Here is a 44494-nt window from a genome sequence, read left to right on the forward strand (position 1 = left end):
ACCAACTGAGCTAAGGAGGCAACAGAAAAAGCTGTATTGGTGCCGGACCTTCACGATTTGTATTGAACCCGCGCAATTAAGCAGGTGGGCAACTCGCTCTAACTGAAGCTGCTTCCGCGTGATACGGCCTGCATGCTGTTAGAAGTCTTTTGTTTCCCTAATAATACAAAAAATAGTCGGTCAACACTTAAGTGTGAAGTCGTACACCACAGCGTTTCTATAATTATAATACCATAAATTTTGAAAAATTCAAGAGAAAAACATGATTTTTTGCAAACGATACCATCATTTTTTTAGTTGGTCAATCTTATCCTTTGTCATTCCAAGGGCTCGCTCGTATTTGCCGTTTTCGTTAGGCGTGAAATAATTGGCGTCTTTTATCTTATCGGGCAGGTAGTCCTGCTTAACCCAATTTCCGGGATAGGAGTGAGGGTAGAGATAGTCCTGTGCGTTGCCTAATTCCTTGCTGCCGGCATAGTGGCCATCACGTAAGTGGCGTGGGATGGGCAAGTTTCCATTCTTTCTTAAGTCAGCCAAGGCCTTGTCCATAGCCACATAGGCTGAGTTGGACTTGGGCGAAAGGGCCAAATCAATGACAATATTAGCAATAAGGATGCGGGCTTCAGGAAAGCCGATCCGTTGCGCCGCTTCCAGAGCTGTAACGGTATGGACTTGAGCGTCAGGATTTGCTAGGCCAATATCCTCGTAAGCAATAACGGTCAATCGTCGAGCTAGGCTAGGTAGGTCTCCAGCCTCAACGAGGCGAGCTGCATAGTGGAGGCTGGCATTGACATCGGAGCCACGGATGGACTTCTGCAGGGCAGAGAGAACATCGTAATGGCCGTCCCCGTCCTTATCCATGGTGATGTAGCTCTTTTGCAGGCTGTTTTCCATGACATCAAGCGTGATGTGGCGGATGCCCTTGTCATCTTCTGGGGTAGAGAGTACGGCTAAATCCAGTGAATTATAAGCAGAGCGCAGGTCTCCATTGGTAGAGATAGCAATGAAGTCCAGAGCCTCATCGTCTAGCTCCACTGGGAAATCAAATCCTCTTTCCTTATCCTTCAAGGCTAACTGAATGGCTGTCCGGATGTCGTCGTTGCTGAGGGGCTCAAGCTCAAATATCTGGACCCGGCTTCGGATGGCTGGGGTGACAGAAAAGAAAGGATTTTCTGTCGTCGCTCCAATCATGATGACCAGGCCACTTTCTAATAGAGGTAGAAGAAAGTCTTGCTTGGTCTTGTCCAAGCGGTGAATCTCATCCAGTAGGAGCACCAGTCCGCCGGAAAATTTCGCTTCTTCAGCAATCTCCTGCAGGCGTTTCTTACTATCTACGGTGGCGTTAAAGGTCCGAAAGGCGAACTTGGTTGTGCCGGCGATAGCCGAGGCGATAGAGGTTTTGCCAATGCCGGGTGGCCCGTAGAGAATCATCGAGGACAGGCGGTTGGCTTCAACCATGCGACGGATGATTTTTCCAGGTCCGACCAGATGTTGCTGGCCGATAATCTGATCAATGTCAGTAGGCCGCATGCGCAGGGCGAGGTTTTCTGGCATAAGATTTCCTTTCTGCAAGTGTTTTTCTTGGCTTTTTGTGTTACTATTGTAGATAGTAATATTTTATCACAATGAAAAGAGGAAATCATGGCTAAGTACGGTTTTTTGGAGATATTGGACGAGGAAATGGGGAAGAGCTTTCCTTTTGACTATGAGATAAACTGGGACAAGAAGAATCACGCAGTCGAGGTCGCCTTTCTCCTTGAGGTGCAAAATCCAGGCGGGATTGAGACGGTTGATGCTGAGGGCAATGCCTCAGCTGAGGATATTTACTTTGAGGAAGCCGTGCTTTTCTATAATCCGGTCAAGTCTCGTTTTGAGGCCGAGGACTATCTGGCTGCCCTGCCCTATGAGCCTAAGAAGGGCCTGTCGCGGGAGTTTCTAGCTTATTTCGTGGATTTCCTAACCCAAACAGCTGAGTCTGGTCTCGATGCACTCATGGACTTCTTAGCAGATCCAGAGGCAGCAGAGTTTGAGATGGCATGGAATGCTGAGGGTTTTGAAAATGGCAGAGCGGACTTGACTGAGACAGACTTTTATTCCTATCCGAGGTATTAGAAAATGACAAATCGTGGTTTAGGAAGCATTAATGCGACATTGCTTGTGACAGATATAGAGAAATCACGTTTTTTTTATGAGAGCTTATTAAAGTTAAAAGTTCAATATGAATTTTATGATGGTAGACTCATATGTTATAGCTGGGGTAATTCTGATGAGATTATTCTAAGAATTAGTCAAGTAGAGGAGGAAGAACTAGCATCCTTACCGAAACCTTTAGGAACAGGGGTAGAATTTATTTTAAATGTTGGTAGGGGTTACCAGTATGCTCCTGGTTCATTTGAAAAGCATGGTTATCCTTTTATATGGGATGGTTGTCTTGTGGCTTATGATCCTGATGGATACAAATGGATGTTAGCAGGCTGATTCATAACCTAAATAACTAACCCAAATGTACAAAAAAGGTGAAGAAATGAAGAATATATTGAATCGCAGTTTCGAGTTTTCCGGCTGCAAGATTGCCTTAATCTGTGATGATAAGCTACTGACTATCTTGCGAGATGATAAGGCAAGCATTCCATACCCTAATATGTGGGAGTTGCCGGGCGGTGGCCGCGAGGGAGAGGAGACTCCTTTTGAATGTGTCCAACGAGAAGTTTTCGAAGAGCTTAGTTTGAAGCTTGAAGAAACGGATATTGTCTGGGCTAAGGACTATCAAGGAATGCTTGATCCAGACAAAACCTCTATTTTTATGGTGGGAACCATCACTCAGGAAGAATTTGCCAACATTGTCTTTGGTGATGAGGGCCAGGCTTATCAGATGATGGATGTGAGCCAGTTCTTATCAGATAAAAAGGTTATTCCACAGCTGCAGGACAGGTTGAAAGATTATTTGGAGGTGCGAGCATGATTCATATTGAACGGGCGGGAGCTGAGGATTTAGAAACCATTATTACCATTCAGCGAGCGAGTTTTAAGGCCGTTTATGAGAAATATCAGGATCAATACGACCCCTATCTGGAGGAGCGAGAGCGGATTCGCTGGAAGCTGGTTGAGCGGCCCAATAGTTTTTATTATTTTGTTAAAGACGACGAGAAGATTCTTGGCTTTATCCGCTTGAATACAAATGATGAACAGACAGCGGGCTGGATTGGAACAGTAGCGATTTTGCCAGAGCACCAGAATAAAGGATATGGCTCCGAGGGGCTCTCTCTGATTGAGGGGACATTCTCTACCATTATGAAATGGGATTTGTGTACGGTTTTCCAGGATAAAGGCATGGTGGCTTTTTATGAGAAAAATGGCTATCATCAGACCCATACTGAGCCCGAAAAAGAGGGCATGGATATGGTTTACATGACGAAGACAATGAAATAAACAAAGAAAGGATTGTTCAGTTAAATTTCTAAACTGAACCCGCCCTAAACACTGTGGCAAAAAAATAAAGTTCTCTTAGACATAAGCGACGTTAGAGAATTTCCTATTTTGGCCTTGTGTTTTACGGGCTTGGTATCTTAATTATGGACACTTGGCAGGAATTAACGATTGAAGTGAAGCGTGAGGCGGAGGAAGCTTCCTCGAATATTCTGATTGAGCTTGGCAGTCAGGGTGTGGCTATCGATGACAGTGCAGATTATCTGGGGCAGGTTGATCAGTATGGTGAGCTTTTTCCAGAAGTGGAGCAGAGCGAGCGAGTCAAGATTACGGGATACTATCCGGCTTCTGTAGATATAGATGCCATTGCAGCCCAGGCCAATGAGCGACTAGCTGAGCTGGATGGCTTTGGCTTGGAGACGGGAGATATTCAGCTGACTCGGCAGGAGCTGGCTGAGGAAGACTGGGCGGATAACTGGAAGAAGTACTTTGAGCCGGCTCGGATTACCCATGATTTAACTATTGTGCCGTCATGGACGGAGTATGAGGCGACTGCGGGAGAAAAGATTATCAAACTGGATCCTGGTATGGCCTTTGGTACAGGCACTCATCCGACGACCAAGATGAGCCTCTTTGCGCTGGAGCAGGTCTTGCGGGGCGGAGAAACAGTGCTGGATGTAGGCACAGGCAGCGGTGTCCTCTCCATTGCTAGCTCTCTCTTAGGTGCTAAGGAGATCTACGCCTATGATTTAGACGAGGTGGCGGTGCGCGTGGCCCAGGAAAATATTGAGCTCAACCCTGGTATGGAGAACATCCATGTGGCGCCGGGTGATCTTCTCCGAGGTGTAGAAATCGAGGCGGATGTTATAGTTGCCAATATCTTGGCCGATATTCTCATCCATCTGACAGAGGATGCCTACCGTCTGGTCAAGGATGAGGGCTATTTGATTATGAGTGGGATTATTTCTGAGAAGTGGGAAATGGTGCGCGAGTCAGCAGAAACGGCAGGATTTTTCCTGGAAACGCATATGATTCAGGGCGAATGGAATGCCTGTGTCTTTAAGAAAACGCAGGATATTTCAGGCGTGATAGGTGGTTAGATGCAGCAGTATTTTATAAAAGGAAGTCCTCAGTCTCCTCTGATTGTCACGGATAAGGACACGGTCAAACATATGTTTTCAGTCATGCGGCTCAAAGAGGGTGACCAAGTCACACTGGTTTTTGATGATGGCGTGAAACGGCTGGCTCGGGTGCTAAATCCCAGTCAGCAGAGCTTGGAAATCTTGGAAGAGCTAGCAGACAATACCGAACTGCCGGTTCAAGTGACCATTGCTTCAGGCTTTCCCAAGGGAGATAAGTTAGAGTTTATCACTCAAAAGGTAACGGAGCTAGGAGCCAGTTCTATCTGGGCCTTTCCAGCGGACTGGTCGGTGGCCAAGTGGGATGGCAAAAAGCTAGCTAAAAAGAGTGAAAAGCTGGAGAAAATTGCTCAGGGAGCAGCAGAGCAGAGCAAGCGCAATCTAATTCCAGAAGTTCGTCTCTTTGATAAAAAGGCAAACTTTCTTGCTCAGCTGGCTCAATTTGACACCATCGTTGTGGCCTATGAAGAATCGGCCAAAGAAGGAGAAACTGCGGCTCTAGTCCGAGCGCTGTCAGGCTTGGCAGCCGGCGTAAAAGTGCTTTTTATCTTCGGGCCGGAGGGCGGTCTCTCGCCAGAGGAAATAGCAGCCTTTCATCAAGCAGGCGCTGTCTCCGTTGGTCTAGGCCCACGTATCCTGCGGGCTGAAACTGCTCCGCTTTATGCCTTGACCGCAGTCAGTGTTTTGTCTGAACTAATGAACTAAAGGATGCTGTACCTCATCGGATGAGGTACAGTATTTTTGACTTCTGCTGTCTTTTTATTAAAACAAGCCAGGCTCTTTGTACTGATCCCCAAAAGTTAGATTTTTTCTGTCTAACTTTTGGGGTGCAGTTCATCTTTGCATAAGTGTTTTCTTATTGCCTTAAAAATGATAAAATAATAGGCAAGAAATTGGAGAGAATGAATGCCAAAAGAAGTGAATTTAACGGGCGATCAGGTCGTCGCTTTAACAAGGAAATATTTAGCAGCTGAGGATGTGGCTTTTGTTCAGAAAGCCTTGGTCTATGCAGTGGACTGTCATAGCGGACAATTTCGCAAGTCGGGAGAACCCTATATTGTTCATCCTATTCAGGTAGCTGGGATTTTGGCCAAGCTTAAGCTTGACGCAGTCACGGTTGCCTGTGGTTTTTTGCATGATGTGGTAGAAGATACTAATGCTAGTCTAGATGATTTAGAGCGTGAGTTTGGTCCAGATGTCCGGACGATTGTAGACGGTGTGACCAAACTGGGGAAGGTAAAGTATAAATCCCACGAGGAGCAGCTCGCTGAGAATCACCGTAAGATGCTGATGGCCATGTCGGAGGATATCCGGGTTATCTTGGTTAAGCTGGCGGACCGCCTTCACAATATGCGAACGCTCAAGCATTTACGCAAGGATAAGCAGGAGCGGATTTCGCGCGAAACCATGGAGATCTATGCGCCCTTGGCTCATCGCCTGGGGATTTCCAGTGTCAAGTGGGAGTTGGAGGACTTGTCTTTCCGCTATCTTAATGAAGTCGAGTTTTATAAGATTTCTCACATGATGAAGGAAAAACGCCGTGAAAGAGAAGCCTTGGTCGAAGAAGTCGTGAGTAAGATTGAGACTTATGCAGCTGAACGCCATCTACATGGAAAGATTTATGGGCGACCTAAGCATATCTACTCGATCTATCGTAAGATGCAGGACAAGAAAAAGCGATTTGATGAAATCTATGACTTGATTGCTATTCGTTGCATTTTGGAGACACCAAGTGATGTCTATGCTATGCTGGGCTATATTCATGAGCTCTGGAAACCAATGCCGGGCCGCTTTAAGGACTATATCGCCAACCGCAAGGCCAACGGTTACCAATCCATCCATACGACGGTTTATGGGCCTAAGGGACCAATCGAGTTTCAGATTCGGACCAAGGAAATGCACGAAGTCGCTGAATACGGGGTTGCAGCTCACTGGGCCTATAAGAAGGGCATCAAAGGCAAGGTCGATAGCAAAGAATCTGCAATCGGAATGAACTGGATTCAAGAATTGATGGAATTGCAGGCAGAGTCTGGCGATGCCAAAGAATTTGTGGATTCGGTCAAAGAAAACTATCTGGCTGAAGAAATCTATGTCTTTACGCCTGATGGCTCTGTACGTGCCTTACCTAAGGATTCAGGGCCAATCGACTTTGCCTATGAGATTCATACCAAGGTTGGGGAAAGGGCAACGGGTGCCAAGGTCAATGGGCGCATGGTTCCATTGACGACCAAGCTTAAGACAGGTGACCAGGTTGAGATCATTACCAGTGCTAATTCTTTTGGTCCCAGTCGGGACTGGATTGGCCTGGTTAAGACCAGTAAGGCCCGCAATAAAATTCGTCAATTCTTTAAAAACCAAGACAAGGAATTATCCATCTCTAAAGGTCGGGAACTTCTGCAGGCTCAATTCCAGGAAAATGGCTATGTCGCCAATAAGTACATGGACAAGAAGCATATGGAAGAGGTTCTGCAAAAGACCAGCTACAAGACAGAAGAAGCTCTGTTTGCGGCTATTGGTTTTGGTGAGATAGGAGCCATTTCGATTTTCAATCGTCTGACGGAAAAAGAGCGCCGTGAAGAGGAACGGGCCAAGGCTAGAGCTGAGGCTGAGGAATTAGTCAAAGGTGGCGAGGTCAAGGTTGAAAACAAAGAAACCCTCAAGGTCAGACATGAGGGTGGTGTGGTCATTCAGGGGGCATCTGGTCTACTGATTCGGATTGCCAAATGTTGTAACCCTGTTCCAGGTGATCATATTGTTGGCTACATTACCAAGGGTCGTGGTGTGGCTATCCATCGCTTGGACTGTATGAACCTTAAGGCTCAGGAAAATTATGAGCAGCGCCTGATTGATGTCGAGTGGGAAGAAAATAATACGACCAAAGAATATACAGCCCACATTGATATCTATGGATTGAACCGGACTGGCCTTCTCAACGATGTGCTGCAGGTCTTATCGAATACAACTAAAAACATCTCTACCGTTAATGCTCAGCCGACTAAGGATATGAAATTTGCCAATATCCACGTTTCTTTTGGTATTGCTAATCTATCTATGCTAACGACGGTAGTGGATAAGATTAAGAGCGTGCCGGAGGTCTACTCAGTTAAGCGGACCAATGGATAAGTATGCGGACGAAGTTGCTGTGTAGGATAGAGGATATCCAGATGGAAAGGGAATAGAAGCAGAGAAATGAAAATTGTCATTCAACGTGTAAAACAAGCTCAGGTATCGATTGAGAACCAAGTACACAACAAAATTTCGTCTGGCTTGCTCCTCTTGGTAGGAGTCGGGCCAGATGATGGTCCAGATGATTTGGACTATGCTGTTCGTAAAATCGTTCATATGCGGATTTTTTCTGATGATGAGGGCAAGATGAACCTGTCTGTTAAAGACATTGAAGGGGAGATTCTTTCTATTTCTCAGTTCACCCTGCATGCGGATACTAAGAAGGGAAATCGGCCGGCTTTCGTCAAGGCGGCGCCACCCGAATTAGCCAGTCGTCTTTATGATGAATTAAATCAACTACTGACGCAAGAAGTGCCAACGAAAACTGGTCTCTTTGGCGCAGACATGCAGGTAGAGCTAATCAATGATGGCCCAGTAACTATTATTCTGGACACGAAAAATCGCTGAGAATAAATATGAAAAGGAGTTTGAACACTAATGTTCAAACTCCTAATTGTTTTTTCAGCTTCTGCAGCAATGAGGCTGTGACTTCAGGCTATATTTCTAAAACCCATCAATCATTTCTTGAGGAATGGCTTCTTTGATGGTCGTCACTAGCTGATTGATAAGTTTCATTGCTTCAGCGGGCTCAGTGTATAGTTTTTCAAAATAGGCATGTATAGTTTCTTCAAAACGCTGAGGTAATAGCGGGCAGTTGGTTTTTGCATACTCCAGCATTCTCTTTTCTCCAGGATGCGTCTGTTCGTTTAGGGCGAAGAGCAAGTCAAAATAGGAAGCAAAAAATTCACTGCTACGGTGATTGATACTGAGCAGGTCCTGACGCTTGAGCGCTTTTTCAATTTGTTTGGAGAAAGCTGGCATGGCTTGATCAAGTAAGAGGAGCTGCTTCTTAATAATATTCTTTTTCAGCTCAGCTGGATAAGGTCGTCTGTACTTGTTTTGAAGCGCCTCATAGCGACCATTGCGGTCGTAGATGATTTTGCTGTGGAGCAGATTGTGCCACATACAGGTGGTATAGGCATTCTGAGCTTGGTGATCTAGGACTACAGTTTGCAGGTCTTTATCAAAGCTATCCAGTGTACGGTAAATAAGCTCAATTTCGATCTTGCTCTTTAGCACACAGTCATCTTCTAGTTCCCAAAATTGATTGCCGATTTCCATGTAGGAGCAGTACTTGCTGAGGATATTGCGTCGAGTCATGGGAGCAATGGAATCCGTCAAGTAGACATAAACATCATAGTCTGAGTCTTTGTCAAAATACTGTCCAGCACGAGAGCCACCGAGAACGATAGCTTCCACTTGATCTAGCTGGGCAAATTCTTTAAAAAGTTCTTGCGGCATAATTTTTCCTCACTGATTTTTGACATCATTTTAACAAAATGTAAGCGGGTTGGCAAGAAAATTGAAGCAGTAAAAACCTTTGATTTTATACCTTTGAAACCTCTCTTTTTTTTAGAAACAATTTAGAATTACTTAATAAATAATTGAAGTTTGTTTTATATAATGATGGTAAAGAAAAGAGAGAAAGGAGTTTCTAATGATGGTAAGTCTTATTCAACAAATGACAAATGCTCTGATTCAAATTGTTTTGTTTATGTTACTTCCTTTTATTTGGTGGTTTGTGACAGCTAGAAGAAAAAGTTCATTTTTAGATTGGATAGGCTTTAAGCCACTAAAAGATACTGGCAATCATAAGATGTGGCTCTGGATATTTCTTGGTTTACTAAGCTTCACTATCTTTTCGTATTTAGTACTGTATACTACCGTTAAAGATCTTAAAACGGCAACTTCAAGCTTTGCTGGCCTCGGCTTCCAAGCCTTGCCAGCTGTTCTGATTTATAGTCTTTTTCAAACTTCCCTGCCAGAAGAACTACTATTCAGAGGTTTTCTTTTAAAAAGATTCTCTGTCTGCTTGTCTTTTGGAATAGCCAATACCATACAAGCTGCTCTTTTTGGGCTCCTTCATGGCCTTATGTTTATAACAGAGGTTTCTTGGTTGCAAACCCTAGTCATCATTTTGTGTACTGGTGGCATTGCAGCTTATCTAGGTTTTGTCAATGAAAAGAAATCTGGTGGTTCTATTTTAGCCAGCTGGATCATGCATGCTTTAGCCAATGTGATTACGGGTATGCTATCGGCTTTCTTGTTGATTTAGTTAGCTAAGAATTCCACTACAAATTAAAAGTTCCGATTCATTTCATGAATCGGAACTTCATTTTTGAGAAAGAGCTGGTACAGTCTTTTGAGGGAGAAGATAATCAAACATAGCTGTTTCTAGTTATTTGCAGGACTGTCGACTTTCATTTGATCAAAAACATAAAGGAAGAAGTCCTTCGAAACTTCGAAATGCCCGTATCTTAGCTGGGAGGCATACTGACGCCACTGAGGATGCTGGCGGACTTGCTCAATGGGGCAGTCTATGACCGGCTGGTAGTAGCTGACATCTCGCCGAAATGGGAAGAAATCTTCGAACATCTCTACTTGGTAGGCTGTATCATCTAGGATCTTACCAACTGCTGTAAAGTTCTGCAGCTTTTCTTGATCATTCATCTGATATTTAGGACTGTAGTAGAGAAGGTAGTCCCCCTTTTTCATTCGGTTTAGTGGTGCTTTTTTTCCATGGCAGAGTTGACAAAATCCACCTTCTACCCCTCTTAGTACATGTTCTTTTGATACGACGCCAATCCAAAATCTAGTCATTTGCGGTCTCCAGTTCTATTAAGAGTTGATTCAATATCTCTGTTTTATCTTCTAATTTTCCAAAGAATGCCTGATCAATACCTTCAACTAAAGGAAGGGCTTGATTGACCTTTTGCAGCCCCTGTTTTGTCAGAAGTATGATGTTTGCACGACTGTCCTTGGGATGGATTTCCCGCATGATTAAGTCTTTTTTGACCAAGAGTCGGATGATTTGGGATACGGTCATGACATCCATGTCAGAAAAGCGGGCGATATCGGTTTGACTCACCCATTCTTGCTGACGTAGAAGTGCTGCAAGACTAGTCAAAATGACAAATTGGGGATGGGTCAGATCAATTGTTTTCAGTTGGCTTTTAATCAGACCATGCCACTTGTGGTAGGCACGGATAAAGAGGAGACCAGTAGACTGTTGGGAATCATTTTTATAAATTGAATTAAAATCAAGTTGCTTCATTTTTATACCACTTCCAAAATAGTAAGTATACTTATTATATATCTTTTCTATTATCTTGTCAAAAAAAGCCCTTTGAATTTCAAAGAACTTTTAAATCTTTTCTACATAAATCTGTTGGGCAATAGGTTGGGCTAGTTGGATTTCTTGCTCATCCACTTCAAGAGAATAGAGGTGGCTAAAGTCATCGTAGCCTAGAAAACGAATAGTTTTGCCTACTTGAAGGCCATTTCTTTCAAGGTAGGTCAAGAGATCGAAGTTATCATGGACACGGGCCAGTATATAATCGCCTTTTTCTTTAGCCTTTTCTAAAGTAAGTTTATGTTTTTCAACTAGGAGTTCTCCCTTAGCTGGAATGGTTCCTCCATGGGGGCAAGCTTTGGGATAATCCAGCAACTGATCCAGTCTTTCAACAAAGTGGTCAGAAACAGTGTGTTCTAAAACCTCGGCTTCCTCATGGATTTCCTCTGTGGTATAGCCCAGATGGTGCACTAGAAAAACTTCAATTAGCCGATGTTTACGATAGAGGTCTGAAACTAATTTTAGCCCCAAATCGGTTAAGAGGTAACCAGCCTTTTTGTCCTTGATGAGTAATTCTTCAGCTAGTAGCTTCTTCATCATCTCTGTTACAGCTGGCGGAGAGACTTGCATGAGTTGAGCGATTTCTTTATTAGTGATTTTATTGTGTCTGGTTCCAAGTTCATAGAGACATTTTAGATAATCTTCTTTATTAGGTGTCATGTTATACCTCGAATTTTCTTATTATTAGTATAGCAAAAAATAAGACAAGAATACAGTCAAGTGGTTCTTAGGCAGAAAAAGGATCGACTTTAGAAAAAATTCTGCTATCCTATAGAAAGGGAGTCTTCTAGTTTGACGGAAGAAATAAAAAATGCATATAATAGATAAAAAAGACGGGAAGGAACTTGCCAGTGGCAAATAAAGTAGAGAATCAAAAAAAGTGGTTGGAAGAGCTGGGCTGGTCACATGAGGCAGTGGAAGAGATCTGCCGAAAAATTGGGAAAGCAAATATTCAAGTGCCTTGGCAAGAAGCTCAACTTTTTGGCAGTGAGCTCTTTAAAGAGTTATGGAAGTTAGATAGTCGTCAGGCTTCCCCTCTCCAAGCTCAGAAATTACTGGGACTTGCCCTAGCTTGCGTGGGAATGCCCAAAGAGTTAGAAGGGGGACAGGATGAAGTTGTTTCGCTTCTAGAGAAGTTCAGTCCGAATTTGGCACCTCACGATAGTTTTTGGCGAACTTTTGCTAAAACGGTACAGATGGCCTTTCCAGCTGATGATTTCAGTCAGACAGATGGCAATCAGGAATTGAAAAGCCAGGTCCATCAATTTCGCTATCTGATTTCCAGTCAACAAGCCCAGTGGGTCCGAGAGCATTTTAGGGCAGAGGGGATGACAGATGCAGAAGCCTTGGCCAGCTATTTTAAGTCTCAGCCAAGTATGCCTTATAGTTTCAATGAGTCCTCTCGTTTGCATAATAAGGCTTATATAGATAAGCTTTCGGGTCAGGTGTTTTATCCAGATGGTCAAAAAAGCCAAGTCAATATCAAAATTTTACTTGATTTCCATACAGAATTCATTTTAGATCAGCAAGGTCGCTTCCTCAATATTATGGATCCAGAAGGGACTAGCCAAAATGGCCTTGTTAATGGTGCTAGCTTTAACTATGGTGACCGCAATCGTCCAGGGAATCGGGCTTCCCATACTCGCTATGATGTTAAAACACCAGCCGTTTGGGACCCTCTTTTTCGCAGAAGAGCGATGGCTAATGGAGGCAAAAAATTTAAGGCACCACAAAATAATCGTGGATCAATGGGGTATCTCTCAGCTAAAAGTGTCTATGTTCCAGGGAAAGAGAGTATTCAAAAGGAAGTCAAAAAGGAACTTGCCCGTTTTAAAAGCCTCTTAAATCGACCAGCCTTCTTTGTCCGTTGCTGGGCTTGGCTACGCCAGTTTTGGAAAAATATTTTTAAGTCATAAGGACCAAACGCTAGAAAAGTTTATAGGGGTATAAAGAAGAGCTATTTTCAAAAGAAAATTCTTTGTTCGATCAATAAGGATAAGGCCTTTTAAATTGACTTGTCTGGAAAGGAGCAATCCTTCTCAATTGTCCCTTTTAAAATAAGCATACCAAAGCTTGGTGAACTTCCTTACTTGCGAAACTTTCTATTTTTGTTTATAGTAGTTCTATAAGCTTTCTTGGAGGCGTTTGCATGAACAAAAAACTTTTGAGCTTGAAACTATTGGGAAGCCCCAGTGTTTTTCTTGATCAGGAGGAAGTATTCTTCCCTTTTGCTAAAATAAATGCCTTGATTTACTATCTTCATATCAATGGAGCGGTTAATCGAGAAGAAATTGCAGGAATCCTCTGGGAAAATAAGGACAATCAGTCTGCTAAAAAAAATCTACGTAATACCATCTACCAGGCCAATAAACTCTTAGGTGGGGATTGGATTATTGCGCCCAACAGGACAGTTTTGTCTCTTAATCCAAACTTCAAAATTGAAAGTGATGTGGAGACTTTTATAGCTAAACCAGCAGAGCATTTGTCTCTCTATCAAGGAGATTTTTTGCAGGGGTTCTATCTTAAGGATAGCGAAGCTTTTGATTACTGGGTTTCCAAAATGCGGACCCAGTATGAGCAACTTTATGTCCAAGCTTGCTACCATCAGCTTGAAAAAGAAAAGGATCAGCTAAATCTAGAAGAAGCCGAGCAAAATCTGCGTCGTTTGATTAGCTTGGACGAGTTTGATGAAAAGAATTATCATTTGCTCATGAAGTTCTACCGGGATAATGATCGACCAGGGAAGGTTATTGAGACTTACTATAAACTAGTGAATCTCTTGGACAAAGAACTGGGAATTAGTCCCAATGAGTCTATTCAACAACTTTATCATGAAGTTCTTGCTAAAGATCGGAGTGAAAGAAAAACCAAGCAATTTCTTCGGAATACGGACCATTTCTTTGGTCGAGTGAGTGAAATTCAGCGCTTAGAGTCTTATTTTTCTAAGATTTTAGGAGAACAGGAGGCGCGTGCTCTAGTCCTAGTGGGTGGCACAGGCATAGGGAAACGCACTGTGACTCGTCAGGTGCTAGCCAATCAGACCAAGTACTTTCAAATTGTTATGGCCGAGTGTTTTAAGGAAGAAATGGAGTCTGAGCTTCAGCCTTGGCGTGGTCTACTGGATGGTTTGGGTGATTTGGTCATTCAGCACAAGATTCTTACAATTAGTCAGTGGCAAGTCATTTTGGAAAGCTATTTTCCAATCTTAACAGGAGGGGTCTCTGGCGCTGAGTTAGATGCAGACAAATTAGCCCAGTTTGTAGTCGATATTCTGCAGAAAATTTCCAAGAAGAAAGCTCTGGTAATTTTAATTGAGGATTGTCACTGGATGGATGCAGCTAGTACTGCAGTCTTGGAACAGGTCATGAACCATATGTATGATTACCCAGTGGCCTTTGTGTTGACCAAACACCTCAGCACTCCTTCTTATTTGGAACATTTTTTCAGTCATTTGCTGGTTCGTGATAAGATTGATTTTATTGAGCTACAGCCCCTCAATTTTCAAGATAGTGTAGCTTATCTACAAGCTCAAAAGGGCATAGAAGCTCTTTCTGAGGAAAAAGTCAAAGACATTTATCGAGTTAGCCAGGGGATTCCATTCTTCCTGTCAGAATATGCTGAGCAACTCTTGAGAGGAGAAAAGTTTCAGCCATTGACGCCGGCTATTAAGGCTAAGCTGTCTTTAAAATTGGATCATCTTAGCAGTGGGGAAGAGGAACTACTGGACTATCTAGCTTGTTTCAGAGAACCTGCATCGCTTTCCTTTTTGACCAAGTTACTTGCTTTACCTGTGGAAGACTTGGTTGAAATTATTGAGGCTTTGAGACAAAAGCGACTCTTAATTGAGGTGGAAGAAGAGGACAGACTGGTAGTGAATTTTAGTCAGGAACTCCTGCAAATATATGCTTATGAGCGTCTGTCAATAGCCAAGCGCCGGATGTTGCATCATCAGATTGCCCAGAGCATGGAAGAATGCTTGGGAGACCCCCTTTATCATTCCCAGTTGCTCAATGAAATTGCCTATCATTATAAGATGTCTAAGCAACCGATCAAGTCTTTGGAATACGAGTTGCATTATTTGGAAGCTACTTTACAGTTTCATCATGAACTCTTTCCAATTTACTCACGGGAGTTTGGTTTTATTGAAAAGACAGAGGATAACAACCAGACTGCTGTTCTGGAGCAATTTGATCGAATTCGTCAGGAAATAAAGGACTTAGAAAGCAAACATCAAAATCATAAGGATTTTCAATTGCTGGTACTTCGTTTCCTCTATCTGGAAGGGCGCTATGCTATTCGGACAGGAAATTACCAGCAGGGGATGGACAATATCCAGCAGGTGATTGCTTCGGCCAAGGAACTGCAGCAAATGGAGTTCCTTCTGGAAGGTTATCGGCAGATGATCTATTACTGTATTCAGACGGAGAATATTCCTGAGATGCGCTATTATACGGAGCGTGCTCTGGATGCTTCAGTCCAGGCCAATAACCACGAAGCCATTGCCGTCAATCTTCGTCTGAAGGGGCTATATCATCTCATGATCGGAGATGAAGAACAGTCGCTTCACCATCTCTATCAGTCTATTGATTGTTTTAGCCTAACAGACTCGCTTCGCTCCAAATATTCGATTCAGATTGCAGCGGCTTTAGATTATCTGGCAGAGATTGAGCAGATTCGTGGGAATTTTACAACAGCCTTGGCCCACCAGAAAGAAGCAATTGATCTAACAGAAAACAAAATAGCAGAGCCATCAATATTTGCCTTCTATATTGGATTAGGCATGACCTATTATCAGCTGAAAGATTATGAGCAGGCAGAGGCGATCCTTTTGAAAGCTAAAAAAGCTATGGAATCTCTTAGTTTTCCTTGGAAGGAGACTCAGTTGGAAGTCTATCTAGGCTTGATTAGCTGTGAAAAAGGAGACTATCAGCCAGTCTTGGACTTGCTGAGAAAGAAAGAAGAATTGATTAGCCGATATGGCAACCCTCGAGACAAGGGCTTAATTTACTACCTGATGGCAGTGCTTAAATATCAACTTCTGCTAGGAGATTTGAAAGAAAGTGGTTTTGAAGAGTTATTGACTCGGGATTTTGATTATTACTATGATACGGCTAAAAGCCATCTTAATTTTTATCGGGACCGCCATCAGTTAAAAGAACTGGAAAGCTTGCGCTTGAGACTGTCTCGATAATCAAATATAAAATAAAAGAGGATGAAAATGAATTTCATCCTCTCTTTTTATTCTGACAAAAAGATTAATCATGTATTTGGGCCCAGACCTGGGTCAGATAAAAGATAAAGCTGGCAGCTAGGTTGGCTGTATGGTTGTCAATATCGTGGGGTGGAGAAACTTCTACCACGTCAAAACCAATTAGCTTTCCTGAAGCTGCGATATGCTGGAAGACCAGAACGGCTAAATTTGGATCCACGCCCAGCGACTGAATAGCACTGACACCAGGAGCAGCACCAGCAGCAAAGCAGTCAATGTCAATGGTCAAATAGACTTGTTCCTTGTCTGCAAGAAAGGCATCAACAACCTTACAGACTTCCTTGTGGCCCATTTGGTAGATATCTAATCCAGTCAGGAACTGGATGGCTTTAGACTTGGCTACAAAATCAAAGAGAAAGAGGTTATTATTGTGTTCTTGGATACCTAAAATGAGATAGTTAAAGACTTGTTTTTGAGCCAAAGTTTCGTCAAACATCTGGCGAAAACCAGTACCGGAATTGGGACCAGTCTGGTCATAGGGACGAAGATCAAAATGGGCATCCATATTGATGACGGCTAATTCTTGCTCGGGTTTTAGTGAAGACTTGAGTCCGAGATAGTTTCCGTAGGCTGTTTCGTGCCCGCCTCCCAGTACGATGGGGCGAAGATTGAGCTCCCGCAGGCGCTTGACAGCTTTCGCTAGACTGCTTTGGAGTTGTTCCAGAGACCTATTGGGACCATCAATATCACCGACATCAAAGACACGGACGTTTCGACCTAGATGCCAAGGCAGTTTGGCCAATTGAGTACGGATAGATTGTGGTCCTTCAACTGCCCCAACCCGACCGTGGTTGATATAGACTCCTTTGTCGCTCTTGAAACCAATTAAGGCAAAGTTGACTCCCTCAAAAGGTTTTAAGTTTGGGTCATTTAAATTTAAGAATTCGATAACCATACCCCATTTGGCAGCATATAAATTATCCTCGACCCCCCGTTGATAATAGCTGTTATCTAATTGATAATAATCTTCTAACATAATCTTTTCCTTTTCCATAACGATACTTGCGATTTTATTATAAGAGTTTCCACTAGGCCTGTCAATGACTTTCTGCTGGGAAAGGAGCTTAGTGGAGAGGAAATTGTTTACAAGAAAGCCACTATAATGGCGAGAATCAATGCAGTCCATGTAGCGTAGCGTATCTTAGCGTTGGACCGGTAGCCCTCTCTAACCTTTGGCCTTTTCGAAAAGAGATAAGCAATATAGGCTGCAATTGAAAGAAAATAAGCATATGGTGTCCATCCAGAGCTAAGGATTCGGCCATTTTCAACCGTTGGTACAAGTAGAATTAAAGCTGTAAGCATGCACCAAACAGGTAAAAGGGTGCTCTCTTTGCTATTGCAAATATGGAGCATCAGTTGTGCTAAAAAGCCGACTGAATAAAGGATAAAAACAGCGATACATATATAAAAAAATACAATGAGAAAGCTATCGTCCTGTTTAACAATAGGCTTGCCTATTAGGAGATATAAAAAAGTAAATAAAATGGTTTTTAACATATGCCAAATGAGGTAGGCCATTGCTGGTAAAATGATTAAGACAAGTGGATGTAGAATTGCAAAATAGTCTACTTTAGAGGCTTTTTTCATTGTTACTTTTCTCCTTAATCAAACTCTTTCTAGCTTCTAAGATTTGCCCTTGAGATTTTCATTTTATTTGACCTTGCTTAATGGCACTAGCGACTTTATTATAAGAGTTTCCACTATGGCTGTCAATGACTTTTAGCTGAAAAAAGAAAGCCCAGCTGAACAAGCGTGGGCTTCTTTTATTCGCTTTTCTGACTCAACGAAGATCCAAATTTGACAAGGTAAGCCACTGCTGATAGAACCGAAGTCCGTCAAAAGAGTTTAAGACCTTCAAAAATCAATTTCAAAGAGTATCAGATTTAGAATTGAATGCTTAAGTCCACAGCGTTTTCAACTGCTGCTAGGAATTCATCGCTTTCAATCAGCTCAGAGGCCTTGTTGAGCTCTTCATAGATTTCGATGTCCTTATCAAATTCGATAAAGCGGACATGTTGACGGAAGAGGTCGTAGGCTGGTTTGGTTCCCTTGCCCAGTTCATGGTTTTCTGGTTTCAGATCTAGAGCTTGGCAGGCTGCCATGATTTCTGTTGCCACGATGCGGCGAGAATTCTTGAGAATCTCAGCTGCCTTGCGTGCTGCGGTAGTTCCCATGCTGACAAAGTCTTCTTGGTTTTCACAAGATGGGATAGAGTCTACGCTGGCTGGATGAGCCAGAACCTTATTTTCAGAAGCAAGAGAAGCACAAGCATATTGGGTAATCATAAAGCCAGAGTTGAGTCCTGGGTGTTTGACCAAGAAGGATGGTAGCTTGCTCAGTTGGCTGTTAACTAGACGTTCTACACGACGTTCAGAAACATTTCCGATTTCAGAAATAGCGATACCGAGGAAGTCAAATGGCTGAGCCATTGGTTCGCCGTGGAAGTTACCGCCTGAGATAACATGACCTTCTTTGGTGATGATAGGGTTGTCTGTAACGGAGTTGATCTCAATCTCAACCTTGGTCTTGACATAAGCGATAGAGTCCTTGCTTGCACCGTGAATCTGCGGGATACAACGCAGTGTGTATGGGTCTTGAACACGTTGTTGAGTAGCTACGGTCGTATTGCCACTGCCCTCTAGAAGGTTGCGGATATTCCGGGCTGTAGCTAGTTGACCGCTCTGAGGTCGAATGGTATGTAAGTCTTCTTCAAATGGACTAGTAATACCATTGTGGACTTCCATAGAAAGAGCGCCGGCGACATCTGATAATTTAAGCAATTGGATGGCATCATAGGTAGCCAGAGCTCCGATACCTGTTAGGACAGTCGTACCGTTAATTAGCGCCAGACCTTCTTTGGCAGCTAGAGCAATTTTTTCAATCCCAGCCTTGTCCAAAGCTTCTTGGCCAGAGAGCAATTGGCCTTGATAGTATGCGTGGCCCAGTCCTAGCATAGGAAGAACCATGTGAGCCAATGGAGCTAAGTCACCAGAAGCGCCCAAAGAGCCTTTTTCTGGAATGAATGGCACGACGCCTTTATTGAGCAGTTCCAGAAGCTTTTCGACAGTAGACAGACGAATACCAGAGTAGCCTTTTACCAGAGAATTAATCCGGATTAACATGATAGCACGGACTGCGTCTTCTGGTAGGGGATCACCAAAGCCTGAAGCGTGGGTACGGATCAGATTTTCCTGTAGTTGAGTCGTATCTTCTGGTGAGATACTAACGTTGCAGAGAGATCCAAATCCAGTTGTAACACCATAGACCACCCGTTTTTCACGAACAATGTCGTCCACGATTTTACGGGAAGCTTCTACAGCTTTCTTAGCTTCTTGGTCGATTTCGCAGGTAGCTCCATGACGGGCTACTGCGATCACATCTTCTAAAGTAAGGTGTTCGCCATCCAAATTTATTACATGTGTCATACGATTTATTCTCCTTTTATTCAAGAACTTTATTTTCACAAATCAGTACAATATAGATATAGTATACTGCACTTGCGATAAGGACACCTATGAGACCATAGATATAGTTCATTGGGTTTTCACCCCAAATCATGACAAGGCTGACTAAGACTGCTAGGATTGGGATTACTGGGCCAAATGGAACGCGGAAGACTACTTTTTTATCTGGATATTTCTTTCTCAATACCAAAACGGCTAGAGCAGTTGGGATGTATTGGAAGAAACGGAAGACTACGCTGAGAGCTGCTAATACTTCAAATGTTCCTGTAAAGAGCAATGCGATAGCTAAAACTCCTGAGATGATGATAGCAAAGATAGGTGCGTTTTTAGAATTGGTTTCAGCAATTTTTTTAGGCAACATACCTTCATTGGCAATAGCTGCTCCAAAACGCGGTACCATGATGGATTCACCGATGTTGAGGCCGGCAATAGAAATAAGGGCTCCAATAGAAACGATCCATGCCCCAGCAGGGCCAATCATTTCAACAAAAGCGTCTTGCACAGAAGCATCTGTTTGTAGGATACGGCTACCTAGCATAGCAATGGTTCCTGCAATAATGAGCATGTAGAGAACAGATACAATGCTGATAGACCCTAGAATAGCACGTGGGACATTCTTTTCTGGATCGCGCATTTCACCAGCAACGATAGACATGGTTTCAAAGCCGATAAAACCATAGAAGATATAAATAGCTGTACTTGAGATAGCCTTCATGATATCTGCGCCAGGTTCTAGCTGAAGGAAGGGAGTAAAGTTTCCTTTGTCGATTCCACCTTTGATGAAGAAGATGGCACATGCTGCAAATGCAATGATTGGAATCAACTTAGCTACGGTTGCAGCTAGTGTGAAAAACTTAGAGGTCTTTAAACCAGCAATATTCATCAAGCTGAGCAAGACAATTAAAGTGATACTAAGGATTAGTTCATAAGGGGTAAAAGCTGGGAAGGTAATGACAAAGAGTCTTGCAAATCCTGCAGCCATAGCGGACCAAGCGATGATGGTAACCGCCCAACCCAGAAAGCCTACGTTAAATCCGACAAAGTTACCAAATGCTTCCTTGGCATATTGGAAGGCTCCACCATTTTTATTGAAATAACCTGCAGTTTCTGCCAAGCAGACTGCTAGCAGAATAACAAGGAGAGCAGTCCCTAACATGACAGCTAGAGAAGCAGGTCCAAGTCCTTTATAAATTTTTTGCGGTAGAAGGAAGATACCAGAGCCGATAACGGCATTAATACCATAAAGAGTTGCACCGGCAAAGCTGAATTTCGCTTTTTCCTGCTCTTGTGTGTTGAGTTTTTTTGCATCCATAATAATGTTTCTCCTTTAGAGATATGAGGATCCCTTCCAAGTAAAGATAGGGTGGTGGCAAACCAATCTTGGAGCATCACTGTATCTTTACTTAGCGGGGATGTGGTTTAAACCAGCCCAAATGGCAAGAGGAGAGCCTTTAGATTGGTTACATGAAAACATTATATGCAGCTCAGTTTCCTGAGTCTCTTTTTCCACTATCAGAAAATTTCCTTCCTCTATATCAAGTGGTGGAAAGTTATCTCCAATCACTGTTAGATTTGTCAAAGCATAGATAAATTGAATCTCTTCGTCTCGTATGAGAACTTGCTTATTGGAGACGGCAATCATCTGTCCCTGATAGTGGTTGCTGTAGATTAAGTTAAAGTCGGTACAAGTCCCGCGACTTGTGATAGAATCACTCCCTTCGAAGAAATAGGGGGTAAAGGGATCTAGAGCCGTTTCCTCTTGCCTACTAGCATTGAGCAGGCGAAGAGGATGATCTAGGCTCATAAGAATGCGGTGAAAGCCACTGAGGTCAGAAAACTCACTTTCAGCCGCTTCCACAGTTGCTGTTGAGAGTCGATAGTCAAATTCCCGCTGGCCATAGTCGCCGGTGGACGGGGAAAGATAAAGTTGTTTTGTCTTTCCCCCCGACCAATCGGAAACTTGAAAATCGTTTGATTTTAGAAGGGTTACATTTGTCATTTTTGGTATTTATTAGAACAAACCGCTGATATTGCCGTCTTTGTCAACATCAATCTTTTCGCTAGCTGGCACTTTAGGTAGTCCCGGCATGGTCATGATCGCACCAGTCAGAGCAACGATAAAGCCTGCACCAGCAGAAACTTTGAGCTGGCTGATAGTCACAACAAAGTCTTTAGGTGCGCCCAGTTTCTTAGCATCGTCTGAGAAGGAGTACTGAGTCTTGGCCATACAGATAGGATAGTTGGAGAAGCCCAGCTCTTCCAGTTGTTTGAGCTCACGTTTAGCGGCAGGAGTCAGGCGAACGCCCTTGCCTCCATAGACCTTGGTAACGATCTTGTTCAGTTTGGTTTCAATGGAGTCTTCTTCATTATATACAAATTGGAAGTGATTGTCTCCTTCGGCCAATTCAACGACTTTTTCAGCCAACTCTTTACCGCCGGCCCCGCCATTTGCCCAAACATCGGAAATCACTACGTCAACTCCCCGTTTTTGGCAGGCATCATAAACTGCTTGCAATTCTGCTTCGGTATCCAGCGGGAATTTATTGATGGCAACGACTGCTGGCAATCCATAAACATCTTGAATGTTTTCCAGATGTTTTTCTAAGTTTGGCAGACCATCTACAACGGCTTGGACATTTTCTTCAGCTAGGTCGCTCTTAGCCACACCACCGTGCATCTTGAGAGCGCGGATGGTAGCAACTAGAACTACAGCTGCTGGACGAAGTCCAGATGTACGACACTTGATATCAATGAATTTTTCAGCACCTAGGTCAGCACCGAAACCAGCTTCTGTGACAGCATAGTCGCCATATTTGAGAGCCAGCTTGGTAGCTAGGACACTGTTACAGCCGTGGGCGATGTTGGCGAAAGGTCCGCCGTGAATCAAGGCTGGTGTGTGTTCCAGAGTTTGAACCAAGTTTGGATGGATAGCGTCTTTGAGCACAGCAGCCATGGCGCCACCAGCTTTCAAGTCCTTGGCAGTTATTGGCTTACCTTCAAAGCTGTAGCCAATGATGATTTTTTCCAAACGGTTCTTGAGATCAGTGATATTTTCTGACAGACAGAGAATAGCCATAACCTCAGAAGCAACTGTGATGTCAAAACCATCTTCACGTGGAACACCGTTGACCTTGCCTTGCAAGCCGTCCACGATGTGGCGTAGTTGCCGGTCATTCATATCCACTGCCCGCTTCCAAGTGATGCGGCGAGAGTCGATGCCTAAGGCATTGCCATGGTGGATGTGGTTGTCAATGAGGGCCGCCAGCAGGTTGTTGGCAACACCGATGGCATGAAAGTCACCAGTGAAGTGGAGGTTGATATCCTCCATCGGCACAACTTGAGCGTGCCCACCGCCAGCAGCTCCACCCTTGATACCAAAGACAGGTCCGAGTGAAGGCTCCCGCAGAGCGATAACGGCTTTTTTACCGATAGCAGCCAAAGCATCGACCAATCCGACAGAAGTAGTGGTCTTGCCTTCTCCGGCTGGTGTCGGAGAAATAGCTGTCACGAGAATCAGTTTACCGTCTGGTTTGTCTTTTAAGGCTTCTAGTTGGCCGGCACTGATTTTTGCCTTGTAATTTCCATAAAGAGACAAGGCATCTTCAGCAATTCCTAGCTTTTCTGCCACCTCTTTGATGGGCTTCATTTGAACCGAATTCGCAATTTCAATATCTGATAAAACCATATTGTTACCTCTTGAGAAAGGAAGTCCATTCATGGAAGAGAGTGGACTTCTCTTCCGTTTATCTATTAGACGACTTTCAAAATTTCTTGATAAATTTCATCTGCTAGAGCGCAGCCTTTTTGTAGGAGCTCTTCACCCTTGCTGTGGTAGTCTGCGACGAATGCTTCATCCTTAACACCTGACAGGTTGATGAGGACATTGAGCCAAGCTCCTTGCAAACCAGCCTTAAGGTTGAGAGCTGCGACTCCCAGGTCGCTGGCAGCATTGGTATTGGACTTGCCAACAGCCTTTTGAGTTGTTTGCAGGGCAGCCAAGATGTCTTCCATCATGCCATAAGGTGACTTGGTCGCTTCCTTGAGGGCTTGTTGCATCGCTTCTCGACGGGCAGCCTTATCTTCCTCTGTTTCCTTAGGCATATCAAAGACGGCGGAGACTAGATTGAAGGCTTCAGTGTCCTTGTCAATAGCTGCGAGCAGCCTTTCTTGGAGTCGAGCACTTTCTGCGTGCACTTGAGCAATTTCTGCTTCAAATTCTGCGTATTTTTTCTTACCAAGGGTTAATTCGCAGACCATCTTAGTCAGGGAAATACCGTTCGCTGCTGAAAGAGCAGCGGCAGAGCCACCTCCTGGTGCAGGAGCATCTGAGCCTAGGACTTGGGCAAATTCTGTCAAACTTAAATCTACTAATTTCATAGGTTTCTGTCCTCCTAGCCCAGCAAATGGTTTTCCAGAACTTGCTTACCGTAGTCAAAGTCTTCGATTTGCAGATAGTATTCTGCTGCGTCAATCAAAGCCTTGGCTGGAGCCAAACCGATGACTTCTGAGCCGAGGATTCCAACTCCGTAGCGCTTAGCTTCAAAGCGAACAGTTTCAAAAACACGATAGAGTGGGAATTTTTCCAGATTGACCATGTTGATAGAAACCTGAGCAATGTTGCGGTCTTCCAGCATAACACCGATTGCTTTACAGTACTTGTAACCACCGCTTGATCCACGGATGATTTTGGCAATATTGTTGGCAATTTCTAGATTGTCTGTATCTAAGTTGATGTTGTAGGCGATGAGCGGCATTCTAGCACCAACAGCAGTGACACCAGCAGTTGGGTGAATCTTTCTTTCACCATAGTCAGGAGCCCAGTCAGGTTCCAAGAGTTTTTCTGGCATGCCTTCAAATTGTCCTTTACGAACCTTAGCCAAGTTCTTACGCTCTGGACGAGTCGCTGCATCTTCATAGAGGAAGATAGGAATACCGAGCTCACGGTTGATCCGCTCAGATACGGTCTTCGCAATTTCTACGCATTCCTCACTTGTGATGTCCTTGATCGGTACAAAAGGCAGGACATCAGTTGCGCCCATACGAGGGTGTTCACCCTGGTGCTTGGTCAAGTCAATATTCTCAGAAGCGTATTTAACCAAACGGAAAGCAACTTCCTGAATGTTTTGATCATCACCGACCAAGGTAAAGACGCTGCGGTTGTGGCTGGCATCAGAAGAGTGGTCCAAAAGTGTTACGCCTGGCACGCTCTTAGCAACTTCCACTAGACCGTCAATGACCGCTTGGTTGCGGCCTTCAGAAAAGTTAGGAATGCATTCAACAATTTTTGCCATAAGATATTACCTCGTGTTATATGTTATTAAAATTACAAAGTGAATAAAGTAGAGCTTCCAGCTTAGCTAGGAGAGAGGCCTAGCTAAGCTTAGAAGTTGGGGGACAAGTTTTTCCTATTCGAACAATTTCTTAACAGATTCTTTGACCAAATCTTCGTCAGTTAAGTACGGAATGGTGATGTGGTCAGTTCCTTGGTGGAGACGGTTGTATTCGATAGCTGTCTCAATAGCATGCTCATTACGTGCCCAGTTACGACGAGCAACTCCTCCGATTGTATCCCAAGCGATAGCAGATTTGATGATTTCATCAATGCGTTCGCTGCCGTCTAGAACCAAGCCAAAACCTCCGTTGATCGCTTTACCGATACCAGTTCCGCCACCGTTGTGGAGAGCTACTAGACTCATACCGCGAGCTGCGTTACCAGCGTAACATTGCACGGCCATGTCGCAAGTAACATTAGAACCGTCCTTAATATTGGAAGTTTCACGGAATGGAGAGTCAGTACCAGATACGTCGTGGTGATCACGGCCGATCATGACAGGACCAATCTTACCTTCGCGTACTAATTCATTGAACTTGAGGGCGATATTGACGCGTCCCATACAGTCTTGGTAGAGGATCCGAGCCTGAGTTCCAACAACCAACTGGTTCTTTTCTGCATCGCGGATCCAGTTGTAGTTGTCGCGATCTTGGTAGCGACGGTTAGGGTCGATCACTTCCATAGCTGCATGGTCAGTAGCGACCAGGTCTTCGTGTTTACCGCTCAGACATACCCAACGGAAAGGACCATAACCATAGTCAAAGAGCATTGGCCCCATGATATCTTCTACATAAGATGGCCAGATAAAGCCGTCTTTATCGTCAAAGCCATTCTTAGAAATTTCCTTGATGCCAGAGTCATAGACTGCTTTCATAAAGGCATTACCGTAGTCAAAGAAGTAGGTACCGTTGCTAGTCAGGGTCTTGATCGCTTTGAAGTGACGTTCCAAGGTTTGGTCAACCAGCTTAGCAAAGCTTTCCTTGTCTTCAGCTAGGAGGCGAGTCCGTTCTTCAAAGCTGATACCAGCTGGACAGTAGCCACCGTCGTAGACATTGTGGCAAGAAGTTTGGTCAGATAGTAGGTCTACATGGATATTGTTCTCGTTGACGTATTCCAAGAGGTCTACAATGTTACCATGATAGGCGATAGAAGTTGATTCACCAGCTTCCAGAGCTTTCTGAGCTAGCTCGATTGCTTCTTTTGGACTTTCGGCTAATTGACTAATCCAGCCTTGGGAGTGACGAGTTTCAATCCGAGATTGGTCTACTTCAGCTACGATTGCCACAGCTTTAGCAATTTCGGCCGCTTTCCCTTGAGCTCCACTCATACCGCCCAGACCAGAAGAGATAAAGAGTTTGCCAGTTAGGTCACCGTCATCAGCTACACCCAGTTTCAAACGTCCAGCATTGAGGAGGGTGTTGAAAGTACCGTGGACGATACCTTGAGGACCGATGTACATCCAGCCGCCGGCTGTCATTTGACCATAGTTGGTGACACCCATTTCTTCTGCAATTTCCCAGTCTTTCATATTGTCGTATTCACCGACTAAGAGACCATTGGTGATGATGACACGAGGAGCTTCTGGTTTAGATTTGAAGAGACCAACAGGGTGACCAGATTCTACAACCAAAGTTTGATGGTCGGTCATCACTTCCAGATATTTTTTAATCAAATTATACTGCATCCAGTTAGCGCAGACAGATCCAGTTTCCCCGTAAGTAACCAATTCATAAGGATAGAGGGCGATTTCAAAGCTCAAGTTGTTGTCAATCATGACCTGCATAGCCTTAGCTGCGGTACAGTTTCCTTTATACTCGTCAATTGGTTTGCCATAGATACGTTCTTTTGGACGCCAGCGGTAGCCATAAATCCGTCCGCGAGTTTTTAACTCTTCTAAAAATTCTGGAATCACTTCTTCGTGGAATTTTTTTGGAATATAGCGAAGAGCATTTTTTAGAGCGATTTCTGTTTGCGCCTGAGTGAGACGGAAGCCCCGGTCAGGTGCACGTCGGATGCCTTCTTGGAAAACCGTTTTTTCAGGCAAGACATCATCTAATTTGACGGTCATTGCTGCTGCAATTTCATTTTCACTAAAGTATGACATGAAGATTCCTCCTTATTAAGTCAAGTATAAAATATGTTTCGACCTTATTTTATAAGACCCCCGTCCATAAAAAGTCAAGAAAAGAACATAAAATAGAAAAAAAGAATTTTTCCTATTTTTTAAAAGCTTTTGACTATAATTTGACGATAGTGTATTATGATGAAAAGCAAGTAAAAATGTTAGAAATAAAATGGAGGAAGAAACATGACTGCTGATTTACTATTAACTCACTTTAATCAAGTCTTTTGTCCTAACGATCTTGGGCATCCCCTTTTCGGAGCGGAGATGAAGGAAGCTCGAGTGTTAGAAGACGGCTACATTGCAGTCAAAGACGGCAAAATCTTAGCTGTAGGCAGCGGAGAACCAGATGCTAGTCTGATTGGACCGGATACTAAGATCCAGTCTTATGAGGGTAAGATTGCTACGCCCGGCTTGATTGACTGTCATACTCACTTAGTCTACGGCGGTAGCCGGGAGCATGAATTTGCCAAGAAATTAGCCGGTGTTCCTTATCTGGAAATTCTTGCTCAAGGTGGCGGAATTCTCAGTACAGTTCGAGCAACGCGAGAAGCTTCTTTTGAAAATCTGTACGATAAATCTAAGAAGTTATTGGACTATATGTTGCTTCATGGGGTGACAACGGTTGAGGCCAAGAGTGGCTATGGTTTAGATTGGGAAACAGAGAAGCGTCAGCTAGATGTTGTTGGAGCTTTGGACCGTGACCATAATATTGACCTAGTTTCAACCTTTATGGCTGCCCACGCCGTTCCACCAGAATATAAAGGACGTTCTCAGGAATATCTGGAACTCATCGTTGAGGAAATGCTGCCTCGGGTAAAAGCAGAAAATCTAGCTGAGTTCTGTGATATTTTCTGTGAAAAAGGCGTCTTTACAGCTGACGAGTCACGCTACTTACTTTCTAAAGCTAAGGAAATGGGCTTCAAGCTTCGTATCCATGCTGATGAAATCGAGTCTATTGGTGGGGTAGATGTAGCGGCTGAGCTAGGAGCAACCAGTGCGGAACACTTGATGATGGCGACAGACGAAGGTATTCGCAAGATGGCAGAAGCTAAGGTTATCGGGAATCTTCTGCCGGCAACTACCTTCAGTCTGATGGAAGATACCTATGCACCAGCCCGCAAGATGCTGGAAGCTGGTATGGCTATTACCCTGACCACCGACAGCAATCCAGGCTCTTGTCCGACAGCTAACCTGCAGTTCGTTATGCAGCTGGGCTGCTTTATGATGCGTCTGACGCCAGTGGAAGTCCTCAACGCTGTAACCATCAATGCGGCCTACTCAGTTAACCGTCAAGATAAGATTGGTAGCTTTGATACTGGCAAGCAGGCTGACATTACCATCCTAGATGCTAAGAATATTGACTATCCACTTTATTTCTTTGCGACTAACCTGACCCATCAGGTCTACAAGGCAGGAAAACTAGTTGTCGATCAAGGAAGAATTGTTTAAGCTTTCTAAAAACGAATCGTATTTTTCAGACTCTCTCTGGTGACAGGGAGAGTTTTCTTTTGTAGTGTGTCAGATCTTAAGAAGCTTTGTTTCGTAAGTGAGAAAGAAATAATCTTAGGATCAGTTCTAACAAAAGTTTCAGACTCTCTTTTTTCAAAATTAGACATAAAAAGACCACTCAGTTTGAGTGGTCGTGATGATTATAAGTTTTTTACTGCTGCTATTGCCGCATCATAGTCAGGTTCAGTGTTGATATTGTCGACATATTCGGCATAGGTCACAGTGTTGTTCTCATCCAGAACGAGAACTGCGCGGGCCAAAAGGTGCCATTCATTGATGAGGACAGCGTAGTCGCGACCGAAAGAATGGTCGAAGTAGTCAGATAGCATAACAGCATTCTCAATGCCTTCAGCAGCGCACCACTTGCCTTGTGCAAAAGGCAAATCAACTGAAACTGTGATAACAACGGTATTGTCCAAGTCAGAGAGTTCTTGGTTGAAGCGACGAGTCTGAGTCGAGCAGACACCAGTATCGATAGATGGGATGATGCTCAGAACTTTCTTTTTGCCAGCAAAGTCAGCCAGAGTTTTCTTTGATAGATCCGTTGCTGTCAGGCTAAAATCATGGGCTGTGTCGCCTACTTGCAGTTGTTTTCCAGTAAAGGTTACAGGATTTCCAAGAAAAGTTGTCATAAAAGTCTCCATTCATGTTTGATAGCTTCATTGTACTCCGAATAAGTATTTTTTTCGAATAATTTGACTGGAAATTTGAGAGCGCCTACATCTCAGCCCAATTTTTTCTTTGCATAAATAAAAAGGTTAGGATTGCTTCCTAACCTTTTGTTATTATTTGGCCAATCCTTCAGAAATTTTATCCAGATTGTATTTCATCATGCTGTAGTAGCTGTCTCCATCTTCGCCTTTTTCAGCGATTGAGTCAGTGAAGATTTTAGCGTAGATTGGGATATTTGTGTCTTTAGAAACAGTCTTCATCGGACGGTCGTCTACACTTGATTCGACAAAGAGAGATGGGACTTTGGTCTTGCGCAGTTTTTCAACTAAGCTTTTAATTTGGTCTGGAGTCCCTTCTTCTTCGGTGTTGATTTCCCAGATGTAGGCCGATGGCACATTGTATGCCTTAGAGAAGTATTTGAAGCAACCTTCACTGGTCACAATCATTTTCTTTTCTTCTGGGATGTTGTTGAATTTCTCTTTGGCTTCCTTATCCAATGCAGTTAGCTTTTCTACATAAGCTTTGAGATTTTTCTCGTAAGTAGCCTTATTGTCAGGGTCTTTTTCAATCAAGCGTTTGGCAATATTTTGCGCATAGATGATCCCATTTTCCAAGTTTAGCCAAGCATGAGGATCTTCTTTTCCTTTTTCATTTTGGCCTTCTAGGTAAATGACATCAACGCCTTCACTGACAGCATAGTAGTCCTTGTTTTCTTTCTTCTGGGCATTTTCTACTAATTTAGTGAACCAAGCATTACCACCTGTTTCAAGGTTGATACCGTTGTAGAAAATGAGGTCAGCCTTAGAAGTCTTTTTGACATCTTCGGGCAGAGGCTCATATTCATGCGGATCTTGACCGACAGGGACAATACTGTGCAGATTGATTTTATCGCCAGCGATATTTTTTGTGATATCTGCGATAATTGAATTGGTTGCAACGACATTTAGCTTGGAAGAGCTAGAGTCAGAACTGCTTTTTTGACTAGAGCAGGCCGCTAGCCCTACAATAGCCACTAAAAGCAAAACTAAATAACGACATTTTTTCATCAGAAAAAATCCTCCATAAATTAATTTTATTTACTTTTTCTTTTTAAATACCGCTGTTTAGGAGCGATAAAAAAGGAAACCAAAAAGATCAGAGCAGAGGTTAGCACAATGCTGGAGCCAGCTGCAACATTAAAACTATAACCGATGAAGAGGCCTAAAACAGATGCACCAGCCCCCAAGGTAGATGACAATAAAATCATGGTCTTGAGACTCTTGGCATAGAGATAGGCTGTCGCAGCTGGTGTAATCAGCATGGCCACAATCAGAATCGTTCCGACACTTTGCATAGCTGTGACAGAAACCAAAGTCAAGAGAATCATCAGCAAATAGTGGTAAAAATTAACCTTCATTCCCATAGCTTGGGCCAAAAGCGGGTCAAAGGACGTCAGCAAAAGTTGCTTGAAGAAAATACTAATGACCAGCAGCACCAAAATACCCACGCCAATACTAATCCACATATCAAGGTCTTGTACCGCCAAGATATTCCCAAAGAGAATATGGAAGAGGTCGGTCGAACTCTTGGCAACGCTAATCAAAATGATCCCCAGAGCCAGGAAGGAAGAAAAAGTAATTCCGATAGCCGTGTCACTTTTGATAATAGAATTGCCCTTGATATAAGTGATAATAATGGAAGCTAGTAAGCCAAAGGTAATGGCACCGATGAAGAAATTAATCCCCAAAATAAAAGACAGGGCCACACCGGGCAGCACCGCGTGAGAGATGGCATCCCCCATGAGTGACATGCCCCGCAGAATGATAAAGCAGCCAACGGCACCGGCCACCACTCCAATCACAATGGCTGTAATCAAAGCATTTTGCAGGAAATGAAAGTCATGTAAGCCTTGAATAAATTCCTGAATCATCCTAGGCACCTCCATTCATAAAGAGCTGAGAGCCGTAGGTCTGCTGCATATTTTCTTTGGTGAAGGTACTCTCGGTTGATCCGAAAGCGACGACTTTTTTGTTAAGTAGCAAGACCTGATCAAAATAAGCGACCACCTTGCTCAAGTCATGGTGGACAATCAAAATCGTCTTCCCGTCTTTTCTTAGCTGACGGAGTGTTTTCATAATAATCTCTTCGCTGACCGAGTCAATCCCAACAAAAGGCTCATCAAGGAAAATATAATCCGCTTCTTGGACTAGGCAGCGCGCAATCAAGACCCGTTGGAATTGACCGCCAGACAGTTGACTGATTTGACGTTCAGCAAAATCCTCTAAACCAACGATTTTTAGAGCCTGGTTGACCTTGTCCCAGTCAGAAGTCTTTAATCTTTGGAAAAGCTTTATCTTAGGATAAAGCCCAAGAGAAACACACTCTTTTACCTTGATAGGAAAGTTATAGTCAATATTGATTTTTTGTTCTACATAGGCAATTCGTTTTAGTTCTTTGTCTAAGGGCTGACCATCCAGTAAAGCTTGGCCTTGGTGGTCGACGATTCCCAATAAACCTTTAATAAGGGTGGATTTTCCAGCTCCGTTTGGGCCGATAATCCCTGTAATAGTAGGGCCTTTTATAGTTACGTTTGCCTTATCTAATGCCAGCTGGCCCTGATAGCTGACACTTAGGTTTTGTATCTCAATCATGTATATCACCCCCCACTGTATTAATATACCTTAACATAAAAATTAAGTCAAGTTAATTTTGCAAAATATGGGAAATATTTAACAAAGATTTGAAAATCAAAGCTATTTTTGATAAGGTTATATCAAAAGTATGAAAGTGAGAAAAAGATGACACGACTGCAAGATGATTTTTATGATGCAATAAATGGCGAATGGGCCAAGACAGCTGTTATTCCCGACGATAAACCAGTTACAGGTGGCTTTATGGACTTGGCTGAGGAAATTGAAGATCTCATGCTCTCTACGACTGACAAATGGTTGGCTGGCGATGGAGTACCAGAAGATGCTATTCTGCAGAACTTCGTTGCTTACCATCGCCTAGCAGCGGATTATGACAAGCGGGAAGCAGCAGGGACTGAGCCTGCGCGTGCTTACATTGATGAAATTCGTAACCTAGCGTCTTTTGAAGACTATGCTTCAAAGATTGCAGACTTTGAGCTGGCTGGTAAGCCGACTTATTTCCCCTTTGGTGTAGCGCCTGACTTTATGGATGCTCGGATTAATGTTCTCTGGGCGGATGGACCGGGCACTATTTTGCCAGATACGACCTACTATGCGGAAGACCATCCGCAGAAAGCAGATCTGCTTGCAAAATGGCGAAAGGCACAGGAAGATTTGCTAGCAAAATTTGATTTTACTGAAGAGGAAATCAAGGATATTTTAGACAAGGTTTTAGAGTTGGATGCTGTTTTTGCTCAGTATGTTCTTTCTAATGAAGAGAGCTCTGAGTATGCTAAGCTCTACCATCCTTATAAGTGGGACGATTTCAAAGCCTTGCTACCAGAGTTGCCTTTGGCAGATATTTTTACCAAGTTAATCGGTCAAGAACCCGACCAAGTCATTGTTCCTGAGGAACGCTTCTGGAAAGCAGCTAAAGATATTTATACAGCTGCAAACTGGGATAAACTTCACGCTTTGCTAATTCTCTCTGCGGTTCGCAATACAACCCCATATCTAACGGATGACATCCGTGTTTTAGCAGGTGCTTATCAACGTGCTTTATCAGGAACTCCTCAAGCTCAGGACAAGAAAAAAGCTGCCTATTACCTAGCTCAGGGGCCTTTTAATCAAGCGATCGGTCTTTGGTATGCAGGTCAAAAGTTCTCACCAGAAGCTAAGGCAGATGTGGAGCAGAAAGTGGCAACGATGATTGAAGTTTACAAGAACCGCCTAGCTCAGAATGACTGGCTAACACCAGAAACTCGTGACAAGGCCATTGTCAAACTCAATGTTATCAAGCCTTATATTGGTTATCCAGACGAGCTTCCTGAGCGCTATTCTCGCAAGGTTGTGGACGAAAATCTGACGCTCTTTGAAAATGCTCAGAAGCTGAGCCAGATTGATATTGCTTATAGCTGGAGTATGTGGAATCAACCAGTAGATTACAAGGAATGGGGTATGCCAGCTCATATGGTCAATGCCTACTACAATCCGCAGAAAAATCTGATTGTCTTTCCAGCAGCTATCCTGCAGGCGCCTTTCTACGACCTGCACCAGTCTTCATCAGCTAATTACGGTGGTATTGGAGCGGTCATTGCCCATGAGATTTCTCATGCTTTTGATACCAATGGTGCTTCCTTTGATGAAAATGGTAGCCTTAATAATTGGTGGACGGAGCACGACTATCAAGCCTTTACTGAACGGACTCAAAAGGTCATTGACCAGTTCGAAGGACAGGATTCCTATGGTGCTAAGGTCAATGGTAAGCTGACTGTTTCAGAAAACGTGGCAGATCTGGGCGGTATTGCAGCAGCCTTGGAAGCAGTCAAGAAAGAAGCAGATTTCTCTGCTGAAGAATTCTTCACCAACTTTGCTCGTATCTGGCGGATGAAGGGTCGAGAAGAGTACATGAAACTTCTGGCAAGCGTCGATGTCCATGCGCCAGCCAAGCTTCGGACCAATGTGCAGCTGCCTAACTTTGACGACTTCTTTACGACCTTTGATGTCCAAGAAGGAGATGGCATGTGGCGAAGCCCTGAAGATCGTGTGATTATTTGGTAACAAACAAGTCATAAGAAGACGTAAAAACCTGACTGGAGGAGCTTCAGACGAAGTTCTTTGGTCAGGTTTTTATTTGTAGCTGTAGAGATAAATTTTGATAATCAAATTATGCTATAATAGGAAATATCTGGAAGAAGGAGAGCCTGATGTGGAATTTAAGGAAGAGCTAGGACAGAAAATTCAATCTCTAAGAGAAGAAAAAGGCTTGAGTCGTCTGGCGATTTGTGGGGAAGAAGACATTTTGACAACGCGGCAACTACAGCGAATTGAAAAAGGCCAGTCTCTGCCTACCATCGCGACAGCTCTCTATATTGCTGAGCAACTGGAAGTATCACTGGATACACTAGCAAATAGAGAGCGATTAGAGTTACCGTCTGGCTATTTTGAATTGAAGTATCGCTTGGAAAAGCTATATCACTATGGCGATGGAGAACGTCTTCAACAGAGAGAAGAGCTGATCGAGGAAATCTATCGGAAGTATTTCGATCAGCTCCCTGAGGAAGAACAACTTTATCTTCAGATTAAGCAGGCCAAGAACGATATGGTTTTAACGGAAAATATTGCCTATGATCAAGGCTTAATAGATGAATATCTGGATCAGGCTTTGGCCAAAGAAAAGTTGACGGAAATGGATCTAGAAATCATTGATTTACGCCTGTTGGCGCTTGGTTTGAAAGATTTTGACAAGAAGGAGTTTACTTGTTTGCTAAACAAGTTACTTGAGGCGGTAGCTGATTATCCGACCAATGGATTGGAAAAAATTCAGGCCAGAATCATTTTTGCGGCGGGGGTCTTGTCTCACTATCAAGAATATGACCGACTACCCGAAATATTAAGAGTCCTAGAAGAGCTGATGTTGAGGAGAAACGACTTTCAAGATCGTGTCTTTAGCTATGCGCTTCAGTGGAAAATCGCCCTCTTCTTGGAAAATAATCTCGAAAAAGCTGAGGACAACTATCAAAAGGTAAAGTTAATGCTAGAGCTATTGCCAGAAGATGTCCTTAAGGAGAATATGAGACTGGACTGGGAGCAGGATATAAGCCGCTATAGTAAAATTGATGAATAAGCAACAGAACTCTGTGAGTCTAGGAACTCATAGAGTTTTTTAAATAGGACATGAATGTCCTCACACTTCGGTTAAATGATCTCTTATAATAGTGGGAGTAGAAAAAAGAAGTTACTTCTTCTTGAGGAAGGAATTTGGGAAAAATGGAAATTAGATTAAAAAATATTAAGAAAAACTATGGCTCCTTTGAAGCCTTAAAGGGAATTGATTTAGTTTTGGAAGAAGGCAAGTTCTATGGTCTTCTTGGGCCCAATGGTGCTGGTAAAACGACTCTCTTTAATCTCCTCATTCAAAATTTCAAACAAAGCTCAGGAGATATTAGCTGGGAAGTTGACGGGCATCCTCTATCCGTAAAAGATTTTTATCGCCATATCGGAATCGTTTTTCAAAGCAATCGTTTGGATGAAAATTTAACAGTAGAGGAAAATTTGGTATCTAGAGGTGCCTTGTATGGCTTATCTAAGACCAAGGTCTTGGAGAGGATGAAGGATTTACAAAACTATCTAGATGTTGCATCTATTAAAAATAAAAAATATGGGAGCTTGTCAGGAGGGCAGAAACGTAAAGTAGATATTGCTCGTGCTCTGCTACCTCGACCATCACTTTTATTGCTGGATGAGCCAACCACTGGTCTAGATCCGCAATCTCGACATGATTTATGGAATGCCATTCATCAGTTGAATAAGAAAGATAATATGACGGTAGTTCTCATCACTCACTATTTAGAAGAGATGGCTGGATGTGATATTCTACATGTTTTAATTTCTGGGAATCTTTATTGCTCAGGAGATATTGCTACTTTTATTGAAAAGCATTCAACAACTAACTTGAATTTGCTTTTAAAAGAAGGGCAGTCTGTAACATCACTATCGATATCACAATTTATGAACAAAAGTCAAGTTTTGTCAGAAAGAGAGATTGTTTTTAAAGATGTTTCTGTTGAAGAAATGATGGAAATTATTTCTGAAAACCAAGATAAGTCTATCATTGAAGCATTTAATGTGGAATATTCAAACTTGGAAGCAGCTTATTTGAATTTATTAAAAGAAACAGGAGGAGAAATGAATGTTTGAGCTAATTTCTAGAAATAGGAAAGTATACACGAGAGATCGTTTGGCGTTTTTCATGTCATTCTTGTCAGTTATTATTTTAATTTTAGTCTATCAAGTCTTTCTAGGCCAAATCCAGATTGATGCCATTAAGGAAGCATTAGGTAGCGACACTGCTTCGAGCGATACGATTAAGATGGTAAACTATTGGTTGATATCAGGTTTGACGACGATTGTTTCTATGACCAGTACTTTAGGAGCGTTTGGAGTAATGGTCTCAGATAAGGAAAAGAAACTGAGTGAAGATTTCAAGGTTAGTCCCATTTCTAATTTCAAGGTTGAACTATCCTATGCTATTTTTGCAATCCTATTTGGGATGATCCTCACCATGTTCTCTTGTGTCTTTGCGATTGGGATTTTCAACGGTTTTAGTTCACTTCTAGATTATTCGGCTATGGACTATCTAAAGATTTTTGGAATTGTTAGCTTATCAACAGTCTTATCAGCTACTATGGTTCTTCCTGTATTAGCCTTTATTCGAACAAGTTCAGCTTTTACCACTTTGAGTTCAATCGTCGGTACCTTTATCGGATTTATTTCAGGAGTTTATCTTTCTATCGGATCAGTTGGGGAAACATTGCAGCAGGTTATGACTTGGTTTCCTATGACACAAGTGAATGCACTTTTAAAACAAGTTTTGATGAAAGACTCAATTGCTCAAGTATTTGATAGTGCTCCACCTTCGGTGGTAAATGAATACAAGGAATCCTATGGAGTAGTATTGCAGAATGCTAGTGGGAATCATCTTTCTAATCAATTCATGCTAGTTTATATTTCAATGATTATTGTTGCTCTATTAACACTCCACTTTTTTATTAAAAAGGTTAAGAAATGAAAGGGACCTCAGCTAAAATTGTATAAAAGTGAATGCATATACAAAAAACCTGTTTAGGGTTCCCTAAACAGGTTTTATAGTTCTTTGATCTCTTTCATATAACCAGCTGTAATGATACCAGCGGGGAGTGCAACAATTGCAATTCCTAAAAATGAAGAGATCATTGTAATGATTTTTCCGGTAGTTGATATCGCGTAAATGTCCCCATAGCCAACCGTAGTCAGGGAAATCGTTGCCCAATAAAGGGCATCAAAAAAGGTAAGGAAAGTACTAGGCTCTACGTTGAAAATGACAAGGGCGGAAACAAAGATATATCCAAGTGCTAAAACCCCTACAATAATCAGACTGTCTTTCTGTTTTTTTAAGACATTTGTCAAAATCAGAATGTTCTTGGAATAGCGGAAAAATTTAAAGATACGCAGGGTACGAAGCATACGTAAAATCTTAAATAGGCGCAGACTGTCATTTAACAAAAAGAGTGATGGTAAAATGCAGAGCAAATCAGCCATAGCCAAGAAAGTAAAAGGATAGAGGAGGAAAGAAATCCGTCCTTTCTGTAATTTATAATCGGCAGTGACAAGCCTAAGAACATAGTCAATAATAAAAATAATCGTTGTTATAAGATCAAGCCAAATGAAGATTCCTGAATGACTTTTTGAAGTTAGAGGAATTAAACTGACAATGATGGCCAAGATCATAAAAATATCGTAGGCTTCTTCAATAAAACTTTCCTGCTGATGGGGCTCAATAATCTGAAACAAAGTCTTTCTCATAATCATAGATCTCCCTTATTCATATGAATTTAATTTTAATTCTATCTGTTTTTAAAGATAAGTCAAGGTAAATCAACAAAGATTTTCCCCATTCTCCATTTTTAGCGTCTTTCAAAATCCTTTGAGAAAGTTACTATAAAAATGAAATTCAAGCTCATATCATATTTATATAAATGAGGTTGCTTTTGAGAAAAATATACAGTAAGAATCCGGATTTGGATAAATAAAAGCAAAATAGAAAACAAGCCACCTTTCAACTATAAGGCTGACAAGGCGGCTTGTTTTTTTGGTGAGATTACCAGATGTAAGGAAAAACTCGGTATCTAACCTTTTGGCAATATGCTTCGTAATTTTTTCCAAAGTGATTACCTAAGGCTTTTTCTTCTACTTTAAGCCGAATGCTATATCCTACCACTAGTAAAATAAGACAGATAATGATTGTAAAAGGATTTAGTGAAGTAATCGATAGGCCAAGGATAGACAAGATACTGCCAGTATAAGCAGGATTTCTCACAATAGCATAAGGGCCATGGTCTACTAATTGTTGACTATCGGTTGTTTGAACGGCCAGTGTGAAGTTTTTTCCGAGATAATTGACCGCATAGATCCGCAATACGAACCCTGCTAGGGAGATGAGGATTCCAACATAGATCAAAAAAGGAGGCAATTGAGCTATAGAAGGTAGAAGTTGTTCATTCATTAATAGAAGACAACAAACAACACTACCAATAATGATGTAGCGACTTCCTTTGTCTGCAGAATCATTTACATTGTTTGACTTAGTTTTATTTTTAATCCACATTTCTGTGCTAATAAAAATAACAAAGAAAACATAAGTGAAAATAGTTTGTAAATTCATGATTATTCCTCCGGTCAGAATTATACACCTTTTAATTTTGGAGGTCAATCAAAGATTAACGCTTTAGAAATGGCTTATAGTTTTTATCGGTGAAAACTGGATTCCGTCTTTCAAAATCCTTTGAAAATGGTATAATAGTAACATCACAAAAGTTGGAGATAAATATGAGTACTTATAATCATAGAGAAATCGAGCCTAAGTGGCAAAAATACTGGGCAGAGCACCATACATTTAAGACTGGTATGGACAAGGACAAACCTAACTTTTATGCGCTTGACATGTTTCCTTACCCATCAGGAGCGGGGCTCCATGTAGGGCATCCGGAGGGCTACACGGCGACAGATATCCTCAGCCGCTATAAGCGGGCTCAGGGCTATAATGTCCTGCATCCTATGGGCTGGGATGCCTTTGGTTTGCCAGCTGAGCAGTACGCTATGGATACGGGGAATGACCCGGCAGAATTTACAGCGGAAAACATTGCCAACTTCAAACGTCAAATCAATGCGCTTGGATTCTCTTACGACTGGGACCGTGAAGTCAACACAACAGATCCAAACTACTACAAATGGACTCAGTGGATCTTCACCAAGCTTTACGAAAAAGGCTTGGCCTATGAAGCCGAAGTACCAGTAAACTGGGTAGAAGAGCTGGGAACGGCTATTGCCAATGAGGAGGTTCTACCAGACGGCACTTCTGAGCGCGGTGGTTATCCAGTTGTCCGCAAGCCTATGCGTCAGTGGATGTTGAAAATCACAGCCTATGCAGAGCGTTTGCTCAATGACTTGGAGGAGCTGGACTGGCCAGAGTCTATCAAGGATATGCAGCGCAACTGGATCGGCAAGTCAACCGGTGCCAATGTAACCTTCAAGATTAAGGACACAGACAAGGACTTCACCGTCTTTACGACTCGTCCGGACACCCTTTTTGGTGCGACCTATGCTGTTTTGGCTCCAGAGCATGCTCTCGTTGATGCCATTACAAGTGCCGAACAAGCTCAAGCAGTTGCAGACTACAAACATGCAGCCAGCCTCAAATCCGACCTGGCTCGGACTGATCTAGCTAAGGAGAAGACCGGTGTCTGGACAGGAGCTTATGCTATCAATCCTGTCAATGGCAAGGAAATCCCAATCTGGATTGCCGACTATGTGCTTGCAAGCTATGGAACAGGGGCTATCATGGCCGTTCCTGCCCACGATGAGCGCGACTGGGAGTTTGCTAAGCAGTTTGATTTAGAGATTATTCCGGTTCTAGAAGGTGGCAATGTTGCTGAAGCTGCTTATACAGAAGACGGTCCGCATATTAACTCTGGCTTCCTAGATGGCTTGGACAAGGCTGCCGCTATTGAGAAAATGGTTGCTTGGCTGGAAGCGGAAGGTGTCGGAAATGAAAAAGTCACCTATCGTCTGCGCGACTGGCTCTTTAGTCGTCAGCGCTACTGGGGTGAGCCGATTCCAATCATTCATTGGGAAGACGGGACTTCAACGGCTGTTCCAGAAAGCGAATTGCCACTTGTCTTGCCTGTAACCAAGGATATCCGCCCATCTGGTACCGGTGAAAGCCCTCTGGCTAATCTGACTGACTGGCTGGAAGTGACTCGGGAAGATGGTGTTAAAGGACGCCGTGAAACCAACACTATGCCTCAATGGGCTGGCTCCAGCTGGTACTACCTGCGTTACATTGACCCGCATAACAATGAGAAATTAGCAGACGAAGAGCTGCTCAAGGCTTGGCTGCCAGTTGATATTTACATCGGAGGTGCAGAGCATGCCGTGCTCCATCTTCTCTACGCTCGCTTCTGGCACAAGTTCCTCTATGATCTTGGAGTAGTACCTACCAAAGAGCCTTTCCAGAAACTCTTTAACCAAGGGATGATTCTTGGGACTAGCTACCGTGATCACCGTGGAGCACTTGTGGCGACTGACAAGGTAGAAAAACGTGATGGTTCATTCTTCAACATCGAAACGGGAGAAGAATTAGAGCAAGCACCTGCTAAGATGTCTAAGTCTCTGAAGAATGTGGTCAATCCAGACGATGTAGTAGAGCAATATGGTGCCGATACACTGCGTGTCTATGAAATGTTCATGGGTCCGCTGGATGCATCTATCGCTTGGAGCGAGGAAGGTCTGGAAGGCAGCCGCAAGTTCCTGGATCGGGTTTATCGACTTCTTAACTCTAAGGAGCTGGTCACTGAAAATAGCGGAGCATTGGACAAGGTCTACCATGAAACAGTCAAGTCTGTCACAGAGCAACTTGAGGAGCTCAAGTTTAACACAGCCATTGCCCAGCTCATGATCTTTGTCAATGCAGCCAACAAGGAAGAAAAGCTTTATGTCGAATATGCCAAAGGTTTCATTCAATTGCTAGCGCCTTTTGCACCGCACTTGGCTGAAGAACTCTGGCAGGCAGTCGCTCAAACTGGTGAGAGCATTTCCTATGTAACTTGGCCAACTTATGACGAAAGCAAACTGGTCGAAGCAGAGGTCGAAATCGTAGTTCAAATCAAGGGTAAAGTCCGTGCTAAGCTAGTCGTAGCCAAAGACTTGAGCCGTGAAGAATTGCAGGAAATCGCTCTGGCGGATGAGAAAATCAAGTCTGAAATCGCCGATAAAGAAGTCGTGAAAGTGATTAGTGTACCGAATAAACTTGTTAATATCGTTGTGAAATAAACTTCTTAACCTCAGAATGTCGTTTCTGAGGTTATTTTTTTATCGTTCACTTTTATTAAGGCTAACAGCTGTGGAAGTTTATCGAACTGGTATCAGAAAGCCCTGTCCACGCTTCTTCTTTCACCTTGGATGTGGTATAATAGCTGAAAAAATTGTGTAAAGGAAAGAAGCTAATGGGAAAAATACAGTCAAGTACAATTTCGGCATCAGATGCAATCAGTGAGTTAGTTGATCTTGATACAAGTAATGCGCAAAATCAACAAGTTGAATTTTCCTATACGACTGGAATTGCTGGGATGGAAGCTGGCCGTCAGGCCTGCAATCAAATGTTGCAGGCTGTCAGTGATTTCAGCTCAGCTGTTCTAATCCAGGCCAATAAAATTCCAGAGATTGCTGCTAAAATAGAAAAACGCGACATAGAAGAAGCCAAGCGCTGGGAGAGTTAAGATGAAAACTGATAAAAGTGAAAAAGAACGTCAGGAATTCCATGAGAAAATTTTACAAGTAGAGCAAAAAGAAGATGAATTTATGCTTCTCAAACGTCAATATGAGAATTCTCTGGGGAATTTTGCAACAGATTTTCAGTATTTAACGACTCAAATGGAAACTCTGCTTTATGAACACCCGCAAAATGCTACTACTCTCAGTCGAGATTTAGCGGATACTCAGTCTCTTATCCAACAGGTCAAGAATTATGTGGATGTTCAGATGGATGAACTGGAAAAGGTCAGTCGTCAAACAAGAAATGCTATGGAAGAAGAGCGAGAAAAACTGATTAAAGAAAGGAATAGTCTGCCGTGGGAGTAAAATATAGTGCAACGGATTCTGCCCAGCTGATCCAAGCAATGGGCAATAATTTGCAAATCGCTAATCAAGTCACAGATCGGCTGTCAAGTGGTTGTGATCACTTGGTTGCTTCTCTAGAATCAGGTGAACTTCAAGGTGCAGCTTATACAGCTGGTAAAGGCCTATTTACTGAGATTATCATCCCTGCTATAAAGAAGCTACAAGAGGCTATTGATGATATTCAGGGAGAGCTTGCTTCCTATAAAAGTGCTGATTCCGAGGTGGCTGGATATGGTGAATTGGACTTGGATCTACTGAAGGAACAGCTGAAAATAAAAAAAGAGCAGCTAGAAAAGGTAGAAAAGCAGATTGCAGATAATCAAGATTTTTTTCGTAATGCAGGAGCTTTGCTGACAGGTAAGCTGGGAGACCTTTTATCTCAGACATCTGCTTTAATGGAAGTTGAAACTCAACTAAATATCGGTATTCGAGAAATTCAAGAAAAAATAGATAAACTAGAATGGTTTGTGGCTCAGGTGTCTCAGTATTTCTCAGATAGCCTGCAGGTCTTGGGCTTAGCTATTCAGGGGGCAAGTCAGCTCAGCCAGATATTGCTGGATAGCGATGGTAATTATTCAACTGAAGGCTTGAATATGAGTTGGGTAGAAGAAATCAAAAAGGCAAAGATTCAGACTATTTCAAAGAGTGATTATCGAACACCGCAAGAACAGGCCATAGACAAGGCTGTCAAAGATATGAAGTTATCCGGTGCTGCTGAAATCTATTACCGAGGAAAGCTCAAGGAGAAGCTGAAGGGGAAGCCGCGTTCGGAATGGAAGAAAATAATTTCAAACTTTAATAAAGATCTTAAGACAGAAAAAGGGGACAATCTACTGGATGTGTTCGATATGTCCCGAGCTGAGCTTGAGGAAAAGTATGGTGACAAGATTCAGGCCTATGAACATTTTTTAAACACGGGATATACTGATGTATCTATTGCAACTATGAGTCAGGATGCTCTTAAATTGATTATGGCGAGATATGACCAAGTAAAAAGTGATCATCTAGGCTTGAGTCCCACAGAATTAGCTAAGGTTGATCCAGCTTTTAAGAAAAAAATAGATGGTATGAGCCAAGAGGAGATAGAAAAAGAATTTCCTGAGCTCAAAAATGCCATTTCCCAAGCTCATGTAAATCCATATAGCGGTTTATTCATGTCAGAAACTGAGAGGGCTAATCGCAGCTATGCAATTGATCGTTACTTCTTAATGGATAGTCAGAAATTACTTAGCTGGCGCGACCCCAATTACACGGCGAAGTTCAATCATTACATCCTTGAAGAAGGGATCAATCCGATTACACTTGAGCCAGCAACAGCCGAAGAAATCCAAACAGCTGAATGGTATAATCGCATCCATCCTATCACTGAAACACTTAGCTGGGGAACTGCCTTGTATTCTGCTTATGTGGGGTATAACCAGTATTACAATAAGCCTTATACAACAATCCCCGAAGCTTTTGGTAAAGGGAAAGACTGGATTAAAGGGAAAATTCCAAGTGTGGGGAGTCAGCCGGTGGTTGAGATTAAAACCTACAGTATGGATGATTTAGCGAATCTTAAGCACACAGAGAACTTTACTGAGAAATCTAAGATTCACATTTTTGAAGGTGATTTAAATAGGAGAGGACAAGCAGGTGGCTATCATTATGATATGGTAGAAGGGACTTCTGGAAATATTATCGAAGGTACGAAAGGACCCGCCTTAAATGATGCTGGGGTTTATGAAGCGAAAGTTGAAGTAAATGGAATTCTTAAGAAAGCTAATGGAGGGAACTCAACTTTCTTCCCTGACCATATGAGCCCTCAGGAGGTTGTAGATGCCATTAATGAGGCATATGAAGCAAGGGTATTTGACACTAACTCAAGAAACATTTATGAAGGTATAAGTAAGAATGGAATGAAAATTACGATGTATTTAGACTCTGAGAAAAAGATTATTTCAGCTTTTCCTAGCAGTAAATAAATAGAAAGATATAGGACGTAACAAATGTTAAAAAGACAATATGGAATATTTAAATATCCTGACGGTGATATTAGATTATCGATAAAATTCTTGGATGAAAACTATCAAACTTTAGGTGAGTTTTTTATCATTGAGGTTAATACTTTTTACCCTCACATTTATAAAGAATTAGAGGCGGTTGTTACTGGTCAAAAAGAAGAGTCAGACTTTGGCGGTAATATGCTAAATATTGATATAGGTAAAGAAGAAACAGAAGTATACTATCAAATGGATGATGAAAGTCTTGGGGAACCTTGCTTTATTTCAACTGATGAACTATATAAATTGGTTTTAGAGTGGAAAGAAATGGAAG

41 protein-coding genes are annotated in these 44494 nt (G+C 42.7%); 21 read left to right on the forward strand and 20 right to left on the reverse strand.

Annotated features, from left to right (window positions below; all coding sequences use genetic code 11):
• Nucleotides 1-285: 285 nt before the first annotated feature.
• Nucleotides 286-1554, reverse strand: coding sequence for a replication-associated recombination protein A (locus HMPREF2780_RS10960; RefSeq protein ID WP_061597009.1), 1269 nt, complete (start codon nucleotides 1552-1554; stop codon nucleotides 286-288).
• An 87-nt stretch (nucleotides 1555-1641) separates the two neighbouring features.
• Between HMPREF2780_RS10960 and HMPREF2780_RS10965 the strand changes: the two genes are divergently transcribed.
• The 8 genes from HMPREF2780_RS10965 (at nucleotide 1642) to dtd (ending at nucleotide 8198) form a co-directional block, all read left to right on the forward strand.
• On the forward strand, nucleotides 1642-2112 hold the full coding sequence (locus HMPREF2780_RS10965) for a DUF3013 family protein (protein ID WP_061586295.1): 471 nt from the start codon (nucleotides 1642-1644) through the stop codon (nucleotides 2110-2112).
• 3 nt (nucleotides 2113-2115) lie between these two features.
• Entirely contained in the window at nucleotides 2116-2478 is a 363-nt protein-coding gene (locus tag HMPREF2780_RS10970; RefSeq protein ID WP_053794359.1) for a VOC family protein, read from the forward strand.
• A 46-nt stretch (nucleotides 2479-2524) separates the two neighbouring features.
• Complete coding sequence (locus tag HMPREF2780_RS10975; RefSeq protein ID WP_080998583.1) at nucleotides 2525-2962, forward strand: NUDIX hydrolase; 438 nt, start codon at nucleotides 2525-2527, stop codon at nucleotides 2960-2962.
• Complete coding sequence (locus tag HMPREF2780_RS10980; protein ID WP_046164668.1) at nucleotides 2959-3429, forward strand: GNAT family N-acetyltransferase; 471 nt, start codon at nucleotides 2959-2961, stop codon at nucleotides 3427-3429. The genes HMPREF2780_RS10975 and HMPREF2780_RS10980 overlap by 4 nt, the downstream gene beginning before the upstream one ends.
• Nucleotides 3430-3572: 143 nt before the next feature.
• Nucleotides 3573-4526 carry a 50S ribosomal protein L11 methyltransferase gene (gene prmA, locus HMPREF2780_RS10985; RefSeq protein ID WP_061599517.1) on the forward strand — a complete coding sequence of 318 codons (954 nt, stop codon included), beginning with the start codon at nucleotides 3573-3575 and terminating at the stop codon, nucleotides 4524-4526.
• Entirely contained in the window at nucleotides 4527-5270 is a 744-nt protein-coding gene (locus HMPREF2780_RS10990) for a 16S rRNA (uracil(1498)-N(3))-methyltransferase (RefSeq protein WP_105026624.1), read from the forward strand.
• Nucleotides 5271-5471: 201 nt separating this feature from the next.
• Entirely contained in the window at nucleotides 5472-7688 is a 2217-nt protein-coding gene (locus HMPREF2780_RS10995) for a RelA/SpoT family protein (RefSeq protein WP_105026625.1), read from the forward strand.
• 66 nt (nucleotides 7689-7754) lie between these two features.
• The gene (gene dtd / locus HMPREF2780_RS11000) at nucleotides 7755-8198 is read left to right on the forward strand and encodes a D-aminoacyl-tRNA deacylase (RefSeq protein ID WP_046164663.1); all 444 of its coding nucleotides are present in this window, start codon (nucleotides 7755-7757) and stop codon (nucleotides 8196-8198) included.
• 96 nt (nucleotides 8199-8294) lie between these two features.
• Here dtd and HMPREF2780_RS11005 read toward each other — a convergent pair whose 3' ends face one another.
• On the reverse strand, nucleotides 8295-9092 hold the full coding sequence (locus tag HMPREF2780_RS11005) for a nucleotidyltransferase domain-containing protein (RefSeq protein WP_048777193.1): 798 nt from the start codon (nucleotides 9090-9092) through the stop codon (nucleotides 8295-8297).
• A 199-nt stretch (nucleotides 9093-9291) separates the two neighbouring features.
• Between HMPREF2780_RS11005 and HMPREF2780_RS11010 the strand changes: the two genes are divergently transcribed.
• On the forward strand, nucleotides 9292-9906 hold the full coding sequence (locus HMPREF2780_RS11010) for a CPBP family intramembrane glutamic endopeptidase (RefSeq protein ID WP_048777275.1): 615 nt from the start codon (nucleotides 9292-9294) through the stop codon (nucleotides 9904-9906).
• Between the two features lie 119 nt (nucleotides 9907-10025).
• Here the strand turns inward: HMPREF2780_RS11010 and HMPREF2780_RS11015 are convergent, their stop codons facing one another.
• The 3 genes from HMPREF2780_RS11015 to HMPREF2780_RS11025 form a co-directional block, all read right to left on the reverse strand.
• Nucleotides 10026-10451: an EVE domain-containing protein gene (locus tag HMPREF2780_RS11015; protein ID WP_048777192.1), complete on the reverse strand. Its 426-nt coding sequence runs from the start codon at nucleotides 10449-10451 to the stop codon at nucleotides 10026-10028.
• Nucleotides 10444-10905 (reverse strand): MarR family winged helix-turn-helix transcriptional regulator, encoded by a 462-nt coding sequence (locus tag HMPREF2780_RS11020; protein ID WP_048777190.1) that lies wholly within the window; start codon nucleotides 10903-10905, stop codon nucleotides 10444-10446. The genes HMPREF2780_RS11015 and HMPREF2780_RS11020 overlap by 8 nt, the downstream gene beginning before the upstream one ends.
• A gap of 90 nt (nucleotides 10906-10995) precedes the next feature.
• The gene (locus HMPREF2780_RS11025) at nucleotides 10996-11643 is read right to left on the reverse strand and encodes a metal-dependent transcriptional regulator (RefSeq protein WP_008809799.1); all 648 of its coding nucleotides are present in this window, start codon (nucleotides 11641-11643) and stop codon (nucleotides 10996-10998) included.
• A gap of 191 nt (nucleotides 11644-11834) precedes the next feature.
• Between HMPREF2780_RS11025 and HMPREF2780_RS11030 the strand changes: the two genes are divergently transcribed.
• Both HMPREF2780_RS11030 and HMPREF2780_RS11035 read left to right on the forward strand, forming a co-directional pair.
• Nucleotides 11835-12899: a DUF3114 domain-containing protein gene (locus HMPREF2780_RS11030; protein ID WP_105026626.1), complete on the forward strand. Its 1065-nt coding sequence runs from the start codon at nucleotides 11835-11837 to the stop codon at nucleotides 12897-12899.
• Nucleotides 12900-13132: 233 nt separating this feature from the next.
• Nucleotides 13133-16174, forward strand: coding sequence for an ATP-binding protein (locus HMPREF2780_RS11035; RefSeq protein ID WP_105026627.1), 3042 nt, complete (start codon nucleotides 13133-13135; stop codon nucleotides 16172-16174).
• Nucleotides 16175-16238: 64 nt separating this feature from the next.
• Here HMPREF2780_RS11035 and HMPREF2780_RS11040 read toward each other — a convergent pair whose 3' ends face one another.
• From HMPREF2780_RS11040 to HMPREF2780_RS11080, 9 genes are all read right to left on the reverse strand, one after another.
• Nucleotides 16239-17228 carry a formimidoylglutamase gene (locus HMPREF2780_RS11040; protein WP_020992718.1) on the reverse strand — a complete coding sequence of 330 codons (990 nt, stop codon included), beginning with the start codon at nucleotides 17226-17228 and terminating at the stop codon, nucleotides 16239-16241.
• A gap of 107 nt (nucleotides 17229-17335) precedes the next feature.
• Complete coding sequence (locus HMPREF2780_RS11045; protein WP_061596734.1) at nucleotides 17336-17839, reverse strand: hypothetical protein; 504 nt, start codon at nucleotides 17837-17839, stop codon at nucleotides 17336-17338.
• 296 nt (nucleotides 17840-18135) lie between these two features.
• Nucleotides 18136-19677: a histidine ammonia-lyase gene (gene hutH / locus HMPREF2780_RS11050; RefSeq protein WP_012130845.1), complete on the reverse strand. Its 1542-nt coding sequence runs from the start codon at nucleotides 19675-19677 to the stop codon at nucleotides 18136-18138.
• Between the two features lie 16 nt (nucleotides 19678-19693).
• Nucleotides 19694-21028, reverse strand: coding sequence for an APC family permease (locus HMPREF2780_RS11055; protein ID WP_061596736.1), 1335 nt, complete (start codon nucleotides 21026-21028; stop codon nucleotides 19694-19696).
• An 87-nt stretch (nucleotides 21029-21115) separates the two neighbouring features.
• Complete coding sequence (locus HMPREF2780_RS11060; RefSeq protein ID WP_061596738.1) at nucleotides 21116-21715, reverse strand: HutD family protein; 600 nt, start codon at nucleotides 21713-21715, stop codon at nucleotides 21116-21118.
• A gap of 12 nt (nucleotides 21716-21727) precedes the next feature.
• Nucleotides 21728-23401, reverse strand: a complete 1674-nt coding sequence (locus tag HMPREF2780_RS11065; protein ID WP_061596740.1) for a formate--tetrahydrofolate ligase — start codon at nucleotides 23399-23401, stop codon at nucleotides 21728-21730.
• A 65-nt stretch (nucleotides 23402-23466) separates the two neighbouring features.
• On the reverse strand, nucleotides 23467-24093 hold the full coding sequence (locus tag HMPREF2780_RS11070; RefSeq protein WP_105026628.1) for a cyclodeaminase/cyclohydrolase family protein: 627 nt from the start codon (nucleotides 24091-24093) through the stop codon (nucleotides 23467-23469).
• 14 nt (nucleotides 24094-24107) lie between these two features.
• The gene (gene ftcD, locus HMPREF2780_RS11075; protein ID WP_002903832.1) at nucleotides 24108-25007 is read right to left on the reverse strand and encodes a glutamate formimidoyltransferase; all 900 of its coding nucleotides are present in this window, start codon (nucleotides 25005-25007) and stop codon (nucleotides 24108-24110) included.
• 114 nt (nucleotides 25008-25121) lie between these two features.
• Nucleotides 25122-27152: a urocanate hydratase gene (locus HMPREF2780_RS11080; RefSeq protein WP_008809790.1), complete on the reverse strand. Its 2031-nt coding sequence runs from the start codon at nucleotides 27150-27152 to the stop codon at nucleotides 25122-25124.
• A 204-nt stretch (nucleotides 27153-27356) separates the two neighbouring features.
• Here HMPREF2780_RS11080 and hutI point away from each other — a divergent pair, with 204 nt between their 5' ends.
• Entirely contained in the window at nucleotides 27357-28622 is a 1266-nt protein-coding gene (gene hutI / locus HMPREF2780_RS11085) for an imidazolonepropionase (protein ID WP_060553863.1), read from the forward strand.
• A gap of 200 nt (nucleotides 28623-28822) precedes the next feature.
• Here the strand turns inward: hutI and tpx are convergent, their stop codons facing one another.
• From tpx to HMPREF2780_RS11105, 4 genes are all read right to left on the reverse strand, one after another.
• Entirely contained in the window at nucleotides 28823-29314 is a 492-nt protein-coding gene (gene tpx, locus HMPREF2780_RS11090; protein WP_012130838.1) for a thiol peroxidase, read from the reverse strand.
• A 153-nt stretch (nucleotides 29315-29467) separates the two neighbouring features.
• Nucleotides 29468-30400 (reverse strand): metal ABC transporter substrate-binding lipoprotein/adhesin ScaA, encoded by a 933-nt coding sequence (scaA, locus tag HMPREF2780_RS11095; protein WP_105026629.1) that lies wholly within the window; start codon nucleotides 30398-30400, stop codon nucleotides 29468-29470.
• Nucleotides 30401-30426: 26 nt separating this feature from the next.
• Nucleotides 30427-31263, reverse strand: coding sequence for a metal ABC transporter permease (locus tag HMPREF2780_RS11100; RefSeq protein ID WP_061582746.1), 837 nt, complete (start codon nucleotides 31261-31263; stop codon nucleotides 30427-30429).
• A 1-nt stretch (nucleotide 31264) separates the two neighbouring features.
• A complete protein-coding gene (locus HMPREF2780_RS11105; protein WP_012130835.1) occupies nucleotides 31265-31984 on the reverse strand; it encodes a metal ABC transporter ATP-binding protein in 720 nt (239 codons plus the stop codon).
• 147 nt (nucleotides 31985-32131) lie between these two features.
• Here HMPREF2780_RS11105 and HMPREF2780_RS11110 point away from each other — a divergent pair, with 147 nt between their 5' ends.
• The 4 genes from HMPREF2780_RS11110 to HMPREF2780_RS11125 all read left to right on the forward strand — a co-directional run bounded on the left by HMPREF2780_RS11110 (nucleotide 32132) and on the right by HMPREF2780_RS11125 (nucleotide 37034).
• Nucleotides 32132-34024, forward strand: coding sequence for a M13 family metallopeptidase (locus tag HMPREF2780_RS11110; protein WP_105026631.1), 1893 nt, complete (start codon nucleotides 32132-32134; stop codon nucleotides 34022-34024).
• A gap of 148 nt (nucleotides 34025-34172) precedes the next feature.
• Nucleotides 34173-35090: a helix-turn-helix domain-containing protein gene (locus HMPREF2780_RS11115; RefSeq protein WP_082307386.1), complete on the forward strand. Its 918-nt coding sequence runs from the start codon at nucleotides 34173-34175 to the stop codon at nucleotides 35088-35090.
• Nucleotides 35091-35233: 143 nt separating this feature from the next.
• The gene (locus HMPREF2780_RS11120) at nucleotides 35234-36163 is read left to right on the forward strand and encodes an ABC transporter ATP-binding protein (RefSeq protein WP_048777669.1); all 930 of its coding nucleotides are present in this window, start codon (nucleotides 35234-35236) and stop codon (nucleotides 36161-36163) included.
• A complete protein-coding gene (locus HMPREF2780_RS11125; protein WP_082307387.1) occupies nucleotides 36156-37034 on the forward strand; it encodes an ABC transporter permease in 879 nt (292 codons plus the stop codon). Before HMPREF2780_RS11120 ends, HMPREF2780_RS11125 begins: the two co-directional genes overlap by 8 nt.
• A gap of 74 nt (nucleotides 37035-37108) precedes the next feature.
• Here the strand turns inward: HMPREF2780_RS11125 and HMPREF2780_RS11130 are convergent, their stop codons facing one another.
• Nucleotides 37109-37807 (reverse strand): ion transporter, encoded by a 699-nt coding sequence (locus HMPREF2780_RS11130; RefSeq protein ID WP_172858953.1) that lies wholly within the window; start codon nucleotides 37805-37807, stop codon nucleotides 37109-37111.
• A 295-nt stretch (nucleotides 37808-38102) separates the two neighbouring features.
• Complete coding sequence (locus HMPREF2780_RS11135) at nucleotides 38103-38666, reverse strand: methyltransferase family protein (RefSeq protein ID WP_048777655.1); 564 nt, start codon at nucleotides 38664-38666, stop codon at nucleotides 38103-38105.
• 164 nt (nucleotides 38667-38830) lie between these two features.
• On the opposite strand from HMPREF2780_RS11135, the gene leuS reads away from it, so the two are divergent.
• The 5 genes from leuS to HMPREF2780_RS11160 all read left to right on the forward strand — a co-directional run.
• Nucleotides 38831-41332 carry a leucine--tRNA ligase gene (leuS, locus tag HMPREF2780_RS11140; RefSeq protein WP_105026632.1) on the forward strand — a complete coding sequence of 834 codons (2502 nt, stop codon included), beginning with the start codon at nucleotides 38831-38833 and terminating at the stop codon, nucleotides 41330-41332.
• Nucleotides 41333-41505: 173 nt separating this feature from the next.
• Nucleotides 41506-41778 carry a hypothetical protein gene (locus HMPREF2780_RS11145; protein ID WP_045504297.1) on the forward strand — a complete coding sequence of 91 codons (273 nt, stop codon included), beginning with the start codon at nucleotides 41506-41508 and terminating at the stop codon, nucleotides 41776-41778.
• Nucleotide 41779: 1 nt separating this feature from the next.
• Nucleotides 41780-42139 (forward strand): hypothetical protein, encoded by a 360-nt coding sequence (locus HMPREF2780_RS11150; protein WP_048777651.1) that lies wholly within the window; start codon nucleotides 41780-41782, stop codon nucleotides 42137-42139.
• Entirely contained in the window at nucleotides 42130-44142 is a 2013-nt protein-coding gene (locus HMPREF2780_RS11155; RefSeq protein ID WP_105026633.1) for an EndoU domain-containing protein, read from the forward strand. Before HMPREF2780_RS11150 ends, HMPREF2780_RS11155 begins: the two co-directional genes overlap by 10 nt.
• 24 nt (nucleotides 44143-44166) lie before the next feature.
• On the forward strand, nucleotides 44167-44494 hold a 328-nt coding region (locus tag HMPREF2780_RS11160; RefSeq protein ID WP_105026634.1), incomplete at its 3' end, for a hypothetical protein.

This window comes from Streptococcus sp. HMSC062B01, from assembly GCF_001811085.1.
Lineage (GTDB): Bacteria > Bacillota > Bacilli > Lactobacillales > Streptococcaceae > Streptococcus > Streptococcus gordonii.

Bases quoted from the DNA above. Each gene is read 5' to 3' on its own strand.
- leuS (WP_105026632.1), top strand. From the start codon at position 38,831: ATGAGTACTTATAATCATAGAGAAATCGAGCCTAAGTGGCAAAAATAC.
- HMPREF2780_RS11020 (WP_048777190.1), bottom strand. From the start codon at position 10,905: ATGAAGCAACTTGATTTTAATTCAATTTATAAAAATGATTCCCAACAG.
- HMPREF2780_RS10995 (WP_105026625.1), top strand. From the start codon at position 5,472: ATGCCAAAAGAAGTGAATTTAACGGGCGATCAGGTCGTCGCTTTAACA.
- HMPREF2780_RS11135 (WP_048777655.1), bottom strand. From the start codon at position 38,666: ATGAATTTACAAACTATTTTCACTTATGTTTTCTTTGTTATTTTTATT.
- HMPREF2780_RS10960 (WP_061597009.1), bottom strand. From the start codon at position 1,554: ATGCCAGAAAACCTCGCCCTGCGCATGCGGCCTACTGACATTGATCAG.
- tpx (WP_012130838.1), bottom strand. From the start codon at position 29,314: ATGACAACTTTTCTTGGAAATCCTGTAACCTTTACTGGAAAACAACTG.
- HMPREF2780_RS11025 (WP_008809799.1), bottom strand. From the start codon at position 11,643: ATGACACCTAATAAAGAAGATTATCTAAAATGTCTCTATGAACTTGGA.
- HMPREF2780_RS11120 (WP_048777669.1), top strand. From the start codon at position 35,234: ATGGAAATTAGATTAAAAAATATTAAGAAAAACTATGGCTCCTTTGAA.
- ftcD (WP_002903832.1), bottom strand. From the start codon at position 25,007: ATGGCAAAAATTGTTGAATGCATTCCTAACTTTTCTGAAGGCCGCAAC.
- HMPREF2780_RS11100 (WP_061582746.1), bottom strand. From the start codon at position 31,263: ATGATTCAGGAATTTATTCAAGGCTTACATGACTTTCATTTCCTGCAA.
- HMPREF2780_RS11035 (WP_105026627.1), top strand. From the start codon at position 13,133: ATGAACAAAAAACTTTTGAGCTTGAAACTATTGGGAAGCCCCAGTGTT.
- HMPREF2780_RS11105 (WP_012130835.1), bottom strand. From the start codon at position 31,984: ATGATTGAGATACAAAACCTAAGTGTCAGCTATCAGGGCCAGCTGGCA.
- HMPREF2780_RS11010 (WP_048777275.1), top strand. From the start codon at position 9,292: ATGGTAAGTCTTATTCAACAAATGACAAATGCTCTGATTCAAATTGTT.
- HMPREF2780_RS11110 (WP_105026631.1), top strand. From the start codon at position 32,132: ATGACACGACTGCAAGATGATTTTTATGATGCAATAAATGGCGAATGG.
- HMPREF2780_RS11005 (WP_048777193.1), bottom strand. From the start codon at position 9,092: ATGCCGCAAGAACTTTTTAAAGAATTTGCCCAGCTAGATCAAGTGGAA.
- HMPREF2780_RS11130 (WP_172858953.1), bottom strand. From the start codon at position 37,807: ATGAGAAAGACTTTGTTTCAGATTATTGAGCCCCATCAGCAGGAAAGT.
- HMPREF2780_RS11070 (WP_105026628.1), bottom strand. From the start codon at position 24,093: ATGAAATTAGTAGATTTAAGTTTGACAGAATTTGCCCAAGTCCTAGGC.
- HMPREF2780_RS11015 (WP_048777192.1), bottom strand. From the start codon at position 10,451: ATGACTAGATTTTGGATTGGCGTCGTATCAAAAGAACATGTACTAAGA.
- hutI (WP_060553863.1), top strand. From the start codon at position 27,357: ATGACTGCTGATTTACTATTAACTCACTTTAATCAAGTCTTTTGTCCT.
- HMPREF2780_RS10970 (WP_053794359.1), top strand. From the start codon at position 2,116: ATGACAAATCGTGGTTTAGGAAGCATTAATGCGACATTGCTTGTGACA.
- dtd (WP_046164663.1), top strand. From the start codon at position 7,755: ATGAAAATTGTCATTCAACGTGTAAAACAAGCTCAGGTATCGATTGAG.
- prmA (WP_061599517.1), top strand. From the start codon at position 3,573: ATGGACACTTGGCAGGAATTAACGATTGAAGTGAAGCGTGAGGCGGAG.
- scaA (WP_105026629.1), bottom strand. From the start codon at position 30,400: ATGAAAAAATGTCGTTATTTAGTTTTGCTTTTAGTGGCTATTGTAGGG.
- hutH (WP_012130845.1), bottom strand. From the start codon at position 19,677: ATGACACATGTAATAAATTTGGATGGCGAACACCTTACTTTAGAAGAT.
- HMPREF2780_RS11145 (WP_045504297.1), top strand. From the start codon at position 41,506: ATGGGAAAAATACAGTCAAGTACAATTTCGGCATCAGATGCAATCAGT.
- HMPREF2780_RS10965 (WP_061586295.1), top strand. From the start codon at position 1,642: ATGGCTAAGTACGGTTTTTTGGAGATATTGGACGAGGAAATGGGGAAG.
- HMPREF2780_RS11125 (WP_082307387.1), top strand. From the start codon at position 36,156: ATGTTTGAGCTAATTTCTAGAAATAGGAAAGTATACACGAGAGATCGT.
- HMPREF2780_RS11040 (WP_020992718.1), bottom strand. From the start codon at position 17,228: ATGTTAGAAGATTATTATCAATTAGATAACAGCTATTATCAACGGGGG.
- HMPREF2780_RS11060 (WP_061596738.1), bottom strand. From the start codon at position 21,715: ATGACAAATGTAACCCTTCTAAAATCAAACGATTTTCAAGTTTCCGAT.
- HMPREF2780_RS11065 (WP_061596740.1), bottom strand. From the start codon at position 23,401: ATGGTTTTATCAGATATTGAAATTGCGAATTCGGTTCAAATGAAGCCC.
- HMPREF2780_RS10975 (WP_080998583.1), top strand. From the start codon at position 2,525: ATGAAGAATATATTGAATCGCAGTTTCGAGTTTTCCGGCTGCAAGATT.
- HMPREF2780_RS11045 (WP_061596734.1), bottom strand. From the start codon at position 17,839: ATGAAAAAAGCCTCTAAAGTAGACTATTTTGCAATTCTACATCCACTT.
- HMPREF2780_RS10980 (WP_046164668.1), top strand. From the start codon at position 2,959: ATGATTCATATTGAACGGGCGGGAGCTGAGGATTTAGAAACCATTATT.
- HMPREF2780_RS10990 (WP_105026624.1), top strand. From the start codon at position 4,527: ATGCAGCAGTATTTTATAAAAGGAAGTCCTCAGTCTCCTCTGATTGTC.
- HMPREF2780_RS11150 (WP_048777651.1), top strand. From the start codon at position 41,780: ATGAAAACTGATAAAAGTGAAAAAGAACGTCAGGAATTCCATGAGAAA.
- HMPREF2780_RS11080 (WP_008809790.1), bottom strand. From the start codon at position 27,152: ATGTCATACTTTAGTGAAAATGAAATTGCAGCAGCAATGACCGTCAAA.
- HMPREF2780_RS11055 (WP_061596736.1), bottom strand. From the start codon at position 21,028: ATGGATGCAAAAAAACTCAACACACAAGAGCAGGAAAAAGCGAAATTC.